Below are 57,021 nucleotides of genomic sequence, written 5' to 3'. Positions count from 1 at the left end.
AAAAGTAAAACAAGAATTGGTGGACCCCAGAGATAGCCGTTCAGCCAGATGATAAAGTCATGTAAGGCTTCCATAGTGTTCTCCTCCTTTAATCTCTCTCTGCGCAGCTCACTGCACATCTTTCTGTATGTTGCAGCCTTCGCAAAAGGAGTGCAGTTTATATATAAAAAGAGTCAATCTTTAGCGATTGACTCTGAATATTCGGACGATGGGTATCAAAGCAAGAGATTGCCCCCCCTAGAGCAGTCCCTGTTCCTTCTCTGTCCTTTTGCCTGAGAGATTTACAACATTATTGTATTGCCCCTTCGGCGCCCTAAGCGAGTCTCTCCAGAGTGCTGTCAATTTACGGTCCCTGACTTATTCCAGTCACCTGAAAGTTTCAACTTCTTCGGCGGGCCATACCCTTCTCCCGTAAATCTCATTCAGCATTCCTATGCAGTTTTGGATAGATTCCCAATTCCTTCAACGGCTTTGCGAATTTATTTATTATTATAAGTATCGCTCCCATTTTATTCAAGAATTATTTTTGGGAATATGCCAACATTTACTTATTATAGAAAATGGTATATAATTAGAATGGTTTAATGATTTCTCCCTTTTTTGAAGTACATAAATTTTTGACAGCGGCTATCTGGCGATAGTCGCTCTATATTTAGCTATTCAGAAAGTGTAAATTTTCTGGGTGCATTCAATGTGTTGATCATTAGAAAAGGAAGGTTCAGGAGAAATGAGTAGAAAGATCAGTATTACAGCTGTGGACCGTGAGCGTCTGCTCAAACTTATCAATAAGGAAAGAGAGTTTGGCAGCGCTAAAAACAAGGATTACTTAAAAGATCTTGAGCATGAGTTAAATGGGGCAGATGTGGTACCTTCAGAAAAAATCCCTGCCAACGCCATCACCATGAATTCCAGGATCTTGCTGCAGGATCTGGAGACAGGGGAAGAAACCGTCTATACGTTAGTGTATCCTGAGGATGCCGATCTTCTGGAAGATAAGATTTCAATTCTTGCCCCCGTGGGGACGGCCATTCTGGGCTATCTGGAAGGAGATATCATCGATTGGAAAGTTCCCGGTGGTGTCGTCCGGTTTAAGGTGGAAAAAATTCTTTATCAGCCGGAGGCTGCGGGAGACTATCATTTATAAGCAGCAATGGGTGAAGGACGAAAATTCGGGTAACACTACTGGAGAGGTCTTTCTTTGCAGTAGGAGATAAGATTCCGTAGGAAAGGTTGGTATTTGTGGATAACGAGAATAAATCCTCTAATTTTTTGCGCAGTATTATCCTTGAGGATTTACGGGAGGGGAAAGTAGAAGAAATCATGACGCGGTTTCCCCCCGAGCCCAATGGTTATCTGCATATTGGGCATGCTAAATCCATCTGTTTGAACTTTGGCCTGGCCGACGAATTCAAAGGAAAAACCAATTTGCGGTTTGATGATACGAACCCGGTCAAGGAAGATACTGAATATGTAGAATCCATTAAAGAAGATGTCAAGTGGCTGGGGTTTACCTGGGACAACCTCTTTTTCGCTTCCGATTATTTTGCGGAGATGCATAAGCGGGCCGTTCTGCTGATCGAAAAGGGCAAAGCTTATGTGTGTGATTTATCCGCTGAGGAGATTAGAAAAAGCCGCGGCACCCTGACTGAGGCCGGTAAGGAAAGCCCCTACCGCAACCGCAGTGTTGAAGAAAACCTGGATCTCTTCGAGAGAATGCGCCAAGGTGAATTTAAGGACGGGGAAAAGGTTCTCCGGGCTAAGATCGATATGGGCTCACCCAACATCAATATGCGGGATCCCGTTCTTTATCGGATTGCCCATGCCACCCACCATAATACAGGGGACACATGGTGCATCTACCCCATGTATGATTATGCCCATCCTTTAGAGGATGCTATCGAAGGCATAACTCACTCTATCTGTACTTTAGAATTTGAAGATCACCGCCCTCTCTATGATTGGGTCGTTCGGGAATGTGAGATGGAACATGTTCCTCATCAATATGAATTTGCCCGCTTGAATATGACCAATACGGTGATGAGCAAACGCAAGCTGAAGCAGCTGGTGGATGAAAAAGTGGTGGACGGTTGGGATGATCCCAGAATGCCCACCATCTCCGGGCTGCGCCGCCGGGGGTATACCCCTGAAGCCATCCGCAATTTTGCCCAAGCTATTGGTGTGGCCAGAGCGGACAGTGTGGTGGATTCCAAAATGCTGGAGCACTTTATTCGGGAAGATCTGAAGCTCAAAGTGTCCCGGCCCATGGCGGTCATCCGCCCCTTGAAGGTGGTCATTACCAATTACCCGGAAGGCCAAGTGGAAATGCTGGATGCCGATCACAATAAAGAGAACCCTGAGATGGGGAAACGCAAGATTCCTTTTTCCAGGGAGATTTACATCGAGCAGGAAGATTTCATGGAGGTCCCGCCGCCGAAGTACCACCGGCTTTACCCGGGCAATGAAGTTCGGTTGATGGATGCCTACTTTATTAGGTGTGAAGAGGTCATCAAGGATGATGAGGGCAAGATCATCGAGATTCGTTGCACCTATGATCCGGAAACAAAAAGCGGCACAGGATTTACCGGCCGCAAGGTCAAGGGTACTATTCATTGGGTGGAAGCCACTCAGGCAGTGCCGGCAGAGTTTCGCCTCTATGAGCCTTTGATTCAGGATGATGGAGCAGAAGAGGAAGGCAAGACCTTCCTGGATCACATCAATCCCAACTCTTTAGCAATACGGCAAGGGTTTGTGGAACCTTATATGAAAGAGGCCAAACCTCAAGATAAATTCCAGTTTCCCCGTCACGGCTACTTTAATGTGGATCCGAACTATACTACCCCGGAAAGCTTAGTGTTGAATTTAATTGTTTCCTTAAAAAGCTCTTTCGTTATATAATCAGTGTATAAAAATAGTCACGATGGTTTATTCGTGACTATTTTTTCTCGTTATAGAGGATCATTACATAATGCTCTAAAAAAGCTTTCCATTGGATTTCGATGATTTCAATGTTCCCTTCCTGCTCTTGAAAGAACGCATTCATTTTCTGCTCCAGCCCTTCCTGCCGAAGCGATTGGATAATCTTCACTTTCATGCTTTTTCCTCCTATAGGCCAAGGGCCTTTTTCTGTTTTAATTTATGCAATTGGCTTCATTCGTAGAGGGTTGTTATTCATTAAGATTATTATTGACATTGACGAGAAAGTCCTGGACATTGGCCACGATGGTGGTGACTTCGAGAGAACCCCGATCTCTCAGCTTATTCAAGGTGAACTCCGCCACATCCACAGCATAGATGTAGACTGGACGCAGCTGCCCATCCCGCTGAGTATAGGCAGGTGTCATATTGCCGGCAGCGATGGTATGGAGCTGGGTGGCCAGGCAGATGAGGGTAGTGGCCTGTTTGGTCTGCCGGCGCATTTCATCCTGAGCTGCGTAGACATTGGCCCATACCGAGGGCAGGGGACCGTCATCACGGATAGAGCCCGCCAGGATCAAAGGGATATTCTTTTCTAAGGCGGCAGGCACAACCCCCTCGGTCAGGTGCTGAGCTTTGATGAGTTTTTCCAGTGAGCCGGCTTCTCTGGCCATATTGATGACATCCAAATGATTATAATGGCCGTTGGGCTGAGACTCCTGAGTATAGATATTTTGCCCTAAAGCGGTACCCAGGATGCCGGCTTCAAGATCATGGGTAGCCATGGCATTGCCGGCCAGAATGGCATGAACATAGCCTTTTTCGATCAAGGCAGCCAGGGCCTTCCGGGAGTCGTAATCAAAAACCACGGCAGGTCCCAGCACCCAGACCACATGACCGTTGTCTTTTTCGTGACGCAGCAGATCATAAAGATGATTATAATCCTTTGAATAGGCCGTCTCCCGGGAACGGCCGGAGCGAAAGGCAAAAACATCCCTGTTGCTGTCCTTGGAAGCAAACCCTTCAGCATAGACATAAATGCCTTCACTGGCATCTTCCGTCCGCCCGATCACCACTTGCTGGCCTTTTTTCAGATTGCGGAATTCGAGGATTTGCATCGTACCGTCCTCCATGAGCACGGGAACGCCGTCCATGCGGCTTTGGGAAGCAAGGAGCCATTGGCCGTTGATTTTAAAGTATTCAGGATAAATAGACATGCCATGGAAATGGTCGGGGGCTACCCCATCCTGAAGGACTTCGACAAGGGTTGCATTGGGAGCGCTTGCAAAAGGCTCACCGTCAAAATCAGGCGGATTGAACTGAGGAATCCGGAAGCTCATAGAATCTCTCCTTTACCTTGGTAATTCAAAGTGACATAAGGTTAGTATTTACCTCTTGTCCGTCTTCATACAAGGAGAGGAGGGAGTTCAGGGCGTGAGGAGAAGATTTATGGTGATTCAGGCAGGATGAGCGATGGGCCCAACCTTTCCCTGGGTGACCTTGAGCAGGTCCTGAGACAGAGCAAGGATCTGCAAGCCCCGCGTCCCGGCACTGACGGCAATTTTTTCGTGCTGGAGCATATCTTCCTGAAAATAGACCGGGTATCTTTTTTTAGTCCCCAAAGGAGAGACCCCTCCCCGTATATAACCGGTCAGGGGCTGAACTTCCTTGAGAGGAACCACTTCCATTTTCTTATTGCCGCTCACTTGGGCGAGAGCCTTAAGATTCAGCTCATAATGGGCAGGGATGCAGGCGATGAGAATGCCTGTTTTATCTCCACGGGTAACCAGGGTTTTATAGATTAATTCAGGAGGCATGTTTACCTTTTGGGCGACGGTGGTGGCCGAAAGATCCGCTTCATCCACCTCATAGGGGATTAATTCATAGGCTATACCGGCTTGATCGAGGATGCGGGCAGCGTTGGTTTTTTGAGCCATAAGAATCACCTTTCCTTCTTAACTCACTATAGGAAATACAGACAATGCTGTCAAGATTCAGACAAGAAAAGGGAATACTCTTAAAACAGAGAATCATAAAGAGATTAAATTAGATTTAAGAGGGTGTTTGTGTGGAGATGTTATCATGGGAATTATGGCTTGCCATGAGCGGAATTACGTTCTTTGCCACCTTTATTCAGGTTTTGACAGGGTTTGGATTCGGGCTGGTGGCGGTACCCTTGCTCCTTTTTGTTTTGCCCAGCCAGCAAGCTCTTTTGGCGGGAATGATTTTATCCATGATGGGCTCCTCGGTGCAGGGGTTCCAAATGCGGCGCTTAGTCCGCCGGGATTTGGTCATCCGGCTTTTGCTCATAGGGATTCCCGGATTGGCTCTGGGTGTTGCCCTGAGCGGCTATATGAATGAACTGTACATTAAAGGGATGGTGGGGATTATCCTTATCGGCTATGTTGCCTATCAATGGGTGCAGCTCAAAAGCAGTGCCCTTGAGAAGAAAGTTCCTGAGGAAGGGGAGATCAACCCAGCCTCCAAGGGATTTGTCATGGTTGCTTTTTCTTCAGGTTTGCTCAACGGCCTGGCGGCCATTCCCGGTCCCCCCGTTGTCGCTTTGCTCATCAAGCACCTGACCAAGGACGTCTTCCAGGCAACCACCGTTACCTTTTTCTTTTTCCAATATGCTATGACCAGCGCTTTAAAAATCCTTGTGTTTCGGGAAAGCTTCACCCTGCCCTTTGGCATCACCCTCGTCAGCATGATTTTGGCGGTTGTCCTTGGCTATGTGGCCGGCCAGCCTCTGAGAAAGAAAATCAACGAAGCTCAATTCAAGAAACTGGTCTATGGCTTGCTTTTCATCATCGGCGTGACTTCCCTTGCTGAGCCGCTGAAGGGACTGTTTTTTTGACATGATTTTGGTCGATTCCGGGTACTCTAAAGACAGAATAGCAGGACCATGATTTGGTCAGGACAAAAGGAGGAATCCCAGATGAACGACCAGAAGAACACCGGCAAAGAGCTGAAACGCCAATTATGGGAGCCGGCAGGTGTGATCAGCCAGACCCAAGAGTCCGGCTCACAGGCTATGGATTACGGTGAGCAGCCCAAAGACAGCATAAAAAGCGGCCAGCTTGCTTTAGAGGTGGAGGATGTTTTTCATAATCGGGGGGTTATGGAAAATCTGCAGAATGGGAAAAAATAAAGCCAGAGGTAATGTATACAGAAGCAATGTATTGACAAGGATAACATCTTGTTCCATAATATAGAGATGATTCATAGAGTGAATGATAGAGGCGCAGTGCATTAAGAGTAATTATCCTGAGCGGGTCAGGCTAGGACGGATAAGGAAAGGAATCACTGCCGAAGCAAAGGCCCAGGACAAAGGGTCTCAGCTGGTCTTCCATTGAAAAAATGTAAGACTGTCACCGGGGTTCCGGTGGAGTGCTATCTCGTGAAGTTTGAGGCTTGATTTTGCCTTAAGAAACGGTTGCGAGGGGACTCGCAGCCGTTTTTTTGCAACCAAACTTTAAAATCTCTAGCGGTGGGTAGTCTATAGTATATAGGGGAGGATCAGAATATGGCAGTAAAAAACTTACCTTTTAATCAGGAGCAGTTGCAGAAGATCAGGGAGGACTATGGAACCCCTTTTCATATTTATGATGAGGAAGCCATTCGCAAAAACGCCCAAAGACTGCAGGCAGCATTTGCCTGGGCACCGGGGTTTAAAGAGTATTTTGCCGTCAAAGCTCTTCCTAATCCCTATATTCTGAAGGTCCTGAGGGAAGAGGGTTTCGGAGCCGACTGCAGTTCTTTGGCTGAACTGATCCTGGCGGAAAAAGCAGGGATCACCGAGGAGAACATTATGCTTACCTCCAACAATACCCCTGCTGAGGAATTTCAAAAAGCTAAGGATTTATGGGCGATCATCAATTTAGATGATATTACCCATATTGATTATCTGGAAAAGCATACCGGCTTGCCGGAGGTGCTCTCCTTCCGCTATAATCCCGGTTCGCTGCGGGCGGGGAATGCCATTATCGGCAGCCCTGAAGAATCCAAATATGGTTTGACCAAGGAACAGTTATTCCAGGCTTATGAGATCGTTCGCGACAGAGGGGTGAAACGTTTCGGGCTCCATACCATGATCATCTCCAATGAGCTGAACCCGGATTTCTTTATTGAGACAGCAGAGATGATGTTTGATCTGGCCATAGAGCTGAAAGAAAAACTGGGAATCCGCCTGGAATTTGTGAATTTTGGCGGCGGAATCGGCATCCCCTACCGTCCGGAACAAGAGCCGGTCAATCTGGAAACTATCGGAGAAGGTGTCCGCAAAGTTTACGAAGAGAAGATCGTTGCCAGCGGCTTAGATCCCCTGCGTATTTGCCTGGAATGCGGCCGCATGGTGACGGGACCTTATGGCTATTTGGTGACCCAAGTCCTTCATCGCAAGGATACTTATAAAAATTATATCGGTGTCGATGCCAGCATGTCCGATCTGATGCGCCCGGGAATCTACGGAGCCTACCACCATATCACCGTCATGGGTAAGGAAGACCTGCCTAAGGACCATATCTATGATGTGACCGGAAGCTTATGTGAGAATAACGATAAATTTGCTGTGGACCGGGAACTGCCCAGAATTGATATCGGCGATATCCTGGTGATTCATGATACCGGTGCTCACGGGCATGCCATGGGCTTCAACTACAATGGCAAGCTGCGTCATGCTGAGTTATTGCTGCAGGCCGATGGCAGTGTGAAGCTGATTCGCCGGGCGGAAACTCTGGAGGATTATTTTGCCACCTTGGATTTCAGTGAGCTATAGTTCTTAACAGGGAAGGCGGGTCCTTCTCTTCTTTAAAAAACTAAAAGGGCCGTTGTAGAACGAACTGAATGTTCGTGAGCAGCGGCTCTTTTTCTTGCACTAAAAATAAATCTATCCGGCGACTTAAACATTACTTGGTTAAGGATTTGTCTTATTCTTGTTCGAATAAGTCCGCACAATCCGCGATACCTTGCTTTGACTAATTTTTAAAATGCTTGCAACTTTATAGGAGCTTCGCAAGTTTTCATATAACTCTAAAATGGTTTCTCTTTCTTTAACCTTGAAGGAATACTCATTCAATTCATCCCTTAACTCTTTGTTAAGTGCTGTCTTCATTAGAGCGGGAAGTTTTTTCTCAGTATCTTCAGGCATAGCAGCATGTTTGGGTAGCGGTAAATGCTTAGGGAGAATGCAACTTACTGAAACGGTAATCACCAAGCGTTCAACCAGATGTTCAATTTCGCGAACATTTCCAGGCCATGGATAATTTTGCAAAACGGCCAGGCATTCCTCGCTGAAATAATGGGATGTAGAATATTTAATGTCAAATTTATTTAGAAAATAGTGCAATAAAAGAACAATATCGTCACTTCGCTCTCGCACAGGAGGAATCTCAATTTCAATAACATTCAGCCGATAGTAAAGGTCTAATCTGAATCGGCCCTGTTCAATTAACTTCGGTAAATTACAGTTCGTCGCACTGATAATGCGAATGTCGACTTGCCTGGATTCCGTTCCTCCTATGGGTATAAAGGTATGATCCTGGACAAGTTGTAGAAGCTTTGCTTGAAGGGATAGAGGAATTTCTCCGATTTCATCCAAAAAGAGAGTTCCTTTATGAGCGAGCTCGATCAGTCCTGGCTTTCCTGAACGTTCAGCGCCTGTGAAAGCCCCTTTTGTATAGCCGAAAAGTTCAGACTCTAACAGTTGTTCCGGAATGGCTGCGCAATTTATGCAGATATAGGGTTCGTGCCTGCGGTTGCTCATAGTGTGAATTTGTTTAGCAAGCAGATTTTTTCCTGTTCCTGATTCCCCTAAGATTAAAATAGTGGTGTCAAAGGGAGCTACTCTTTGGGCAGTGTGCATAAATTCTCTCATTTTTTCGCTTTGGAAGACCAATCCATCCTGAGTCACAAGTTCTTTTTGACGTAATTGTTGAATCTGAGTTTTGTAGTACTCCTTTGTTTTTTCTAAATCCTGTCGCAATTGCTCTATTTCCGTAATATTGCGACTATTCATGACGATAAAATCGAGTTCATTTTTTTCATCAAATACCGGGATAGCGGTCACGAGCAGTTTCCTGCCGGATTTTGTTTCTTGTTCGAGGGTGACGGCTTTTTTTGTTTTAAAAACCAACGGGGCAATAGCCGGGGTATAGTACCCTTCACTGACTAAATAATGTACCGTTTTGCCAATGACGTCTGATGGCTTTAAGTCATAATTTTTCTGACAGGCTTCGTTAACATAGATCACAATACCATGCTTATTGACGACAAAAATTTCATCAAAAGAATTCTCAAGTATTTTTATCAGTTTGCTTTTGTCTAGATCAAAATCGCTGTGTACACTATGTTCGATGATAAGGCTTCTCCTCCTTTCCTTTGTGATTAAGTTCTCTTGACTTAATTTGAGTTTGAATGAATTGTTAAAATAAGTCAAGAAGTTATTATTACTGGCCAGTATACACAAAAGTTATGGCGAGAAATGGAAATGGGTGCTGTGGCCAGAGCAATCTGGACAAAAAGTGGCGAATATCCCCGACTTGGCCTGGCTAAGCAAAGAAGCGCAGCAAGTTCTTTTGGGGATTTTAAGGGCTGGCATGATTTTTGCTATATATGATCGATGGCGGAACATATTGAATTCCGGGAATATTTTGAAAGGGAGTTTTGAAAATGAGTGATTTTGCCCAATTGGCCCAACTTGTTTTCCAGGGAAATGCCGCTTCGGTGAAGGAGAAAACTCAGAGCATGCTCGATAATGGTGCCGACCCTTTTGCGATCATATCGGATGGCCTTTTAGCGGGTATGGATATTGTGTCTCCTAAATTCAAGGCGGGAGAAATGTATGTACCTGAAGTTATGATGTGTGCCCGCGCTTTAGGTGAAGGCATGAAGTTAGTAAAACCCTTGATCGCGGGGCAAGAGACGGCGGTTACGAAAACGATTGTGATCGGAACAGTAGCAGGTGACTTGCACGATATTGGGAAAAACCTGGTGGTCATGATTTTAGAAAGCGGCGGCTTCAATGTGGTCGATCTGGGGGTCGATGTATCACCCGCAAAATTTGTTGAAGCCATTCAAGAACACAACGCCCAGGTAGTAGGTTTATCTGCCCTACTGACAACGACTATGTTGAACATGAAGGGTACTATCGATCTGATTGCTGAAGCGGGACTTCGTGATCGGGTTAAGGTGATGATCGGCGGCGCGCCTGTTTCGCAAAATTTCGCCGATGAAATCGGAGCGGATGGGTACTGTGCAGATGCTATGGCCGCTAAAGATATGGCCAAAGGATTTTTGAATTAATAAAAGAGAGGAGGTATGGTGTGTTAATTGTTGGTGAATTAATCAATACCAGCCGCAAGGCGATTAACGAAGCAGTAGAAAAAAGAGATAAGGCCTATATCCAAAAAATTGCTAAAGAACAGGCAGAATCCGGTGCGAATTACATTGATGTTAACTGCGGCACGATGGTCTATAACGAAGTTGAGATAATGGAGTGGCTTGTTAATGCAATCCAGGAGGTTGTGGAAGCGCCCCTTTGTATTGACAGCCCTGACCCGAAAGTTCTGGAGGCGGGATTATCTCTTTGTAAGTTTGGACAGCCGATGATTAACTCGATTACAGATGAGAAGGAGCGGGTTGCAGCGGTACTCCCTCTTGCCCAGAAATACAAAGCCAAATTGGTCGCTTTGTGTATGGATGATACAGGTATGCCGGAAACAACCGAGGATCGGATGCGTGTGGTGGAAAGCCTCTATGGGAAGTTGAAGGAAAAAGGCATACCGGATCAGGATATGTATTTTGATCCTTTGGTAAAGCCGATCAGTACGGTGAATACCGCCGGGGAAGAAGTTCTGGGAACGATTAAAGCCATTAAAGCCCACTATCCCGATGTTCATTTTATGTGCGGTTTAAGCAATGTTTCTTTCGGTCTTCCTAATCGAAAAGTGCTTAATCGCCTGTTTGTAGTGCAAACCATGACCTTAGGTATGGATGGATATATCCTGAATCCAACGGACAAGGGAATGATGGGGACGATTGCAGCGGCTCAGGCTTTATTGGGACAGGATGATTATTGCATGAACTACCTGACGGCCCATCGCAATGGGCTGTATGAAGGCAGTTAAGCATAGCATCGAATGGAGGGAAGGAATGGCACTTAAATCAAAATTGGAAGTACTGTCTCAGGAAGATCTAGTGCGGGTCCATGAGGCCTCATTAAAGATCCTCAGAGAGACAGGAGTGGTTTTGCTTAATGAGGAAGCCTTAGATATTTTCCGAACCCACGGTGCCAAAATAGAAAACAAAACAGTATTCATTACCGAAGCAATGGTGGATAAGGCCTTAGAAACTGCACCTAAAAGCTTTAGAATGCAGGCCAGAAATGATCGTCATTCAGTTACAGTGGGCGAAGGGATGCTGGTGCAGCCTAATGTAGGGCCGGTTTATATCCAGGATTTGGATAATGGACGGCGTAAGGCGACTTTGGCGGATTACGCTAATATTCAAAAACTATGTCAGGCCAGCCCCGTGGTTGATCTTGTCGGCTCAATTCCGGTTGATCCCAGCGATGTGGCGCCCAAAGACAAGTATCATGCCATGATGTATGAAATTTTGAAAAACACGGATAAACCGAATATCGGGTTTTGTGCGAACGCTCAAGAGGTTCGTGAGCAATTGGATCTGATCGAAATAGCAGTAGGCGGTAATCTTGCTGATAAGCACTACACCTCTGTGCTGGTCAATCCTCTCAGCCCTTTGGGGTATGGGACGGAGACCCTGGAAACGATGATCGAGTATGTGAAGCGGAATCAGGTTTTGCTTTTAGCACCCTGTATTATCGCGGGCGTGAGCGGCCCCATAACCCTTCTGGGCACGGCTGTTCTGCAAAATGTAGAGATTCTCGCCGGTTTGGTATTGGCCCAGTTGATCAACCCCGGAGTGCCTGTCGTTTATTCCGTAGCCTCCACCACAGGCTATATGAAGGCGGCAACCTATGCAGCCGGTGCTCCTGAAGCCATGCTGATCAATACGGCCAGTTTACAGATGGGGCTGGACTATTACCATTTGCCCACCAGAACCATGGCGGGAATTACCCATGCCAAGGTATTGGATTACCAGGCGGGTTATGAAACCATGCAAAGCCTGATGCTGGGGATGTTCAGCGGGGCCCATATGACGGTGCAGAGCCTGGGTGTCTTAGACGCCATTATGGCCACATCTTACGAAAAATTTGTCCTTGATGAAGAGATTATCAGCCGGGTTAAGCGGGTCAAAGCTGGAATCGATACGTCGGATGAGGCTTTGGCAGTGGATATTATTCAAAGTGTCGGACATTCAGGAAATTACTTGGTGGAAATGAGTACATTTGAAAATTTCCGCTCCCTTTGGACCCCGACTTTGGCAGACTGGGAATCCTACCCGGATTGGGAAAATGCCGGGTCGGAAGATGTTGGCATCAGAGCGAATCGCAAATTTAAGGAAATTTTGCGGAATGCTCCTGAGACACTCCTCGATCCGGAAACGGATAAAATGCTTAAAGCTTATATTGAAAAAGTTAAACGCTAAATGTTTGGAAAAAGGCTCGGTTATTTAAGTTAATAATTTAAGGAGGTGGCCAGGTTGAGATCAGCGGTTCAGGCCGGTGTTTCCCGGATGGAAGGCTTTGGGCTTACCGGATTTTCCGATGAAGAGCTCTATGCAATCCATACGAGCACCCTTGAGGTTTTGGAGTATACGGGACTAAAAATCGAAAGCCAGGAAGCCTTGGAGATTTTCTCTAAAGGCGGCGCCAGAGTTGATTTTAAAACGAAGGTAGTCAAGATACCTCAATATTTAGTGGAGGAAGCACTAAGCTCAGCCCCCAGCGTACTTATGCTGGCAGGGAGAAATCCCAAAAATGATCTTGTTTTGGGAGGCAAACGGGTTGGTTTTATCAACTTTGGTGAAGGTGTTTCCATCATTGATCCCTACACGAAAGAGTATAGGAAGACCACCAAGCAGGATGTTGCCGATATCACCCGTTTCTGTGATGCCATGGATCAAATGGATGCGGTGCTGAGACCGGTGGCGCCACAGGATATTCATCCCAGTGTGGCGGTTGTGCATAATGCAGAAGTCATTTTTAACAACACTTCCAAACATGTGTTTATCGGTGTTGAAGGTGGACGCAATTTTAAGAAGGTTTTAAAAATGGCGGCGGCCATCGCCGGTGGCGAGGAGAAGCTGCGGGACCGTCCCCTTTTCTCCTGCAATATTTGTCCGACCAGTCCCCTGCAGATTGTTAGTCATGCTTCGGAAGTCATTATCGAGGGTGCACGGGCAGGTATTCCCGTCAATATGCTGTCCATGGGAATGTCAGGAGCGACATCTGCTATCACTTTAGCGGGAACCTTAGTGACTCATAATTGTGAGGTGCTGGGGGGTATCGTGCTCAGCCAGCTGACCAGCAAGGGGGCGCCTGTTCTCTATGGCAGCTCCACAACGATTATGGATATGAAAAATATGACTGCTCCGGTGGGTTCCCCTGAACTGGGCATGATCAATGCCGGAGTGGCGAAGCTGGCCCAATATTATAATTTGCCCAGCTGGGTTGCCGGTGGATAGGGGGACAGCAAAATTCCCGACGCACAGGCCAGTCATGAATTTACTCTGACCGGACTTTTAACCGCCTTAGCTGGCGCCAATCTGATTTATGGCGCCGGTATGCTGGAACTTGGCATCACCTTTGATTATGCTCAAATGTTAATGAATAATGAGATGGCCAGGATGATTAAAAAGGCGGTCAATGGGATCAGTGTTACGGATGAGACGCTCGCAGTGGATGTTATCAAGTCGGTAGGTACCGCTGGTAATTTCATTTGCGAAGATCATACATATACACATATGAAAACACAGTCTCAGAGCAAGTTAATAGACCGGTCCATGAGAGAGAATTGGCTTGCTGCCGGAGCCAAAGACTTCACGCAAAGAGCGTATGAGGGGGCTATCTCTATCCTGGAGAATTATAAGCCTGAGCCTCTGCCTGAGAAGGTAGCGGCTGCGCTGCGCTCTATCGTGGAGGAGACCGAGGATGAATATGGAGTTCCTAGATCATTAAAATAGTGATGGCTTAACAACGAGCCACTAAAGGAACAGGGCTTCTTTTAGTGGTTCGTTTATATGTCCGGGAACCGCCTATGTATTTATCGGCCGTATAAAGGCATTTATGGGCCGTATAAATACGAGTAATTTTACAATTGGTAGGGCATAGAATATACTTTGGCTATAGTGAAAACTATAACAAGAAGGTCGATTTTCTGAGGTATTAGCCTTTTTAAGATGGACTGTCATGAAGGAGGAAAACAAAATGAAAAGTTACGGAAAAGCAAAAAAGATTGCATTACTCGGTTTAGACGGCGCTGATCCTATGTTCATGAAGAAGTTGATTGCTGAGGGCAAATTGCCCAATTTTAAAAAGTTCATGGAATCGGGCGCCGTAGCCGAGGACCTCGGCATGCTGGGAGCTTTGCCCACGATTACCCCCCCTAACTGGGCTTCTTTGGCCACGGGAGCCTGGCCAAATACTCATGGCATTACCTGCTTCTGGAATCATACGGTGGGAAATCCCCTGGACATTCTGGACTTTGGCTGGAATTCAGAACTTTGCAAGGCGGAGTATATCTGGGATGCCTTCGACCGGGCGGGTAAAAAGAGTATTATTTTTAATTATCCGACCTCATGGCCTCCAACCAACAATAACGCCATTGTTGTGGATGGCACCAGTATGTTCTGCAACCTGAGAGGATATATCGACTACGAAAAATTCTTTGAATGCACTGAAGGTGATTTTCCCGTACAGGTAATACCTCATGAAGCTGACCTGAGCGGTACAGACTGCCGGGTCGAGGGTGAGGTTACGGAGCTGAAAGCCGAGATTAAGAATTTTGATGGCTTTGGCTATCAGCACCCCGGCTGCGTCACAGCAGAAGGGGGAAGTGAAGAGGAAGCTGATTCCGCAAAATGCGATCGGGTCATTGCACCGATCAAAGCGGCCCAGGGGTGGGCCAAGGAGACCGCTGGGGCGAAGGAAATCGTGCTCATCCTTAATGACGGCCAGATACGGCGTTATGGCTTAATCGTCGCCGATGATGGCAAGAACCACAACAGATTGCAGATATTTGTGAATAAGAAGGACGAAAAGCCCATCGGTGAAGTGGTGCTCAATGGGTGGAGTGATTGGATCTATGACAGCTACCATTACAAAGATGAAAATAAACCGGTTGCTTATAAAGTTAAGCTGGTCGAATTGGATGCCGAAGGCAAGACTATGAAGTTCTATTATTCTTTTGCTCTGGACCTGAAGCCGCAAAACTATTTCAGCCCCCTGGAAATCGGTGAGGAACTCTATAAAGCGGTGGGTCCGATGATGCAGCCTTCGAATTTTGATCGCCATAATGATATCGCGGATACCATCGTCCTGGAGACCATGGAAGAAATGTATCACTGGCAGGTCAAAGCTCAGGAATATCTCTTGAAAAACAAGGAATGGGATCTCTTCTGCAGCCATATTCACGGTATTGATATGCTGAATCACTTCTATCTTGATTACACCATACCGGCCACAACGCCGAATTATGAGCGTTATCAAGGGCTTATCCTCAAAATGTATCAGATAACAGATACTTATATTGGCGAGATGATGAAATTACTCGATGAGAATACAACAGTTGTGATCGCCTCCGACCATGCGGCCATTGGCAGAGATCGTCATATTATTCATCCCTTGATCGGGGATATGTGGGGATTCAATGTGGGTGTACTGGGAGAGTTAGGTTACACCAAGCTTAAAGAAGTCAAAGGCAAAGTGGAAATTGATTGGGAGAATACCCTGGCTGTCGCCCAGCGTGCCACCTATATTTACGTCAATCTCAAAGGAAGAGACCCGCAGGGCATCGTGGAGCCTGAAGCTTATGATGACCTTGTGCGCAAGATCATCGACGACTTATACGCCTATAGAGATCCCCAAACAGGCAAACGGGTGATTAGTTTAGCCTTGAATCGGTCGGACATGGAGTACTTAAATATGGGAGGTCCCCATTGCGGAGATATCTTCTATATGATGGAGCCTGAATTTAACAGAACTCATGGCAATGGCTTAAGCAATATGAGTCTGAATGGATATTCTTTAAAATGCCTCTTTATGATGGCGGGTGCGGGAGTGAAGAAGGGTGAAGTGATGCAGCGGCGGGTTCGCATCGTCGATGTTGTGCCAACCCTCTGCCATTTAGCCGGCGCTCCCATGGCCAAGGAAGTAGAAGGCGGAGTGATTTATCAATCACTTGAAGACTAAAGTAAAGCTAAAACTCCCCGGGAAATTGACGATTTCCCGGGGAGTTCCCCAAACTACTCCTGAATAGGACCTTTTAAGAACAGTCTTCAACCATTGTTTCTTCACAAAAGGATTTAAGAATAGCGATAAATTCCTTCTCAGCGGCAGAGAAAATATGACGCTTAGCCCATATTAAAGCAATAGTTATATCTAAAGTAACATCTTGAATAGCAATGGGAACAATTTCATGAGACAGCTGATAGACATCGTTTTTCGACATGAATTTAGGGAAGAAAGAGATAAAGGTTCCTTGGGAGACCGTTCGTTTAATCATTTCGAAGTTATCAAAACGAAATGAAATTTTAGGTGAAGAATATTTTTTTAAGAGGCTGGTAATGCCGCCGTTATTTCTGGAAAACTCATCATTATAGGCTACAACCGGGTATTCAAGGGCCTCTTGGAGAGTAACGGCTTGCTTGTTGGCAAGAGGGGAGTTTTTTCCCACATAAATGAGAAATTCATCATGGAAGAGCTTTTCAAAATGAGTGTTTTTCTCTTGAATTTCTTCAGTCATAATGACGATGCCAATATCTGCCGTCCCGGACTGAATATGGTTTAATATCTGAATTGACTCGCCAATGTGCAGGGAAACACTGATGCCCGGATGAGCTTCTTTCAAACAAGATAAAACATTGGGCATGATCTTATCACACATACTGGGGATGGTCGCCACGGTGATGTTTCCAGTTAATGTGGAGGTGTTGGCCAATTCTTTAATGAAATCGACTTTTTGCAGTATTTCTTCGGCGGCTTCAATAATGGTTTGACCAATATCCGTTGGATAGGCGCCTTTTGTTGTTCGCTTAAATAAGAGGACTCCCAGCTCGTCTTCCAGCTTGCTGATCGATGCACTAACCGCAGGCTGAGTGATATAGATACGCTCTGCGGCGATGGATATGGAATTATATTTGGCAACTTCAACGAGATGATAGAGTTGTTCCAATCTCATATACTATCACACTACCTTAATGTATTGATCTGAAATCAATAGCATGCACGGTGCATCAAAATTAATTATATCAGGACTAAAAGTGACTTGCAAGAATAGTTGCACATTTCAGTAATTTCCTGGAAGCGGTGTTGACGCAGGATGAATGGTACGGCAGGTAAAAAGCCCAAAAAGATATTGCTGATCGGCGGAGTCGGAGCAGGGAAAACAACCCTTAAACAAGCCTTAAGCGATCTGCCCCTGATCTACCAAAAAACCCAGGTTCTGAACTTTGGTGACGTTTTTATTGATTGCCCGGGGGAGTACTTGGAAATTCCCCGTTACTATCATGTGCTTATCGATCTCAGCCACCGGGTTGCGGAAATTTGGGCACTACAGGATGCCACGAGGCCTTGCGGGATTTATCCGCCGAAGTTTGCCTGTGTTTTTAAAAAACCGGTTATCGGCGTGATCACCAAGATCGATTTGCCCCAGGCTAATGTGGAGACTGCCCGCCTTTTCCTGAACAATGGGGGGATTCCTCAGCCTTACTATGAGATCTCGGCTCTCCATAAACAGAATACCCAGATCCTAAGAACAAGGATTGAGTCTTTAGCGAACTAGTTAAATGAACAATTAAGCGCTGCAGCGGAAGGAGGATGTTTATGATCGAGGCTGTTAAGCCTAAGGTATTAGCGACCCGGTTGATTCCCAATGTAGCACCGGACCTGGCCGGCCAGCTCGGGTTAGCTCCCTATCAAAGGTCACTGGGTATGCTGACTTGCAACATCGATGATTCGACCTATGTTGCTTTGGATGAGGCAACGAAAAAAGCCGATGTCACTGTGGTTTATGCCAAGAGTTTCTATGCGGGGGCGGCTCATGCCTCGGGGCCCCGCTCCGGAGAGGTTATCGGCATTTTGGCGGCGTCCAATCCTGCCGATGTGCGGGCAGGGATTGACGCCTGTATTGCTTGTTTGGAGAATGAAGCCTTTTTCTATACCCATGATGGGGGGAAAACCGCCTGGTTTCCCCATACCATCTCCAGTACGGGGAGTTATCTCTCCAAACTGGCCGGCATCCCTGCGGGAGAGCCTCTGGCCTACTTGATCGCCCCCCCTCTGGAAGCCATCTATGGTATAGATGCCGCTCTCAAAGTGGCTGATGTTTCAATGAAAGTGCTGTATGGCCCGCCCACTGAAACCAACTTCGGCGGTGCTTTGCTGACGGGTACCCAAAGCGCCTGCCGGGCTGCCTGTGAGGATTTCCAACGGGCGGTCATCGAGGTTGCCGAAAATGGGCTGAAGTATTAAAGGGGTGACGACATGATCATCACAGAAATGGAGCTGCGGGAAATCTGGCAAAAGACCGAAGGGAGGATCATCGCCCTTCCCCAAGGGAGTGTGCTCACCCCTTTGGCCCGGGATTTTATCCGCTCCAAAGAACTGCAGATTCAACTTGAAGACAGGGCAGGAACCGAGGTAAAAAAACCTTTACCCTCAAAAAATAGCCAAGGCCATAAGCCGGAACAGATGACCCATCTATATCAAAGTGAACTGGTCAGCAAAAACCATTCGATCATTGCCCTGCGCGGGCAGCTTGATCTTTTTCAAACCCTGCTGGTGGATACTCAAATAGACTTTCAGGCCATGGGGAAGCTGGAATTAGTGGAAAGGCTGGAAGAAGTGGCGGCCTTGGCCCGGGAGATCATGGCGGCGGAAGTCAAAAGGCAGCCCTTCGCATTTAAAACCCTTTGGGGGCTGACCCCGGATGAGATCAGGGAACGGTCCCATTATCCCCATAAATATTATGGCGTAGCCCATTCCCCCCTGAGCTATAAACAGGGGGCGGCCGTCAGCAAGCTTCACCAGCTCAGGGCTAAAATCCGTGAAGTGGAACTGTATGCTAACCGGGCCTTTACGGACGGGCGGGGAGAGTGCGGCCGGGTTGATCTTGTGCAGGCCCTTAATCGCCTGTCCAGTGCATTCTATATCTTGGCGTGTGAGCAACAAATTAAGGCGTAAGACGGAGGAGCAGCCATGATCTTAGCCTATGTTTTGGGGAATGTCTGGTCAACACGAAAGGAAGAATCTTTAACAGGTCTCAAATTCCTTGTGGTACAACCGGTGACGTTGATGTATGAAGAGAGCGGGAGACCTCGCTTTGAGAAATATGGGAATACCTTGATTGCAGCAGATCGCATCGGAGCAGGAGAAACGGAAATCGTCATGATCGCCAGTGGTTCATCAGCCCGGCAAAGTCTGGAGGATCAGCGTTCTCCCATTGATGCCATGGTGATCGGGATTATTGACAAAGAAACGTTCCAAACATAATCTGAACTATGAAAGGAAAGATTGGGGGAAAGCTTCATGATTTTGAAAGCAAAGGTATATAATAAGGTCTTTGCTTTTAAAGACCTTAAAGAAGTTCTGGCTAAAGCCAATGAGGAGAAATCCGGTGATGTTTTAGCTGGAATAGGAGCGGCATCCGCTTCGGAACGGGTTGCCGCTAAATTGGTCTTAAGCAATCTTACCCTTGAGGAACTTTATAATCATCCGGTTTTGCCTTATGAAGAGGATGAAGTAACCCGGGTGATTTATGATGAGCTTAATTTAAGGATCTACCAGGAAATGAAGAGCTGGACAGTGGGTGAGCTTCGGGAGTATATTCTCGAACATGGCACCACAGGCAGCCAGCTTAATCATATCAGCCGGGGCTTAACCAGCGAAATGATTGCCGCCGTTGCCAAACTCATGTCCAACATGGATCTGGTCTATGGTTCGAAAAAAATGCGGCATCAGGCTCATTGCAATACCACCATCGGTATTCCGGGAACTTTAGCCTTCCGATGTCAGCCCAATCATCCCACCGATTCAGTAGAAGGGGTGATGGCATCCTTAAAAGAAGGGTTATCCTATGGTTCGGGGGATGCCGTGATTGGCATTAATCCTGTGGAAGATAATGTGGACACGATGGCCCGGATTTTGGAAACGGTCAAAGAATTTATGCAGCAATGGAAGATTCCGACGCAAAATTGTGTCCTTGCTCATATTACCACCCAAATGAAAGCGATTGCTAAGGGGGTTCCCATCGATCTTGTGTTTCAGAGTATCGCGGGAACCCAAAAGGCCAATGAGGCCTTTGGCATCTCCAAGGAACTGATTGATGAAGCCTTTGCGCTGATTCAGCGCCATGGAACGGCCACTGGGCCGAATTTAATGTATTTCGAGACCGGCCAGGGGTCGGAGATTTCCCTGGATGCTCACCATGGTGTGGATATGATGACCTTGGAGTCCAGGACCTATGGATTCGGCCGCCGCTACCGGCCTTTCCTGCTCAACAATGTATCGGGATTTATCGGACCGGAGACCATTTACTCGGGCCGGGAAGTCATCCGGGCGGATCTGGAAGATTTGTTTATGGGCAAGCTCCATGGTTTGCCCATGGGAATCGCTCCCTGTTATACCAATCATATGAAAGCCGATCAAAATGATCAGGAAATTGCCACACTGCTCTGCGCTATGGCTGGTGCTAATTACTTTATGGGTCTTCCCGGAGGAGACGACGTCATGCTCAGTTATCAGGATACAAGTTATCATGATGATGCCGCAACCCGTGAAATTCTGGGACTGCGCCCCTTGCCTGAGTTCGAGAAATGGCTGGAGAAGATGGGAATCATGGAGAATGGACAGCTTACAGAACGGGCGGGGGATCCGTCTATTTTCGAAAAATAGAAGGGAGGGATAATGATGCATGCAGCTGAAAAGGATTTAGAAAAAATACTCCAAAGCATCCTGGATGAGTTATTAAAAGAGGGGTCCTCTTTTTCTGCCAAGAATCTTCCTGGAGAAAAGGAAACCATGATATCCGATGCCTTTAGAGATATCCCTGCCCATGAGCTTGGGCAGGAAGACATGGTCACGCTCATGCCGGCCGATGAAGTGTTGGTTTCTAAACCGGTTAATTTAGAGGCTATTAAGGCCATGAAAGCAACGACTCCGGCCCGCATTGGCATTGGGAGAGCCGGCGCGAGAATGAAAACCGCCTCTCTATTAAAATTTCTGGCCGACCATGCCGTTGCCCAGGATGCCGTGTTCACGGATGTTTCTCCTGAATTTTTAAACCGGATGAATCTCTTTGCCGTGCAAAGTTCAGCCCAGGATAAAGAAGGATTTCTTACCCACCCTGAATTGGGCAGACGGCTTTCTAAGGAAGCGATCCAAATCATCACCCAGAAGTGTGAAAAAGATATTCAGGTGCAGATTATTGTCGTTGACGGATTAAGTTCCAGCGCTATTGAAGCCAATATTCCCGACCTCTTGCCTGCCTTAACCCAAGGGCTTGCTGTTGCTGGCATAAAAATGGGTACACCGTTTTTTATCCGATATGGACGGGTTTGGGTTGAAGACCAGGTGGCCAACCTTCTCAATGCGGATATGATCATTTCTCTAATCGGCGAACGCCCTGGCCTGGGGACAGCGGAGAGTCTCAGCGCTTATATGATCTATCGCCCTGATGAAACAACTGTGGAAGCAGACAGAACGGTTATATCCAACATTCATAAAGGTGGAATTCCGCCGGCCGAGGCTGGGGCTCATCTGACGGATGTGATTAAACAGGTGCTTAAAGCCAAGGCAAGCGGGGTCCGTCTTACTCAAATGGGGTAAGGATTGATTGCAATAGGATTAACAATGCGATTAACGATAGGATTAAGGATAAGAAAGTATAAGGGAGGAATTTCTTATGATCGATGCCTTAGGCATGATTGAGACCAAAGGTTTGGTGGGAGCGATTGAGGCAGCCGACGCTATGGTTAAAGCGGCAAACGTGTCCTTAATCGGCAAGACTCATGTTGGAGGCGGCTTGGTCACCGTTATGGTGCGGGGAGATGTGGGCGCGGTCAAAGCCGCTACAGATGCCGGTGCGGCTGCAGCCGGGCGGGTCGGGGAGCTGATCTCCGTACACGTCATCCCCAGACCTCATCCTGAGATGGAAATGATTCTGCCCCAAATAAACAAGTGATAGCAAGGGTTTGTTATAGCATAATGGTTATATCATAAGCAGAACGTAGGTGTGTGCTGATGAATCAGTCGGATAGTCAAATCATAATGAGTGTGGGAATCGACATTGGGACCACCACCACTCAATTGGTCATAAGCCGCCTAACCATTGAAAATACTGCCAGTGCCACCCTGGTTCCCCGTGTCTTGATCACCGCTAAAGAGGTGATTCACCGGAGCCGGATTCATTTGACTCCCCTTTTGGATCATCACCTCATCAATGGGGAGGAGATTTCCCGTCTGGTCGAAGACGAATATCGGTTAGCGGCCGTGACGCCCCGGGATATTGACAGCGGAGCGGTAATTATTACAGGAGAAACCGCCAAAAAAGAAAATGCCAAAGCACTGTTAGGAGTACTGGCCGGTTTTGCCGGGGATTTTGTGGTCGCTACCGCCGGTCCCAACCTGGAGTCGATCTATGCGGGGAAGGGCTCGGGGGCCGCGGCTTATTCGGCTGAAAAGCATCAGGAGATTGTCAATATCGATGTAGGCGGCGGAACTTCGAATTTTGCCGTATTCCGGGAGGGTCAGGCGATTGATACCTCATGTCTGAATATAGGAGGGCGTCTGCTGGAAATTGAGCCTGGAGGAGATAGGGTTACCTATATTGCCCAGCCGATGCAGGCTGTATTCAAAGCTATGGGTCGCTGGATCAGGGTGGGGGAAGTTATTCAACTGGAGCACTTAAGGGAAATCACCGCCCTGATGGCCCAGTCGATTGTGGAAGTTATTTTGATCAAAAGACTTTCTCCATTAACGGAGGAACTTCTGATGGTCCCCCCCTTGGCTTTGAATTATCCCCTGAACAGCATCATGGTATCCGGGGGAGTGGCGGATTACGTTTACAAGGACTCACCGCCCTGTTCTATGGAAGAGGTCAGTGCTTTCGGCGATATGGGTCCGTTGCTGGGCTGGATGCTGAGGGAAAAAATAAGGGGCACCGGCCTGGCCCTGGTAAAGCCCCTGGAAACGGTGCGGGCCACGGTGATCGGAACCGGTACACAGTCTATCAGTCTGAGCGGAAGTACGATCCATGTGCAAGGGCAAGCAGGTTTACCCCTTCGCAATATCTTAGTGGCTAAACCCTTTCCTGAGGGGTCCGGCGAAATCCCCGCTGATGCGGAAGAAATAGGAGATCGTGTGAGGAAGAGCCTATCCCTTCTCTATACGGAGGGACAAAGCCAGCATCTCGCTCTGGCTTTTCAGGGTCCGAAAACCCTCTCCTTTTTGGACATTCAAACCTTAGCCAAAGGCATTGTGCGGGGGGTAGATGAACTTCTTGCCGGGGATAAGCCCTTAATTCTGATCATGGAAAAGGACTGCGGCAAGATTCTTGGTCAATGCCTCGCGGCTCTGTGCGGAAAACACAAAGAATTGATTTGTATTGATCAGCTCTCTCTGGAAAATTGCGATTATATTGATATTGGCAACCCTCTGATGGGGGGGCGCGTTATCCCTGTGGTTATGAAGACCCTGGTGTTTGATGCCAAGAAACGGTAAAGAGTGGATTAAGTCGATTATACTTAGAAAGAGTAGTAGTGACTCAGACAATATAAAAAATGACTCGTTGCGGCCCGGCTCTCCTGATGAGCCAGGCTTGCTGTGTTCCTCGGTGTATTTGGCACAAGAATTGCAATATTTAAAAAAATCCTGGGGGGTGGATCGAATAGATCACACGGACTCTAAATTCGTGCAGGCGGGTGAAACTCCCGTACTCCCCGCCATAGTTATGTTTGCAGCGAGGAGGGACCACACGTGAGCAGCTCTTGGACAGCGGTTCAATATCAGCGCTTGAAAGAACTTAATGCTTCCGGGGAGCAGCTGGCAATGGGTTTTGCTGATGCACTAAGCCGTGACCGCGCTTTTCAGGGAATCGAGCATCAGTTGATGGGTCAGGGCAAACGCCATTTGGAACAATTGCGCACGGTTAAACGCCGCCCCGCTTTGATCGAGCTCGAAGAGCGGTTAGCGAAAGCATTGCACCAGCAGGGATTTGTTCAGGTGGTAACCCCGACGATTATTACAAAGTCAGCCCTGGCAAAGATGACCATAGGGGAGGATCATCCCTTGTTTTCTCAGGTTTTTTGGTTGGGTGGGAAGAAATGTTTACGGCCGATGCTGGCTCCCAACCTATACACTTTGTGGCGGGAGCTGGAGCGCTTGTGGGATAAGCCGATCAGGATTTTTGAGATTGGAACCTGCTACCGGAAAGAGTCCCAGGGGGCGCAGCATCTCAATGAATTTACCATGCTGAATCTCACGGAACTGGGAACACCCCTGGAAGAGCGGCACCAACGCCTTGAGGACATGGCTCATTGGGTTCTGGAGGCTGCGGGAATAAGGGAGTTTGAGCTGGTTACCGAATCCTCTGTGGTTTATGGAGATACGGTAGATGTGATGAAGGGGGAGCTGGAGCTTGCTTCAGGGGCCATGGGACCCCACTTCCTTGATGAACAATGGGAGATATTTGATCCTTGGGTAGGTCTGGGCTTTGGTCTGGAGAGGCTCCTGATGATTCGTGAAGGAACACAAAATGTTCAGAGTATGGCCAGAAGCCTAAGCTATCTTGATGGAGTGCGCCTGAATATCAATTGATGAAAAGGCTGGGGAGGAGACCGCAGAAGCAGGAGGCAAAAATGGACATGCGGAATTTAAGGTTGGCAGGGATTTTAGAAAAGGCAAAAGCAGAATCACCACTTAGTCATGAAGATATTTTGAGGTTATTGGAAACAACTGAGGACCAATTCGGGTGTGTCGCTCAGGCTGCGCGGGAACTGCGTGAGAAATATTTCCAGAACAAAATATTTCTTTATGGCTTTTTATATTTCTCCACATTTTGCAGAAATGACTGCACCTTTTGTCTCTACCGCAAATCAAACAGCAGTTATCAGCGCTATCGCAAGGATCGTGGCGAAATCATCTCCGCAGCCCGCGAACTGGCGGATTCCGGGGTGCACCTCCTGGACCTGACCATGGGGGAAGATCCGCTGTACCATAATACTCCCCAGGGATTTGCCGAACTGTTGCAGATCGTCCAGGAAATTAAACGGGAAACCCAAACGCCGATGATGCTATCGCCGGGGATTGTATCACAAGATGTTCTGCTGAAATTCAAAGCTGCCGGTGTCGATTGGTACGCGTGCTACCAGGAAACTCATAATCGGGCTCTCTATAGTCGTCTGCGGATTAGACAGAGTTATGACGAGCGGATGGAGCGAAAAAGCCTGGCTAAGGCCATGGGCTATCTTATCGAAGAAGGAATTCTGACAGGTGTCGGGGACACCCATGAAGACATCGCGGCTTCGATTCTGACCATGGAAAATATGGAGGCGGCTCAGGTCCGGGTGATGAGCTTTGTTCCTCAGGAAAACACCCCTTTAGCCAAGTGGAAAACGGGGTCTCACTTCCGGGAACTCTTGATTATTGCCATCATGCGCCTGGTCATGCCTGACCGGCTGATTCCGGCTTCCCTTGATGTGGATGGCCTGAGGGGGCTGGAGCAGCGTCTGAATTCCGGAGCCAATGTGGTCACTTCGATTATTCCCCCCACAGCGGGGTTAGCGGGGGTATCCCAGAGCAGCCGTGATATTGCCGACGGCAACCGTTCTCTGGAGAAGATTATCCCCATCCTCAGCAGGATGCATTTAGAACCGGCCACCCGCCGGGAATACCAGACCTGGCTGGAAGCACAAGCTGCCCCTGCTGTTTGTTTAGGGAAAGGAGCCGTTCAATGCAGGTAGCGATCATCGGCGGCAAACTGCAAGGTGTTGAAGCTGCTTATTTAGCGAAAAAGGCCGGTTGGGATGTTGTGCTTTTTGATCGCCGGGAAAAAGCTCAAGGGGCGCATCTGGCCGATGTATTCCATTGTATGGATGTACTCAGGTCAAGGGAAGAGTTTGTGGCTAAGCTTCAAGGGGCGGACTTAATTCTGCCGGCTGTTGAAGACGTGGAGGTTTTGACAGCCCTGGCCGAAGTTGGGCAGAGAACCCAGATCCCCTGCGTTTTGGATCTGGCTGCCTATAAGGTTTCGTCATCCAAACAGCGTTCCAATCAACTGTTTGCGGCAATGGGGATTCCGACCCCGCGCCCGTGGCCTGACTGCCATTTTCCCATGCTCCTGAAGCCTTCGGACCGCAGTGGCAGTGAAGGTGTCCAGGTTATTCCTGATCAGGAGGAATTGGAGCGCGTTCTCCATCAGGAGCCTCGGGATAATTGGATTTTGGAGGAGTATATCGAGGGACCGTCTTATTCCATTGAGGTGATAGGCTTCTCCGGAAAATATCAAGTGTTTCAGATCACAGAGTTGGAGATGGATGCTCAGTATGACTGCAAAAGAGTGCTTGCACCGGTCAGACTGGACCTGGGGCTTAAGGGAGAATTGAAAGAGATCGCTTTAAAACTGGCAAGAGAGCTTTCCCTGCAGGGGATCATGGATGTTGAGGTTATCCTTCACGCCGGAAAGCTTAAAGTATTGGAGATTGACGCCAGACTGCCCAGCCAGACCCCAACAGCTGTGTTTCATTCCACCGGTCTTAATATGGTTGAGTACCTGGGTGAAGCCTTTGTTCAGGGAAAGATGCCCGGACCCGGGCTGAAGCAGGCTATACAAAAGGGGGCGGGAAGGCCTGTAATCCTGGAGCATTTCCTGGTAACTCCCGAGAAAATAGAAGCTTGTGGTGAACATATTTTAGGGGAAGCCGGTCCCCTGCATCTTTTAACGGATTTTTTCGGAGCGGATGAGGTGTTAACCGATTATGCCGGGGGCAAAAAGGAATGGGTGCTCTCGTTAATGACTTGGGGATCAAGCTTTGTGGAGGTTTGGGACAAAAGGGCCCAGGTCCTTAAGCGGATTCAGAGGGAATTGCAGATTCCGAAGGTGCTCGATCCTTATCCGCTAAGCCAGTGCCCTGTCAATGCTAAAATTACTCGATACTAACGAGTGGATTTTAGCAAGACAAGGCGAAGGATGGCATAGCGAGTGTATGGCGATTGACGACAAAGCCGGATTGCTGGAAATAAATCGCTGAGATAGGTGAGAGTCAGGGTTGACACGGCACTGGTATGAGGGAGCTGAATAGGTATGACACGTCTTCAGGTAAGCGATATCGAATTAATCCTTGAGCAGATGAACGTATATGATCGGGAATTATTGGCTAAAACCGGCTATAGGCTTTCCCATATTGCCGCCCATGCCGTTGGCAGGTCTTGGACAGATGTGCCCGATCCGGGGTTGATTGCCGTAGTGCCTATGACTTGCGGCCTGGGTGTGATCAGTGGTTTTGCGGAGACGGTTGCCGGAATTCTGCGTTTCCTTGGCATGAACACCTTTGTGCCGGTCTCTCCTGATGTGAAGGGATTCGCTGAAGCGCTGGAGCGCCAGGCGGAAATTATTTTTATGGCGGATGAAGAGCGTTTTATTGGGGTGCATTTGAAAACGGGGCAGATCTCGGATAATAGCGTGGCCACAGGCCGGGGTTTTGCGGCTGCCCTTGACTGCCTGACCGGCGGACTTAGGGAGCGGGACGTTCTGATCTTAGGCGCTGGGCCGGTGGGGCGGGCTGCCGCTTTCGCCGTTCTCGACTTTGGAGGCAACGTCCATGTCCTTGACAAGGACTTAACTGTGAGCGAAAAATTAGCCCATGAGATGCTCTGTCAACGCGGCTGCTCTATTGGCATTGAGAAGGGGTTGGATTCGGCGCTGGGCAAGCATCGGGCCATTGTGGTGGCCTGTCCTGAAGGGGGATTGCTCAGACCGGATCATCTCCATACGGATACGTGCATCGCTGCGCCGGGAGTACCTTTGGGTATTCAGCCTCATGCCATCAAGAAGGTTGAGCAGCGTCTGATACATGACCCCCTGCAACTAGGCGTGGCGACAATGCTCTATGAGATTCTTGCCAAAATATCACCGCCAGCATAGAGCTCCCTTGATAGACAGCAGGCAAAGGAGATGACAGGTGTGTTCCAGGCTTCTGAGGAGAAGAAAAGATATTACCGGAAGAACGTGGATTTCTTTAATTTGGTGGAAAAAATCAAGCTGTGGCCATCCCGCAGCGGCACCCTGCATGGGATCAAATCCATGACCAGAAGGGGAAACACGGCGGAGATTGTCACCCATTGCAACCAGCGTTTTATTATCTATAATTCCAAGCATAGCCGGGCGGCACGCTGGCTTCGCAACAAGCTGCATTTTGGGGTGTGTCCGCACTGCCGGATACCTGAATGGAAGCTTCAGAAATATTCTTCCACAGTCATGAGCCAGCATTATGGCTCACATCTTTAAGGGGATTGTGCATCCGCAAAAAACAACAGTAGGGGCTTATGGCCTGCGTAGAGCAGGTCATAAGCCCCTTGAGCTAGTTCGATGGTTTCTGAGCACTCAGCAAGGTGGTCGTATGGGTCCTGATTTTTAGATTGGTTTGGATCTCAGGGGGGTATACTTTCAGCCGCTTCGCCATGTTTTCCACAATGCCATGGGCCGTTTCCCGGTATTCTTCCTTAAGTTTCGGATCTGTTGGGGCTAAGGCGGCAAGAGTTTTCAGCAGCTCGTTATAGGCGCTGAGCATGTTGTCACGGTGAATAGTAAATTGGACGTCGGTGATTTTCCGGGCTGAGGCGGTTTCTTCTGGGGTTTTCTCCGGTTCTTTTTGTTGTGGTGTGACAACTCGTACGCAGAAGTATCGGTTCTGTATCCAAACAATTCAGGCTCAAGCCGCCAAACAGGTTAAACAATCGACGCAACTGGGAGAGTATATTATAATGTTCATCCTGTTGCCGTAAACGTGGGGAAGCTAACTATTTATATCTTACAAGAGTCCTCAAATTCGATTGAGGAAAAAACAAGAGAAAGGCGCTATCCCTTGCGGGACAACGCCTTCTCTTGTTTTTTTCGTACCGGTTAAAGATATACTCTATGCTTCGGCAACTTCCGTATTAAACTGTTCCCTGAGCCTTCATGGCTTCGGCCACCTTGAGGAAGCCGGCGATATTGGCCCCTGCCACCAAATTCCCCTCAAAGCCGAACTCTTGAGCGGCTTTGCTGGCATTGTGGTAGATATTGACCATAATATTTTTGAGCTTGGCATCCACTTCTTCAAAGGTCCATGAATAGCGCATGCTGTTTTGGGACATTTCTAGAGCGGATACAGCCACACCTCCGGCATTGGCTGCTTTGCCCGGCCCATAGATAATTTTGTGCTGGAGGAACACATCCACAGCTTCCGGAGTGGAAGGCATATTGGCCCCTTCCCCGACAGCGTAGCAGCCGTTTTTAACAAGCACTTCGGCTGCTTCCCCGTCCAATTCGTTTTGAGTGGCACAGGGAAGGGCGATAGAGCAGGGAATCGTCCAGATGCCTGCACAACCCTCATGATATTCGGCAGCGGGGTGAATGCTGACATAGTCTTTAAGACGCTTCCGCTCAACCTCTTTTAATTGGCGGACTGTATCGAGATTAATGCCGTCTTTATCATAGATATAGCCATTGGAATCGCTCATAGCCACGACTTTGGCCCCCAGCTGGGTGGCCTTTTGGGTAGCGTAAATGGCCACGTTTCCGGAACCGGAAACAACGACAGTAGCGCCGCTGAAGGATTTACCCACGGCTTTAAGAGCTTCTTCCATAAAATAGACCAGTCCATAACCGGTTGCTTCCGTACGGCCCAGGCTTCCGCCAAAGGTTAAGCCTTTGCCGGTCAGAACACCTTCGTATCTATTGGTAATCCGCTTATATTGACCGAACATATAGCCCACTTCCCGTCCGCCGACACCGATATCCCCCGCCGGGACGTCCGTATCGGCGCCAAGGTAGCGATAAAGTTCTGTAATGAAGCTTTGGCAGAACCGCATGATTTCCCCTTCGGATTTGCCCTTCGGATCAAAATCACTACCCCCTTTACCACCGCCAATGGGCAAACCGGTCAGGGAGTTTTTAAAGATCTGCTCGAAACCCAGGAATTTTATGATGCCCAAGTACACGGAAGGATGGAAACGCAGTCCCCCTTTATAGGGGCCGATGGCACTGTTGTATTCCACACGGAAACCACGGTTCACCTGGACTTTGCCCTGATCGTCAACCCAAGGGACCCGGAAGAGGATCTGCCGCTCAGGCTCGACGATGCGCTCGAGAATTCCTGCTTCCTTAAGATCGGGACGTTTTTCCAACACGGGTTCGAGAGATTCCAAGACCTCTCTCAGTGCCTGGTGAAATTCAGCTTCACCAGGATTGCGCTTGATCGCTTGATCCAGAACTTCTTGAACATAGCTCATATTCAATTTTCCCCCTAAACGCCTTTGTTTAGTTTTTCGTCTTCTGTCCCAATTAATGTAACAGAAGTAACGTAGAACTATTCTCTGTTATAGGTCAAAACCCTTTTTGTTTTGTGAGTGTGTATTGTATTCATGAAGATAGAGGATTATTTAACAAAAATGTAGAATTAAATCCACAAATAACAAGCCAGAATATGAAGGGAGATTGTCCAGTAATGGAAAACACCTTGATCAAGTCGATTTATCGCGATACTCAAGCTTATCTTAACCAAGAGATTCAGATTTCCGGATGGGTTCGCACACTGAGAGTGTCTAAAGCCTTCGGTTTTATTGAAATCAACGATGGGTCCTTTTTTAAGGGTATCCAGGTGGTTTTTGAAGAAGATTTAAATAACTTCGAAGAGATTGCCAAGGCCGCCACAGGAAGCTCACTCATTATAAAAGGCCTGCTGGTGGAGTCCCCCGGAGCAAAACAGCCTTTTGAGCTGAAGGCGCAGTCCATCGTGATCGAGGGAGCCTGCAGCGTGGACTATCCTCTGCAGAAAAAACGTCACTCTTTTGAATATCTGCGGACCATCGCTCACCTCAGACCACGGACCAACACCTTTGCGGCGGTGTTCCGTGTTCGCTCCTTAGTGGCCTATGCTCTGCATAAGTTCTTTCAGGATAAAGGATTTGTCTATGTTCATACCCCCATCATTACGGGAAGTGATGCTGAGGGAGCCGGAGAAATGTTCCGGGTCACCACTTTGGATTTGGAGGCGCTGCCCAGGTCCGAAGAAGGGCAGATTGACTTTAGCAAAGATTTTTTTGGCAAAGAAACCAACCTGACGGTAAGCGGCCAGCTCAATGCTGAAACCTATTGCATGGCTTTCCGCAATGTCTATACCTTTGGTCCCACCTTCCGGGCTGAGAATTCCAATACAGCCCGCCATGCCGCAGAATTCTGGATGATCGAACCGGAGATTGCTTTTGCCGATTTGCAGGATGATATGGAACTTGCCGAAGCAATGATGAAATACTTGATCACCTATGTCCTGGAACATGCTCCGGAAGAAATGGCTTTCTTCAATGAATTCGTGGATAAAACCTTGTTTGATCGTCTGGATAACATTGTCAATTCAGAGTTTGGCCGCATCACCTATACGGAAGCCATTGAGATTCTGCAAAAAGAAAAGGAGCGCTTTGAATTTCCTGTGGAATGGGGAGCGGATCTCCAGACTGAGCATGAGCGTTTCCTGACGGAACAAATCTTCAAAAAGCCTGTATTTGTTGTCGATTATCCTAAGGATATCAAAGCCTTTTACATGCGCTTGAATGACGATCAGAAAACTGTGGCAGCCATGGATCTGCTCGTTCCCGGAGTAGGGGAAATCATCGGCGGCAGTCAGCGTGAAGAGAGGTTAGACTATTTGGAGAAGAGGATGGACGAGCTGGGCCTGCATAAGGAGGACTACAGCTGGTATCTGGATCTCCGTAAATACGGAGGAACCCGTCATGCAGGCTATGGACTGGGTTTTGAACGGGTGATTATGTACTTAACCGGAATATCCAATATCCGCGATGTGGTGGCATTCCCAAGAACGGTTAAAAATGCGGACTTTTAATATTTGCTGCAATATATTGAATGTTTAGGCGAAATCGGTTAAATTATAATATAAGGCAGAATCTGCTTTAACGATTAAAAAGCGCAACTGAAATAGGAGGGAATGGGCTTGCAACTCTTAGTAACAACCGCTGCCAAAAAGTTTATCCTGGACAACGGAAGAACGGCGATAGCAAAAAGTGAGGGATGGCCTACCGTAAAGCTGGGGGAACCTAAGGAAGAGGAACTAAGCGAATATCAGGCGATTGACTTGGGGGAAGATATCAAGCTCTATACCCATATCAGCATATTAAGCTTGGACGATTTTCACCATTTTCGAATTGACTACAGTTGGAAACTGACCGGTAAAGGATTGACAATTAAAAGTCGTTGGTTCAAAGATAAAAAGTAGCTGGCTTGAAAATTAAAGATGTCAATACTTCACAGCGCTTATTGGTTTAACTGATAAGCGCTTTATCTATCTCAATCTCTTAATAAGGAATAAGATAGTCAGTAATAAAACCTAAATTCCCCTAAATTGCATCTCAATTTGGGAAGTAACATCACAATTTGAGAAATAGCCGCATTTTTCACCATGTATACAATGTTTTTAATGGAAGAGGCAGGAAAAGTGAATCTGCTATAGAACACTTATTGATTCCCGCAAATATCATAAAATGATAATTTTTTATGGATTAGGAATAATACTGTCGTAAATAAAAGGAGGATGACCCTATGCCAAATAAAGAAATGCTTCTCATACCCGGGCCGACACCGGTTGTGGATGAAATATATGAAGCATTAGCTCAAGAGACCTATTCCCATACGGATCCCAGGCTGGTTAAGAGATTTAAGAACAGCCTGGACATGACCAAGCGCTTGTTCAATACCGACGGCGAAGTCTTCGTGGTCGCCGGTTCCGGGACCTTATCCATGGAGATGGCCATCGTCAACACTGTGGCCCCTGGAGAAAAGATTCTGGTCATTAGTCATGGTTATTTCGGTGATCGTTTCATCCCCTTGGCCCAAGCCCATGGTATTCAGGTTGAAGTGCTTCAATCCCAGTGGGGAAAACATGTTGAAATCTCTGCCGTTGAGGAAAAGCTGGCCGCAGGAGGCTTCAAAGCCGTCACGGTGACCCATGCGGATACCTCCACCGGGGTCATGTCCAATCTGGAAGAACTGGTCCCAGCGGTGAAGAAATACGGGCCCCTCTTCATCCTGGATGGAGTCTGTGCTTCAGCCGCCGTTGAAGAAAATATGCAAAAAGAATACGGACATCCCGACTATAGAATCGACCTGGTGCTTACCGGTTCCCAAAAAGCCATCGGTGTCCCCCCGGGTTTAGCCATTGTGGCCTTTGGACCTAAAGCTTTAAAAGCGAGAGAAGCTATGGATAAGGTGGCCGCCTACTATATGGATATCCTGCGCTGGCTGCCGACGATGCAGGATCCCGGCAAATATTACGCCACCCATCCCGTCAATATGATCTATGCCTATGAAAAAGGAATGGAGCTCGTCATGGCTGAAGGCCTGGAAGCCCGCTATAAGCGCCATGCTGCCTTAGGAAAAGCGGTCCGGGCGGGGTTGGCCCAATACGGTATGCGGGCCTTGGCTCCTGAGGAGATCGCTGCCCCTACTCTGAGCTGCATTCTCTATCCGGAGGGTGTAAATGACGCCGAATTCCGCTCCAAGCTGGCGGCAAAAGGTATGGTCGTTGCCGGTTCTCTGGCGAATCTCGCCGGGAAGGCTTTCCGAATCGGCCATATGGGCAACGCTACCGAAGAGATGTTTATTAAGGCCATGGAACTTGTGGGTGAAACCCTCAACGAAATGGGCTTGAAGGCCGATACAGCCAAGGCGGTGGAAACCTTTAAAGACGTTTATCATGAAGGATTAGGGAAGTAGTACACTGCTTATCCTCTGGGGCCTGGAAACCGAATAGGCCGAAAGAAGACTGTTGCTAAGACTGTTGCTCAAGGAACTTGCAGTTCATTGGGCAACAGTCTTTTTTTAGACCGGCCGATAAAAAAACCCACGAATCTCTGGATAATAATTCATTTCCTCAGCCACACTAAGAAGGATCTAAATCTAGGTGTGAGGTGAGTGTGATGATCACAAAAAAGAGAGTGTGGGTAGGGGTAATAACGTTAGGTATTGCCTTGATCCTGGCCAGCGGGGCTTATGGCGCTTTGGGTGATCGAGCCTTGAGTCAAGGCTCAAGAGGCTCTGAGGTCACTGAGCTCCAGAAAAAACTTGCCTCTTTGGGCTATGTGGTTGGAAAGGTTGACGGCGTCTACGGCTCAAAGACTAAGGCTGCCGTGACCCGCTTTCAGAAAGAGCGGGGCTTAAAGGTGGATGGAATAGCCGGGACTCAGACCATTAAAGAGCTCAAGCTTTTGACGGGGGACAGCACGAACGCTTCAGGAAAATCCGTTGGACCAAAGAATGTGGATATTAACCTGTTGGCACGCTGTGTCAGTGCGGAGGCCAGGGGAGAGCCCTATGTAGGGCAGGTAGCTGTGGCAGCGGTCCTTCTCAACCGCATGTCGGATCCGGCTTTTCCCAATACTATAGCAGATATAATCTACCAACCCCTGGCTTTTTCCAGTGTGGCTGATGGGCAGATCAATATGGCGCCTACGGCTTCGGCGCTTAAAGCGGCTCAGGAAGCGGTATCGGGAGTGGATCCCACAGGAGGAGCCCTTTTCTTCTTCAACCCGGCTAAGACCAAGAATAAATTCATCTGGTCCAGGCCCCAAATTATGCAAATCGGTAATCATATTTTCACTCGTTAGGAGGGGATGACATGCGCAGAAACGTTTGGATTGGAATTTTGGGAACCGCTTTGATCCTCTCCCTGGCTTGGGGATTTACTGAGTATCGGCAAGCGGAACAACTGGAAAAAGTCAGCACAAATCAATATCAGCGTTCTTTACGGGATTTCGCCAGTCATCTGGACCAATTGGAAACAGATTTGGCTAAAGGCCGTGTGGCTGCCGCTTCCAGCCAAAGAGTACTCTACTTAAGCCAGGCGGGAAGCATCAGTGAATCGGCGGTTAAAGATTTAGCTCAGCTTCCGGCTGAAGAAAGCGGCCTGAGTTATATCAGTGAGTTTTTGAATCGCACCGGGGATTTAACACGAAGCCTGGCCTATCAAATCTCAGTGGGGCATACACCCACTGCGGAAGATGATAAAAATCTGACCGATGTTCACGAACGCCTTTTGGCCGTCAATCAAAAGGTACAGGATCTGGTGCAGCGAGTGGATACGGAAGGGCTGGCCTGGCTGGATAATCAGTCTTTATGGAATCGTATGGTAGGCTTTTGGCAGACAGGAACGGCGGAAGCTGCGGCGGAATCAGCCGATGGTCCTGCCAGCTCAGTGCGCTCCGGTCTGGACCAATTGAATGCCAGCCTGCAAAAGCTTCCACCTTTTTCCTATGTGGGCGAATACGAATCCCGCTCTGTAAAAGAACCTCTGGGTCTGCCCCGGGATGAGGTGGATAAGGAGACAGCCTTAAAGGCCGCCAAGGATTTCCTGAGCAAGGTAGGGTACCCGGAAAGCAATCCGGAGTTTTCCGGTGTCAGCCAGGGTGCTTTAGGAGTTTACATCTTTAAACAAAACGATCTCTTCATGACCGTCAGCAAACGGGGCGGTAAAGTGCTGATCTATCGCGATCAACGGGAATTCAACGAGCGGACCATGAGTGCGGAACAAGCCAGGGAAAAGGTGGCCCAGACCCTTAAGGCCTTAGAATGGAATCTCGTGCTGACCTCGACTGAAGACTTTGGTGGCTATCTGCAGCTGGAGTATGTCTGGGAGGAAAGCGGTACACGTTATTACCCAGATAAACTCCGTATCACGGTGGCTCTGGATAACGGACAGATTATCGGCTACGATTCCACCCCTTACTATGCCTATCACCAGAAACGTAATTTCACCAAAAAGCTGACCATGGAACAGGCAAGAGCCAAGCTCAGACAGGGCTTCCAAATCAAAGAGACCCGGACGGCTGTGATTCCGGTCATGGGCAACAAGGAAGTTATGGCTTACGAATTCAGGGGCGTCTATAAGGATGAGGAATATCTTGTTTACATCAATGCGGAGACTGGAATCGAGGAAAGGATTCAGCGCATTATCAAAACCCCTCGAGGAGAGTATCTGCAGTAGGTATGTTGCCATAGTCAAGGAAAAAGCAGCCTGAAATGGGGTATACTAAGAGCAAGGTGGTAATGGATGAGACATTGCCATCTTGCTTTTGTTTTGGGTCTTTTTCGGATAGAGCCTCATGCTGCGGGACGGTATCAGAAATAGGTGAATAGGCTCTTGCTCAGGTCGCGTAGCTTTACGCACAACGCGTACTCCATAGCTCCGGGGCTGGTTCACCCGCTTTCTTAACAGCTAAGCCAAACCCCGCTGTTTCTGCATGTGGCCGCTCCTGCACGTCCATGTGCCCGCGGCATCAGGACATCCATGTCCAAGCAACCATGGCTCCGCTACGTTAAGAAAGCTTCGCTCACCCGACCGCTCCTCCGCTAAATCCGTCCGCTTTTGTACGCAAAGCTACGTCTTGCAGGTCTCTTACAGCTTTTCTTTGGAGCCTGGGAAGCCTGAGTCTGAGGCCCTTTGTGAGGCATTCCCAGGGGCAGTTCTGGTCTTCTCAGGGCCTTCCCCAGGGTCGCCGACCTTGCCGCTAAAGCGGCGTCGGTAAAGACGGAAAAAGCGGCTCGGGTCGGGGAACTTGACTTACATCGCCTATAAAGCCCCGCTCACTCAGACCCGCAAAGCAGCCCAAGGATTTTGATTTACGTTAGGGAGCGAATTTAAGCGAGCGGAAACAAAACTTCGCGAAAATCACGCAGCGGAGTCGGGTTGGAAACAGGACGTTTCCAACCGGCCATTGAGCAGGAGCGATTTGGCCGGGTACCCGACGGAGCGGAGGGCTTGAGCGTTAGTTCTGTCCGCGCAGCTTATGGAGCGACCGGTGTAAAGCAAAATCCTGGAGAATCAGCTTTCAGGACCTTCCCAGAACAGAAGCCCCCCTTTCTTTTCACTTTCCCTCCCACAAAAGGCCAACCATGCTATATAATAATACCTGCAGACCAAAGCGAAAGGAGACTCCCATGGCCAAAGAAGTGCTGATTCAGATCGCAAGTACCCAAAGCTGTGAAGAAGGGTCCGAGGAACGACTAGAGTTCTCCGCAGCGGGAACCTTACATAAGCGGGAAGGCAGCTATTATATCGTATATCGCGATTCGGCAACCGCCGGGACGGCTGAGGTAACCACCAGCCTTAAGGTGGAGCCGGCTAAAGTGACCCTTAACCGCATGGGAGCCATTGACCAAAAGCAGATTTTTGAACAGGGAGTCCGCCATAGCTCAACTTATGTCACACCTCAAGGCTCATTATTTCTTGAGGTCCTGACTGAGGAGATGAAGATTGACTTGACAGAGCAGGGCGGAAATATTACTCTAAAATATAATCTTTTTTTTGATGAGCAATGGGTCAGTCATAATTCACTGCGAATTAATATAAAGGAGGACGCTCCTCAATGAGTTTATACATCAATATTAAAGACACTATCTATGCCAATCTGGCCAAAGCTGCGCTGGAGGCCCAAAAAGCAGGTGAGCTTACCTTTGAGAGCTTACCCAATTATGTATTGGAAGAGCCCCGGGAAAAGCAGCATGGTGATTGGGCAACCAATTTAGCCATGGTCCTGACCAAGCAAGCCCGCAAAGCCCCCAGGGATATCGCCACTATTCTGATTAAGTATTTGGACACTGAAGGAACTTTCATTACCGCCAGCGAAATCGCCGGTCCCGGATTTATTAATTTCCGTTTGGATCCCAGCTGGCTCACAGGGGTCATTCCCGAAGTGTTAAACCTGGAGGCAGACTATGGAAAAGTAAACCTTGGCCAAGGGAAAAAAGTTCAAGTGGAATTCGTCAGTGCCAATCCCACCGGACTGCTCCATATGGGCAATGCCCGGGGTGCAGCTTTAGGGGATAGCCTGGCTTCTCTCCTGGCCATGGCTGGTTACGAAGTCAGCCGGGAATTCTACATTAATGATGCAGGCAACCAAATTTATAATTTTGCCCTTTCTTTGGAAGCCCGTTACCTTCAGCTCATGGGTCAGGATGTTCCCTTCCCTGAGGGAGGATACCACGGTGAAGATCTTATCGACACCGTTAAAGGCTTAATCGAAAAAGTGGGGGATAAATACCTCAATGTGGAGCAGGAGCTGCGTCGGGAATTTCTCGTCCGCTATGCTCTGGAGGAGAAGCTGACCAGTATCCGTGAAACCCTTACCGATATGGGTGTTCACTATGATTGTTGGTTCAGTGAGCAATCCTTGCATGACTCCGGATTTGTTAAGGATACCATGGAAAAGCTGGAGCAGCAGGGTTATATCTATGAAAAAGAAGGGGCACAATGGCTGAAATCCACCTTATTCGGAGATGAAAAGGACGAAGTCGTGGTCCGTGGCAATGGGACGCCCACCTATTTTGCCGCAGATATTGCTTACCATCGGAATAAATTTGAACGGGGTTTTGACCGGGTCATCAATATTTGGGGTGCCGACCACCATGGGCATGTCGCTCGTATGAAGGGAGCCATGTCCGCCTTGGGATACGAGCCTGAGAATCTTCAGATCATTTTGATGCAGCTGGTTCGCCTCATTCAGAATGGCGAAGTGGTCCGTATGTCCAAGCGTTCCGGACAATACATTACACTAAGGGAACTGATGGATGAAGTCGGCAAGGATGCTGCCCGCTTCTTCTTTATCATGCGGGATCCTGATTCTACCGTAGAATTCGATTTGGATTTGGCTAAAGCGGAGTCTTCAGATAATCCTGTCTATTATGTCCAATATGCCCATGCACGGCTGTGCAGCATTTTACGCCAGGCTGCCGAGCAGGGCTACAATACAGCAGGAATACCCCAAGAAGAGGATCTGAAGAGACTTCAGAGCAACGAAGAGCGGGAGCTTCTGAAGAAGATTGCCGAATTGCCTAATGAGATTGAAGTGGCTGCCCGTCTGACAGAACCTCATCGTCTGGCCCGCTATGTGCTGGATCTGGCAGGGCTTTTCCACTCCTTCTATAACAGCCAAAGAGTTTTGGTGGATGAGGAAGGATTACGGGAAGCGCGTTTGGGTCTGGTTCGTTCTACCAAGCAGGTCCTGGCTAATGTTTTAGGCATCCTTGGTGTGACGGCTCCGGAAAGAATGTAGTAAGAAATTAATGTAAGTTTTAAGTGTTGCAGAGTACCAAGCAGGAAATAATTAGGGATGGGTCGAATATACTGTCTAAATATTCGGAGATGAACATGAAGGGCGGTGTAAAATTGACCCATTCCTTAACACAGAAAGTAAAGCTCTCTGATGAAGATATGGCTTATGAGATTCTTGCCTCCCAAGGGCGAGCCATGCATTACCAGGATTTGATCATGGAAGTGCTCACACGGCAGGAGCGTCCGCAAGATCCGGCTGCCATCTCGGGCGTATTGACCCATATCAATTTAGATGCCCGCTTTGCCTATGCAGGCAATGGAGAGTGGGGACTTAAAGTCTGGGTTCCCAGCAAAAGTTCACGGAAACTGCCAACCATCACCTTATTGAATAAAGGATTGCCCTATGATGATGATAACCAGGAACTGGAGTTGGATTTGGAGGGCAAGGATGTCCTTTTCGATGACGGTGAAGATGGTGGGGAAGAAGATGCAGAGCTCGAAGAGGGCTCCTTTAACAACGAAGAATCCTGGTAAGCCTTGATGATTTTAAGCTTGCGGAAAGAATCTCAGGGAAAAAAATAAACTGTAAGGTATTCTGTTGGATCGCCTTGACAGCTCATCGAAATCTGGCTAGAATAAGGTTAAATGGTAAAAATAAAGCTAGTGCGTCTTGCGGACTAGCTTTTTTTATGTGCATGCGTTCGGCTTTTCAATGATCATGATCATTATACTGCTGTGCGGAATTCTAAATACAAAGTAATATTAGAAATTGGTCGAGAAAGGATAGGGAAAGATGACGAAGTTTATTTTTGTCACAGGTGGTGTAGTATCCTCCTTGGGAAAGGGGATCACGGCATCCGCTCTGGGGTGCCTGCTCAAAAATAGGGGATTAAGTGTTGCTATTCAAAAATTTGATCCCTATATTAACATTGACCCAGGGACGATGAGCCCTTACCAACATGGTGAAGTTTTTGTCACCGATGATGGAGCGGAGACGGATTTAGACCTTGGGCATTACGAGCGTTTCATTGATGTACCTGTGTCTAAAAATAGCAATGTGACCACAGGAAAAATCTACTGGTCCGTCCTCAACAAAGAAAGACGGGGGGACTACTTAGGGGGAACGGTACAGGTCATCCCTCATATTACCAACGAAATCAAAGAACGCATCTATCGGGTGGCCCGTGAAAATCACCCGGATATTGTGATCACAGAGATTGGCGGTACCGTTGGCGATATTGAATCCCTGCCTTACTTAGAAGCGATTCGCCAAATGCGCAGCGATATCGGCCGGGAGAATGTCCTTTATCTGCATGTGACCCTTATTCCCTATCTGAATGCTTCAGGTGAGCTCAAGACAAAGCCTACCCAGCACTCCGTTAAAGAGCTGCGGGGAATCGGTATTCAGCCTAATATTCTGGTTTGCCGCACCGAACATGCCATTTCCGAGGATATGAAGGAAAAGCTGGCCCTTTTCTGTGATATCGATCGTGAAGCCATTATTCAAATGGTGGATGCCAAGAGCATTTATGAAGTTCCCTTAAATATTTTAGAAGAAGGCATGGATGATATCGTCCTTAAGATGCTGGGCCTTGAAGCGCCTCCTGCGGATATGACTGAGTGGAGGGCTATGGTCGATCGGATCAATAATCCTCAGAGTGAAACGGAAATTGCCATCGTCGGCAAGTATGTGGAGCTTCCCGATGCCTATTTGAGTGTGGCCGAAGCCTTGCGTCATGCCGGAATTGAACATCTGGCGAAAGTTAAGATACGCTGGGTCAACTCGGAAGAGATTGAAGGATCTTCAGCCGCAGAGCTGCTTAAGGGTGTATCCGGGATTCTGGTTCCCGGCGGTTTTGGCAACCGGGGCATCGAAGGTAAGATTGAAGCCATTCGCTATGCCCGGGAAAATAAAGTACCCTTCTTAGGAATTTGCTTAGGCATGCAGACGGCGGTCATTGAATTTGCCCGGAATGTATGCGGCATGAACAACGCCAACAGCTCTGAATTCGATGTGGACACGCCTTATCCTGTCATTGACCTCCTCCCTGAACAGAAGGAGATTGAAGATAAGGGAGGAACCATGCGCTTAGGAATCTCTCCTGTCAAGCTTATCGAGGACACGAAGGTCAGCTCCATTTACCAGGACGAAGTGATCTATGAGCGCCATCGTCATCGCTATGAAGTAAATAATCAATTCCGCGCGGAATTGGAAAAGGGCGGTCTGAAATTCTCAGGAACCTCACCCGACGGGCGCCTTGTCGAAATCACAGAATATCCGGATCATCCCTGGTTTGTGGCGTCTCAGTTCCATCCGGAATTTAAATCCCGTCCTTATCGTTCCCATCCTCTTTTCAGAGAGTTTGTCAAAGCCACATTGACCAATAGATAAGGTGATACAAAGGCAATTCCATGGCTCCCCGAGCCATGGAATCGTTTTAGGCAAAACTAAAAGCCGTTTGGGCTTGCCTGTTTATGGCAAAAATTAACATAAGAAGTATACTATGTAACGGGAGGCTGTTGGGATGCCTTATACTGCAAGGTTAATAGATGACGCTGCAAAAGAGCGTTTTGATCAATTTATGGCTCGTCACGCCAAGGGTCATGTGCTGCAGACCTGGGGCTGGGGAGAGCTCAAAAGCAAAACCGGCTGGAAACCATGGCGCTTAGCCCTGGAAGACCGCGGCGAAATCGTCGCCGCTATCTCCATTCTCGAGCGCAAGATACCTGTTGTGGGAATTCCGATCTTTTATGCTTCCCGGGGACCTGTTCTCGATTGGGCTGATCATGAATTGTTTGATGCCCTGCTTCTGGAGATTAAAAAGCTGGCCAAAAAGCGAGGGGCTATTTTTCTGAAAATCGACCCGGATATTCCTTCTGCAGATCAAGATTTAGAAGATTATCTGAAAAGCCGGGGGTTCCGCAGTGCGGAAACCGGCAAAGGTTTTGAAGGAGTCCAGCCTAAATACGTCTTTCGTCTGGATATCTCTCCTGATGAGGAGACGCTTATGGCGCAAATGCACCAGAAGACCCGCTATAATGTTAAATTGGCCACGAAAAAAGGAGTCGTCATCCGCGTCGGCACGAAAGAAGATTTGCCCGCTTTTTATCGAGTGCTTAAAGAAACGACGGAGCGGGATAAATTCCTGGTCCGGGCCTACTCCTATTTTGAAGATATGTATGATGAACTTCATGCCGCCGGCATGGCGGAGCTGTTCATCGCCGAATATGAAGGACAGATCATTGCAGGCACCTTAGCCCTGATTATCGGAGAAAAAGCCTGGTATCTCTATGGCGCCTCCTCCAATTCTCATAGAAATGTTATGCCCAATTATCTGATTCAATGGGAAATGATCCGCTGGGCCAAAGCCAAAGGCTGCACCCTTTATGATTTTCGTGGGGTACCCGGCCATCTCACCGAAGACAATCCCCTCTACGGCCTTTACCGTTTCAAAAAAGGCTTCAACGGCGAGTATACCGAATTCATCGGCGAATGGGATTTGGTCTATCGTCCTGTGGTCTACTTCCTCTGGAACACCCTTGAGCCGGTGTACTCTGATCTGGTTAAAGGAGTGATTGGCAAATTGCGGCGGAGAAATAAGGGATAAAAATGAGCAAACTCACTAAAGGTGGCGATACTCTATGAGTGACGCATGGATCGATATCAACCTGGATGCCATAGCGAATAATTACCGGGAAGTAACTCAGCATCTCAGCCCGGCTGCCCGGGTCATGGCCGTCGTTAAAGCCGACGCCTATGGCTTAGGGGCTGTTCCTGTCGCCCAAACCCTTCAGAAGCTGGGCTGTCCGGCTTTTGCGGTGACCACCGTGGAAGAAGGTCTTATTCTGCGCCAACACGGGGTAGAGGGCATTATATTGGTCTTAGGGCCGGCATCTGCGGAGCAAATGGCGGAGGCTCTGGCAAGCGACCTGCAGCTGACTCTGTCGGATTTTCATATGCTGAGGGAATGGGAAGCTGTTGCCGCTGAGTTGGGCAAAGAAGTTAAGGTTCATCTTAAGCTGGAGACAGGCATGGGCAGGACCGGCTTCTTCGCAAAGGAGTGGGAAGAACTTGCCGCACAGCTGAAGCAATCTCCCCACATTACTCCGGTGGGTGTCTATACCCACCTGGCCCGGGCTGCGCAACGGGATCGGGCTTATACCCGGCAGCAAGTGGAAAGCTTTCAGAGAGGAGTAAACCTTCTCGAGCAACAAGGTTTTGCCGGCTTGTGGAAGCATGTGTGCAACAGTGCTGCTTTTTTGGACTATCCTGACTGGCATTATGATTTTATTCGGACAGGAACTCTTTTGATCGGCCACTTCCCCGCTACAGCCTTTGCCGGTAAGCTTAAACTGCAGGATCCATGGCTTGCCAAGGCTCGCATTGTCAGTCTGCGCCGGGTGCCTAAAGGAACTTTTGTCGGCTACCAGAGCATTTATCGAACCAAGGCAGAGACCCAGTTGGCGGTGATTCCTGTGGGCTATGCCGACGGGTTCGGTGTTCAGCCTCATTTTGTTCCCCAAGGAGTATGGGACTTTATTAAGATTGTCATTAAGAATTTTTTAGCCCTTTGCCGAATCTATATCGGCCAAGAGAGCGTAATTTTACAGGGATACAGGGTTCCTGTGGCCGGAAAAATCGGCATGCAGTTAACGGTTCTTGACGTAGGAAACCTGCCTTGTGAAACTGGAGATGAAGTGATTCTGCCTCTGCGCAGGACCCAAGCCAATCCGCGATTATTGCGACAATATTGGTCTGAAAAAAGATTAATCGCGAAACGTCATATAAAAGAAGGATTTTTACAATCTTATCCAGAATATCCATAAATAATAGCAGTGGGGACCACTGGCGAAAGGGGGCAATTTATGGCTAATATTTTGGTTGTAGATGACCAAATGAGGGTACGAAGACTCCTCTTTGAAACGTTCAAAGAGGAAGGTCATCTAGTTAAAATGGCAGAGAATGGCAACGAAGCCCTGCGTGTACTTGAGGGCTACAAGCCGGACTTAATTATTATGGATATGAAAATGCCGGAAATGAATGGGATCGATACCCTTAAGGAGATTCGTACCTTTAATCAGGATGTTCAGGTTATCATGATGACTGCTTATGGTGACGCACAGACTATGGAAAGAGCACAAGAGCAAGGGGTAAGGCATTACATCAGCAAGCCTTTCGATCTGTTTGAGCTGCGGGATGTGGTTCGTGATCTGCTTAAATAAATAATAATGTAGAATTTTTGAGGGAACAACGCATAAATTATTGCAAGGTTTCCTCTTATTTTTTTAGATAAAGGATGGAGGAAAAACCCCCCCACTTGCCGAAGTATAGTTTCGAGTAGAAAGAGGTGGGAAAATTGATCCTGACAACCCATACATCCGTTGCCATACAGTGTCCCAAATGTGGAGAATTAGAGTTTCACGCCCTTTCACTTTTTGCGTTTTCAGGTAAGGGACGGGAAAGTTTATATTGCCGCTGCGGCGAAGTGCTGATGTCTGTGACCAGCAGAGATCGCAAACATTTCAATGTCTCTTTTAATTGTGCTTTTTGCGGCAAATTGCACTACCTTCGTTTAAAAAGGGGTGCTTTTTGGGGCAAGAACGCCCTCCCTTTGCTCTGTCCGGAAGTGGAGGCGTCTACGGGCTTTGTCGGTCCTAAGCAGAAAGTAGCCCAAGCTTGTCAGGAGCGGGAGAAGTCCATCGCTGAGCTGGCTTCGGAACTTGGTTATGAGGATGAGTTTGAGAACCCGGAGGTTATGCTGAAGCTCTTGGATCATCTCCATAATTTAGCCAGAGACGGAGCCTTAGGCTGCAAATGCGGCAACCATAATCTAACCTTTGAGCTTTTGCCGGACCGTATCGAGCTTTACTGTGAGATTTGCGATGCGGTAGGCGTGATTTATGGAGAAAACACGGAGAACATTCGGATCTTTGAGGGAATGGCATCCGTAAATTTGGATGAAAATAAAACCGTACTGTTAAATTGTACACAGCGCGGACATTTTTGTAAGGCAATTGAGGAGGAATAAGAATGAGTTTAGTATCAATGGCTCAGCTTTTACTCGACGCCCAGCAGGGGCAATACGCCGTGGGGGCATTTAACTGCAATAATATGGAGATTGTTCAAGCCATTGTCAGTGCGGCTGAAGCGGAAAAATCCCCGGTTATTGTTCAAGCCAGCCAGGGAGCTATTAAATATGCGGGAATTGAATATATTACCGCCATGACCCGCTTAGCGGCTGAAAAAGCCAGCGTTTCTGTGGCCCTTCATCTCGATCATGGAACCAGCTTCGCTCAAATTATGAGCTGTGTAAGGAACTCCTTTACTTCTGTTATGATTGACGGTTCAAAGCTTCCCTTGGAAGAGAATATAGCCTTAACCAATAAAGTCATCGAAGCAGTCCGGCCCCTTGGCATCTCCGTTGAGGCCGAATTGGGCAAAATCGGCGGAACGGAAGACGATATCACCGTCAGTGAGAAAGAAGCTCTCTTTACGGATCCAGCTGAAGCCGAGCGCTTTGTCAGTGAGACGAAAGTGGATGCCCTGGCTATTGCCATCGGTACTGCCCATGGTCAATATAAAGGAGTACCTGAGCTTGATTTTCAACGCTTGACAGAGATTCGCAGGAGGGTTAATGTTCCCATCGTGCTCCATGGCTCGTCGGGAGTGCCGGACGAAGCCATCCAAAAAGCCATTTCCCTGGGGGTATGCAAAGTCAATATCGATACCAACATCCGGGAGGCCTTCGTAGCTGCTGCCCGTAAGGTAATGGTTGATCATCCCCAAGAGATTGATCCCAGAAAAATGCTCGGACCGGCTCGGGAAGCCACTGTCGCGATCATCAGAGAGAAGATCCGGCTCTTCGGGAGCAGCGGGAAAGCCTAAGGAGGGATATCATGGAGTTTTTATTGGATTCAGCCAACCCGGAGGAGATCAGGCAGGCGTGGGCCATGGGGGTTATCGGAGGGATAACCACTAATCCCAGCTTGGTGGCCAAAGAAGGCAGGGATTTTCACCAGCTTTTGCAGGAACTTGTGCAGATTGTTGACGGCCCCATCAGTGCCGAAGTTATCGCTTTGGACGCCGAAGGAATGCTGGGGGAGGCCCGGGAGCTTGCTGCTATGCACCCCAATATCGTCGTCAAAATTCCCATGACGGAAGATGGGCTCAAAGCGGTCAAGGTCCTGAAGGCCGAAGACATTAAAACCAATGTGACCTTAGTTTTTTCAGCGGTGCAGGCTTTGCTGGCCGCTCGGGCGGGAGCCACCTATGTCAGCCCCTTTCTGGGCAGACTGGACGATATCGGTGAAAATGGCCTGCTTTTATTGGCTGACATTTGTGAGGTATTTGGAGTCCATGGACTGGAGACGAAAGTCATCGCCGCCAGCATCCGCAACCCCGTTCATGTGACGGAAGCAGCCAAGATCGGTGCGGATTATGCCACCGTGCCCTTCAATGTTTTGTGCCAGCTCTTTAAGCATCCCTTGACTGAGGCGGGCATTGAGAAGTTTTTAGCCGATTGGCAAAAGCTTAAATAGCGGGATGATAAGTGGCGGTTGGCCATGAACCCACTTGGGATGAAAGCTCTGGCAGACGATTTTCGGCTGATAGGGCTTTTCTTATTCGACTTATACTCTGCCTTGCATCTGCAAAAGAAGTATGGGACAATTAAAGATGGTGCTTATGAATAGTGAAAGCGTTGTTTGCAGGACTAGCCAAGACTATGCGCAATGGCTAAAGATACAACTCATTGAATTAGGATTAGGTTGGAATTCAAAAATTTGGAGGGATCATCATGAATAATGAAATGGCCATGGAACGGGAACTCACCATGGAGTTTGCCCGGGTTACGGAGGCAGCAGCGCTGGCTTCGGCCCGTTGGGTTGGCCGCGGGAATAAAGAAGCCGCAGATGATGCGGCAGTACAAGCCATGCGCTCCGTGTTTGACACGATTCGCATGCAGGGAACGGTGGTCATTGGCGAAGGGGAAATGGATGAAGCCCCCATGCTCTATATCGGTGAAAAAGTGGGAAGCGGCGAAGCTCCGGAATTGGATGTGGCCGTCGATCCCCTGGAAGGAACGAATAGCGTCGCCAAGGGCTTAGCCGGCGCCATTGCGGTGGTTGCTATCGCTAGAAAAGGCGGTCTCTTGCATGCCCCGGATATGTATATGGACAAAATCGCCGTCGGACCCCTGGCCAAAGGCAAAATACACTTGGATGCCCCTGTCCAGGAGAATTTGGCCAATGTGGCCCGGGCTCTGGGCAAGAGTATGGATGACCTTACCGTAGTTATCCTGGACCGCCCCCGTCATGAGAAGATCATTCATGACGTCCGGGAGGCGGGAGCCCGGATTCGCCTGATCACGGATGGTGATGTATCTCCGGCGGTGGCTTGTGCTATTGAAGGAACCGGGGTAGATGTGATGATGGGAATCGGCGGAGCTCCGGAAGGGGTACTGGCGGCAGCTGCCTTGCGGTGTTTAGGCGGAGAGATGCAAGGAAGGCTTTGGCCGGAGAATGAGGAGGATATCCTGCGGGCTCAGAAGTTAGGAGTCAGTGATGTCGCTAAACTGTTAACGATGGATGATCTGGTTTGTTCTGATGATGTCTTTTTTGCGGCTACCGGTATCACCGAAGGCCCGTTGCTTAAGGGTGTGCATTTTACTTCCCAGGGAGCCCTGACCCATACTGTGGTGATGCGTGGGAAAACAGGGACAGTCCGCTTTATTGAGGCGCGGCATAGTTTTGACAAAAAGCCCGCCTATGCCATGAAGGGTGCTGTGTAGCGGCCTGCACACGCTCAGCTGAATGACGTAGGAATATTTGGCCAGGTATTTTTTACCTGAACTTGGGTAAAGCTACCCTTGAGGTGGTTATTTAAAAATGAATACTGAAGGACATGAGCAGAGGGTCTTTAATCGTAAAGGATTTGCCCTCCTGTTCGTGTGTTGTTTCTGGATTACGGCCTGGTCTTGTCCTGCTTTTGCTCAGGAACAAGAACGGGTTACCTATTCCGTGGTCACGCTTCAGGCGGGGCAAAGCCTTGACGATTTGGCTCAAAAGTATCAGACGACCAGGTCTCAGATTCTGCTGGATAATCCGGCAGTTGTCATAACTCCCGGGGCGACACTGACCATTCGGGAAAAGACTGTTCAGGGAACTCATGAGGTAGCTGAAGTATTATCCAGGGGAACAGCGCTCATCTGGAGTTGGCCGGCTTATGGCTCCATCAGTTCGGATTACGGCTGGAGAAAGGGAGAATTTCATCATGGTATTGATTTGGCAATCTCCCATGGAACGGAAATCCTCGCCGCTCGGGCGGGTAAGGTAGTCAAGGCTCAATGGCATGATATTTATGGATTGACCGTACTTTTGGAACATGGCAATGGGGTGCAAAGCCTCTATGCCCATAATCAAAAAATCCTGGTGAGTCTGGGAGAGTGGGTTGAGCAGGGAGATTGCATCGCCCTGGCGGGAGATACGGGAAGAAGTACGGGCCCTCATCTTCATTTTGAGATTCGCTTGCATGGGAAAGCCATCGACCCCAAGCCCTATTTGCCCCAAAACCCAATCTAAAACTATAGTCGGGTTCTTTACGAATCTTTACGAAAAAATATTTGAGGACATTAAAGCATTCCCTGTTTTTTTGTCTTGACCTGCATGAAGCCGACGTGCTACAATGTTTAGAGTTGACGACTCGGTTGGGAAAGAAGGTGACGACATGAAAGAAAAGACACACCCTAAATATGAACAAACCACCATCACTTGTGTCTGTGGAGAAGTTATTCCTACCGGCAGTACAAAGAAAGATATTAAGGTGGAAATTTGTTCTAAGTGCCATCCCTTCTATACCGGTGTTCAACGTTTTGTAGATGCTGGTGGACGAGTGGATCGCTTTAAGAAAAAATACGGCATGTAATATGAACAACGGCCTGCGGTCGTTGCTGGAGAAAAAGCAGAGCGCATGCTCTGCTTTTTCTTTAAGCTGCTGATCGCTTGGGGCAGTAATAAGTGAGCCGGTAGGCTTAGAATTCAATGCAGAGGGTAGATTGGTTGCAGACACCTAAGCTATGCAATACAAGAAGCCTTGGAAATACTAAATTTAAATGGCTACTTGAGGTGTGAATAAATGCAAAGAAAATTAATTGAAATTGAAAGGCGCTATGACGAGCTCACCCAGCTCTTAAGCGATCCTGAGGTCATCGGCAACCAGAGCGAATGGCAAAAATATGCCAAAGCTCAAGCGGGAATGACGGATATTGTGGAAGCCTTCCGTGAGTATTCAGAAGTTGTGAAACATCTTGAAGAGACACAGGGACTGCTTGAGGAAAAATTAGACCCTGAATTTAAGGAAATGGCTGAGCTGGAGCTTGAGGAACTCACCGAAAAGCGGGATGAGCTGGAAGAGAAAATGAGAATTCTGCTCTTGCCCAAAGACCCTAATGATGATAAAAACGTGATTATGGAAATCCGTGCCGGTGCGGGCGGCGAAGAGGCGGCGCTTTTTGCCGGGGATCTCTATCGCATGTACACCAAATACGCTGAACACCAAGGCTGGCGCACTGAGCTTTTAAGCGCCAGTTACACCGATATCGGAGGCTTTAAAGAAATTATTTTCCTTATCGAAGGACAAGGAGCCTATAGCAAGCTGAAGTTTGAAAGCGGCGTTCATCGGGTGCAGCGGGTACCCACGACAGAGTCCGGCGGTCGGATTCATACCTCTACCACCACGGTGGCGGTGCTTCCCGAGGCGGAAGAAGTGGATGTCGACATCAACCCTAACGACTTGCGCATTGACATTTTTTGTTCCAGCGGTCCCGGGGGACAGTCGGTCAATACCACTCAATCCGCGGTTCGCATCACACATGTTCCCACCGGTACCGTTGTCTCCTGCCAAGACGAGAAGTCTCAGCTGAAGAACAAAGAAAAGGCCCTGCGGGTTCTGCGGGCCCGTCTCCTGGAGCGCGCTCAGGAAGAGGCTATGGGCGAATTGGCCAGTGAGCGCCGCAGTCAGGTGGGAACCGGCGATCGCAGTGAGCGAATCCGCACCTATAACTTCCCTCAAGGTCGGGTGACAGACCACCGTATCGGCTTGACTCTTCATCGCCTGGATTCCATCTTGTTAGGAGAGCTGGATGAGGTGATCAATGCCTTGATTACTACGGATCAAGCCGAGCGTCTGAAATCGGAGGCATAATGCGGATCATTGATGCTCTTTTATGGGGAGAGCAGGAATTAAACCTTGCCCAAGTGGACAATCCGCGCTGGGATGCGGATCTCCTGCTTGGGCATATTCTCAGCTTAAGGCGGGAACAACTTTATTTGGAGAGAGATCAAACCCTTGGCCCTGAGCAGGAGGCTGATTATCAACAGATGATTAGCCGCAGGGCCAGGCGGGAACCTCTTCAATACATTGTAAAGCACCAGGAATTTATGGGGCTTGATTTTTATGTGGATGAAAGAGTTCTGATTCCCAGGGCAGATACAGAGATCCTCGTGGAAAAGGTCCTGGAATTAAAAAAGGAATGGCAGCACTCAGCGGATAGGGCAGGCGGCGGAGAATCCCCCCATATCGCAGATCTTTGCACAGGCAGCGGGGCTTTGGCGATCAGTATTGCTCACTTTTGGCCTCAGGCTGAAGTTATCGGAACGGATTTATCCAGGGATGCCCTGGATGTGGCACGGTTCAATGGCGAACGGCTTGGGGTGCGGATCCAATGGCGTCAAGGGGATTTTTTAGCACCCATTCGCGGGGATAGCTGGGATCTTATCGTAAGCAATCCGCCCTATGTAACCCGGGCAGAATATGGGGAACTGGCCCCGGAACTAGCTAAAGAACCGCGGATGGCTTTTCTGGGAGGAGCAGACGGCCTGGATTTTTATCGGGAACTGGCCAGGGAAGGCCGTTCCTTGCTTAAGGAAGAGGGTGTAATCCTGGTCGAGATCGGTTGGCAGCAAGGAGATTCGGTGGCAGAACTTTTTCAGCAACAGGGCTTCCAGACTCAGATCGTTCAGGATTTGGGGGGAAGAGATCGGGTAGTTTTCGCGAGGTGAGAATTTTGCAAACAAAACGGGTCACGATCAATGCACAACATCCTGAGATAGAGTGGATTAAAGAGGCAGCCCAGTTGATTCGCGAAGGGCAATTGGTGGCCTTGCCTACAGAGACGGTCTATGGTTTAGGGGCTAATGCCATGGATGCCCACGCCTGCCAGGAGATTTTTAAAGTTAAGGGCAGACCTCAGGATAATCCACTGATCGTTCATGTCTCAGACTTGGAGATGGTTAAAAGGCTGGTGGAGGAATGGACTCCTCAAGCAGCCCTTTGCGCAGATAAGTTTTGGCCGGGTCCCTTGACCCTGGTCCTGGAAAAGACCGCCTTTGTACCGGATGTGGTCAGCGGGGGCTTAGGAACTGTGGCCATTCGGATGCCCAAACACCCGGTGGCTCTGGAGCTTATTAAGGAGGCCGGGGTTCCCATCGCTGCCCCCAGTGCCAATCTTTCCGGGAAGCCCAGCCCTACCCAGGGAATTCACGTCTGGAAGGATTTAAAGGGCAAGATTCCTCTGATCTTAGATGGGGGGCCTTGCGCTGTAGGTGTAGAATCCACGGTCCTGGATTTGACAGGTGAAGTTCCGACCATCCTTCGCCCGGGTGGCATCACCAGGGAGCAGCTGGAAGAAGTCCTGGGAGAAGTGGCGGTGGACCGTCCTGCACCGAATCAGGCACCGAAAGCTCCCGGCATGAAATATCGCCATTATGCCCCCAAGGGGGAACTGACTTTGCTTATTGGCGAGAGGAAGAATGTTATCCGCAAAATAAAAGACGAGCTTCGCAAGGGACACTCCCGGTTGAAGAAGGTAGGCATTCTCTGTACCCTGGAAAGTGCGCCGGACCTGCACAGCCAGCTTCCGGATCTGCTCTTTGTCTTAGGATCGGAGGATCATCCTGAAGAGGTAGCCGGGAACCTCTACGAGGGTTTAAGGCTCTGTGATGAGCAGGGTATGGATATGATCCTGGCCGAAGGAGTTTCCGAGAAGGGTCTGGGCTTCGCCATCATGAACCGGTTGCAGAAGGCTTCCGGGCAGAGGGTTATGCGGGTGTAAGCATGCAACCTTCCCCCATGGCATAGAATTACAGAGATATTGTATTCTACCTTCGAACAGGAGGAATGGGGATTGAATCTTGCATGGATCTTGGCGTTGTCCGTTGCTTTAGGGGCGGATGCCTTTTCTCTGGCCTTGGCGATCGGCCTGGTAGGAGTCGGAAAAAGGATGACCTTAAGGCTTTCTCTGCTGGTCGCTGTCTTTCATGTTTTTATGCCCTTAGGAGGGCTGTTTTTAGGACAGACCCTGGGAATGTTTCTCGGTCATTTAGCCAAAGGGATAGGTTCCCTGGTGCTCCTCTGGTTAGGGGGACGGATGATTTTTCATGTCTGGAGACCGGAGGCGGAATATATTCCCCTTTCTAAAGCCAGAGCAAATCTTAATCGCCAGCAATTGCCCACCGGGATTTCCCTAAGCGGTATCGGTATGTATGCTTTGGCAGCCAGTGTAAGCTTGGACGCCCTTAGTGTAGGATTTTCTTTAGGGACTGTGGACAGCCGCATCGGGCTTACGGTTCTGGTTATGGGTACTGTGGCGGGAATCATGATGGGGGGCGGTTTGGTCCTCGGCCGCTATGTAGGTTCCTGGTTAGGAAAACGGGCTGAAATCGTCGGGGGCTTTGTTCTCGTGATCATTGGTCTAAGGATGTTATTGGGATAGGAGTAGTCGGGCGTGCGAATTGTATTTGTTTGTACCGGCAATACATGCCGGAGCCCCATGGCTGAAGGTTTAGCCAGGGGGATTTTGGGAGCGGATATCCAGGTGGAATCCGCGGGTTTAGCAGCTTGGGAGGGAGAGCCTGCCACTGCCCAGGCGGTTCAGGTCTTAAAGGAAAAAGGCATCGATCTCACATCACATCAAGCTCGCTTGGCTCGCAGGGAAATTCTGGCTTCTGCAGATTGGATTATTCCCATGACCGGTGCTCACGAGGTGCAGCTTAAGGGGGCTTTCCCTGAGTTTGCCGCGAAAATCAAAAGGTTGGGGCGCTGGGCCGGAGACGGAAAAGATCAGGATATCCCGGATCCCTGGGGCGGAAGTGTGGAGCGGTACCGCCGGTGTGCGGAAGATATGGAGGCTTTGCTCCATAAGGTCAAGGCAAGCCTGGAGGGGCGGCATTGAACGAGACTGCCTTCAGTGATCATAGCTTGGGAGAATCATGGACAAACTAAGACGCCATGGCTATTATGTGCGGAAGTTTTCCTGGCCGGACAAGGCAAGTTTTAAGTATTACAGAGTATTAGGCAGGGATTGGCTGATTAATGTAGAAAACTGCTATAGATATTGGAGGTGTCCCTTTTGAAAATTGCATTAGGAGCAGATCATGGCGGGTACGAACTTAAAAATGAGATTCGAGCCCATTTAGAAGAACAAGGGATTGAGATTCTGGATTTCGGCACCAACACTAAAGATTCTGTGGATTATCCCAGGTACGGTTTCTATGTAGGCGATGCAGTGACTAAAGGCAAAGCAGACTTAGGAATTGTGGTCTGTGGTACAGGCTTAGGGATCTCCATCGCTGCCAATAAGGTACCAGGGGTTCGTGCTGCAGTCTGCACTGAGACCTATTCCGCACGTATGGCGCGGGAACATAATAACGCCAATGTCCTGGCTCTTGGAGGCAGAGTCACCGGTTTGGGCTTGGCCTTGGATATCGTGGATATGTTCGTTAAAACTCCTTTTGCCGGTGGACGACATGCTTGTCGGGTCGATCTCATCGACGCCATTGAAAAAGGAGAAACTCTCTAATTCCCTGTACGGAGGCAATCATCAATGAATTTTGAGGATATGGATAAAGCCTGGAATCAAGCTTTAGAAGAATTCTTTGCCCAAGCTGGTTTAAAACCCAGGCAAATCGTCGTGCTTGGCTGCAGTACCAGTGAGGTTATGGGACAACATATTGGGAAGGCAAGCAGCGAAGAGGTGGCAGAGGCCCTTCTTCCCGCTTTATTAGCCAAAGTCAGGGCGCGGGAGCTCTATTTGGCTATTCAGGCCTGTGAACATTTGAACCGCGCTCTGGTGGTGGAAGAAGCTTGTGTGGAGCAGTATGGCCTTGATGCCGTAACCGTCGTCCCTTCGCTGTTAGCAGGGGGCTCGATGGCGGTTAAAGCTTGGCAGAACTATCAAGCACCGATGATGGTGGAAACAATCCGCGGGCATGCCGGGATTGATGTGGGAGATACCTTTATCGGGATGCATCTGCGGCCGGTGGTTGTACCCATACGTCCTTCCATTAAATCAATCGGCCATGCCCACCTTACCATGGCCAGAACCCGGCCGCGGTTGATCGGCGGCCCGAGGGCGATGTACCCCGTAGTATAGCCGATTCTCATGAGTTCGACCAACAACAGCGGGGGTGAAGCCCCCTCTGAGTTAAGTTATCACTGCACTAATCCGCGTTTGGCCCCCGCCTCTAGAGGCGGCGGGTGTCCAAGGGCGGCTAAGTCCAGTATGGACTCGATTAATTTTCAGTGGGGTCGAATCCCTCACTGAAAAAAGTCTCGTTCAATCTATAGAGACAGGAGTGTGGGTAATATGGATTATATTAAGGAATGGATTCTCCCTCAGGATCCCGAAGTGGCAGAGGCTATTGCCCAGGAGGAACAAAGGCAGCGCCATAAAATCGAGCTGATTGCCTCAGAGAATTTTGTGAGCCGAGCGGTCATGGCCGCCCAGGGTTCCGTTCTTACCAATAAGTATGCGGAAGGATATCCGGGAAAACGCTATTATGGCGGCTGTGAGTATGTGGATATCGTTGAGGATCTGGCCCGGGAGCGGGTGAAAAAGCTTTTTGGTGCGGAACATGCCAATGTACAGCCTCATTCCGGCGCCCAGGCTAATACCGCCGTATATTTTGCTATGCTTAAACCCGGGGATACGGTTCTCGGCATGAATCTTTCCCATGGAGGGCATTTAACCCACGGCAGCCCGGTGAATATCTCCGGGATGTATTATAACTTTGTCGCCTATGGGGTGGATCAAGCCACCGAACGCATTGATTATGACGTGGTGCGTCAATTAGCCCTTGAGCACCGCCCTAAAATGATTGTAGCGGGAGCCAGTGCCTATCCCAGACAAATCGACTTTGCTCGCTTAAGAGAAATTGCCGATGAGGCGGACTCTTACTTCATGGTGGATATGGCTCATATTGCGGGCCTGGTGGCAGCCGGGCTTCATCAAAGCCCTGTTCCTTACGCACATTTTGTAACCACCACCACTCATAAAACCCTGCGGGGCCCCCGGGGGGGACTGATTCTATGCAAAGAAGAATTTGCCAAAGCTATCGATAAAGCCATCTTCCCCGGCATTCAGGGCGGCCCGTTGATGCATGTGATCGCGGCTAAGGCTGTTGCCTTTGGTGAGGCTTTAAAGCCGGAATTTGTGGAATATCAAAAACGCATTGTGGAGAATGCTAAAGTACTGTCGGAAACTCTGGCGGAAAAAGGTTTCCGCGTCGTTTCCGGAGGCACGGACAACCATTTGATGCTTGTGGATGTACGGTCTAAAGGCTTGACAGGGAAAGAAGCAGAGTATATTTTAGATGAGGTCGGTATTACGGTAAATAAGAACACCATCCCCTATGATCCGGCCAGTCCCATGGTAACCAGCGGCATCCGCATCGGCACCCCTGCCGTGACCAGCCGCGGTATGGATACCCTGGCGATGAAAAAGATTGCCGCAGCCATCGACATTGCTTTATCGGAACCCAATGAAGCGGGGGCTGCCAAAGCTCGGGATATGGTTGCAGCACTCTGCGCAGAATACCCGCTCTACCCAAATCTAGATTAGGAGTTGACACCCATGGCAAAAGTTCATGTTCTGGATCATCCTTTGATACAGCATAAATTATCCTTAATCCGAGACGAAAATACAGGGTCCAAAGACTTTCGTGAACTGGTAGAAGAAGTTTCCATGCTCATGGCCTATGAAGTGACCCGGGACTTTCCCCTGCAGGATGTGGAAGTAAAGACCCCGGTGGCTACGATGACAGCCAAGGCAATAGCCGGACGCAAAGTCGGGTTGATTCCGATCTTAAGAGCCGGTCTGGGCATGGTGGATGGCATGCTGAGATTAATCCCCACCGCCAAAGTTGGCCATGTGGGGCTCTATCGGGATCCGGAAACACTGAAGCCGGTGGAATACTACTGCAAACTCCCTACCGATGTGGAAGAGCGTGATTTAATTGTCATTGATCCTATGCTGGCTACGGGGGGATCCGCCACGGCGGCCATCACTTTTCTGAAGGACAGAGGAGCGAAAAGCATCAAGCTGATGTGCCTGATCGCTGCTCCGGAAGGGATCAAAGAAGTTCAGAACTACCATGATGATGTGGATATTTTTGTGGCGGCAGTGGACGATTATTTAAACGACCACGGCTATATCATTCCGGGTCTCGGTGACGCCGGAGATCGGTTGTTTGGTACCAAATGAAAGAGTTAGAACGGCCCAGTTGGGATGAATATTTTATGCAGATGGCACAAGTTGTAGCCGGACGCTCCACCTGCCTGCGCCGTCAAGTGGGCGCTGTGATCGTCAAGGATAAGCAGATCCT

The 57,021-nt window shown here is 48.7% G+C and carries 58 protein-coding genes, 1 pseudogene and 2 riboswitches (2 of these 61 only partly in view); of the genes and pseudogenes, 51 read left to right on the top strand and 8 right to left on the bottom strand.

All coding sequences use genetic code 11. The features are described 5' to 3' along the window. Positions 1–74, bottom strand: the beginning of a protein-coding gene (locus BUA14_RS09345) for an alanine/glycine:cation symporter family protein (protein ID WP_072772369.1). The gene continues 1,309 nt to the left of window position 1, outside the view; the window shows 74 of its 1,383 coding nt (coding positions 1–74); it begins with the start codon at positions 72–74; its stop codon lies beyond the left edge, outside the window. 176 nt (positions 75–250) lie between these two features. Beyond that, positions 251–341: riboswitch (glycine riboswitch) on the bottom strand. Positions 342–727: 386 nt separating this feature from the next. On the opposite strand from BUA14_RS09345, the gene rnk reads away from it, so the two are divergent. Next, a complete protein-coding gene (gene rnk / locus BUA14_RS09340; protein WP_072772368.1) occupies positions 728–1,144 on the top strand; it encodes a nucleoside diphosphate kinase regulator in 417 nt (138 codons plus the stop codon). 95 nt (positions 1,145–1,239) lie between these two features. Then, a complete protein-coding gene (locus BUA14_RS09335; protein ID WP_072772592.1) occupies positions 1,240–2,895 on the top strand; it encodes a glutamine--tRNA ligase/YqeY domain fusion protein in 1,656 nt (551 codons plus the stop codon). A 37-nt stretch (positions 2,896–2,932) separates the two neighbouring features. Here BUA14_RS09335 and BUA14_RS27850 read toward each other — a convergent pair whose 3' ends face one another. The 3 genes from BUA14_RS27850 to ybaK all read right to left on the bottom strand — a co-directional run bounded on the left by BUA14_RS27850 (position 2,933) and on the right by ybaK (position 4,850). Then, positions 2,933–3,091: a hypothetical protein gene (locus BUA14_RS27850; protein ID WP_178371663.1), complete on the bottom strand. Its 159-nt coding sequence runs from the start codon at positions 3,089–3,091 to the stop codon at positions 2,933–2,935. Between the two features lie 73 nt (positions 3,092–3,164). After that, positions 3,165–4,253: a putative NPN-dependent ornithine cyclodeaminase gene (locus tag BUA14_RS09330; protein ID WP_072772367.1), complete on the bottom strand. Its 1,089-nt coding sequence runs from the start codon at positions 4,251–4,253 to the stop codon at positions 3,165–3,167. Positions 4,254–4,370: 117 nt separating this feature from the next. Beyond that, on the bottom strand, positions 4,371–4,850 hold the full coding sequence (gene ybaK / locus BUA14_RS09325; protein ID WP_072772366.1) for a Cys-tRNA(Pro) deacylase: 480 nt from the start codon (positions 4,848–4,850) through the stop codon (positions 4,371–4,373). Between the two features lie 131 nt (positions 4,851–4,981). Between ybaK and BUA14_RS09320 the strand changes: the two genes are divergently transcribed. The 3 genes from BUA14_RS09320 (at position 4,982) to lysA (ending at position 7,690) form a co-directional block, all read left to right on the top strand. Next, positions 4,982–5,770, top strand: coding sequence for a sulfite exporter TauE/SafE family protein (locus BUA14_RS09320; protein WP_072772365.1), 789 nt, complete (start codon positions 4,982–4,984; stop codon positions 5,768–5,770). A gap of 81 nt (positions 5,771–5,851) precedes the next feature. Then, the gene (locus tag BUA14_RS09315; RefSeq protein WP_072772364.1) at positions 5,852–6,064 is read left to right on the top strand and encodes a hypothetical protein; all 213 of its coding nucleotides are present in this window, start codon (positions 5,852–5,854) and stop codon (positions 6,062–6,064) included. A gap of 78 nt (positions 6,065–6,142) precedes the next feature. Further along, positions 6,143–6,317: riboswitch (Lysine riboswitch) on the top strand. Between the two features lie 122 nt (positions 6,318–6,439). Next, positions 6,440–7,690 (top strand): diaminopimelate decarboxylase, encoded by a 1,251-nt coding sequence (gene lysA / locus BUA14_RS09310; RefSeq protein WP_072772363.1) that lies wholly within the window; start codon positions 6,440–6,442, stop codon positions 7,688–7,690. A gap of 138 nt (positions 7,691–7,828) precedes the next feature. Here the strand turns inward: lysA and BUA14_RS09305 are convergent, their stop codons facing one another. After that, positions 7,829–9,298 carry a sigma-54 interaction domain-containing protein gene (locus BUA14_RS09305; protein ID WP_072772591.1) on the bottom strand — a complete coding sequence of 490 codons (1,470 nt, stop codon included), beginning with the start codon at positions 9,296–9,298 and terminating at the stop codon, positions 7,829–7,831. Positions 9,299–9,582: 284 nt separating this feature from the next. Between BUA14_RS09305 and BUA14_RS09295 the strand changes: the two genes are divergently transcribed. From BUA14_RS09295 to BUA14_RS09275, 5 genes and pseudogenes are all read left to right on the top strand, one after another. Next, positions 9,583–10,215: a corrinoid protein gene (locus BUA14_RS09295; RefSeq protein WP_072772361.1), complete on the top strand. Its 633-nt coding sequence runs from the start codon at positions 9,583–9,585 to the stop codon at positions 10,213–10,215. Positions 10,216–10,235: 20 nt separating this feature from the next. Then, positions 10,236–11,039, top strand: coding sequence for a methyltetrahydrofolate cobalamin methyltransferase (locus BUA14_RS09290; protein WP_072772360.1), 804 nt, complete (start codon positions 10,236–10,238; stop codon positions 11,037–11,039). Positions 11,040–11,064: 25 nt separating this feature from the next. Beyond that, entirely contained in the window at positions 11,065–12,480 is a 1,416-nt protein-coding gene (locus BUA14_RS09285; protein ID WP_072772359.1) for a trimethylamine methyltransferase family protein, read from the top strand. Positions 12,481–12,567: 87 nt separating this feature from the next. Further along, positions 12,568–14,016 (top strand): annotated as a pseudogene (mttB, locus tag BUA14_RS28485) ([trimethylamine--corrinoid protein] Co-methyltransferase). Between the two features lie 244 nt (positions 14,017–14,260). Further along, complete coding sequence (locus tag BUA14_RS09275; protein WP_072772358.1) at positions 14,261–16,243, top strand: alkaline phosphatase family protein; 1,983 nt, start codon at positions 14,261–14,263, stop codon at positions 16,241–16,243. Positions 16,244–16,316: 73 nt separating this feature from the next. Here BUA14_RS09275 and BUA14_RS09270 read toward each other — a convergent pair whose 3' ends face one another. Further along, the gene (locus BUA14_RS09270; RefSeq protein WP_072772357.1) at positions 16,317–17,231 is read right to left on the bottom strand and encodes a LysR family transcriptional regulator; all 915 of its coding nucleotides are present in this window, start codon (positions 17,229–17,231) and stop codon (positions 16,317–16,319) included. 141 nt (positions 17,232–17,372) lie between these two features. On the opposite strand from BUA14_RS09270, the gene BUA14_RS09265 reads away from it, so the two are divergent. The 13 genes from BUA14_RS09265 to pylSn all read left to right on the top strand — a co-directional run bounded on the left by BUA14_RS09265 (position 17,373) and on the right by pylSn (position 28,553). After that, positions 17,373–17,834 (top strand): EutP/PduV family microcompartment system protein, encoded by a 462-nt coding sequence (locus BUA14_RS09265; RefSeq protein WP_072772356.1) that lies wholly within the window; start codon positions 17,373–17,375, stop codon positions 17,832–17,834. A 41-nt stretch (positions 17,835–17,875) separates the two neighbouring features. After that, the gene (eutL, locus tag BUA14_RS09260; protein ID WP_072772355.1) at positions 17,876–18,523 is read left to right on the top strand and encodes an ethanolamine utilization microcompartment protein EutL; all 648 of its coding nucleotides are present in this window, start codon (positions 17,876–17,878) and stop codon (positions 18,521–18,523) included. Positions 18,524–18,535: 12 nt separating this feature from the next. Next, positions 18,536–19,234, top strand: a complete 699-nt coding sequence (locus BUA14_RS09255; protein ID WP_072772354.1) for an ATP-binding protein — start codon at positions 18,536–18,538, stop codon at positions 19,232–19,234. Between the two features lie 15 nt (positions 19,235–19,249). Continuing rightward, complete coding sequence (locus BUA14_RS09250; RefSeq protein ID WP_072772353.1) at positions 19,250–19,543, top strand: EutN/CcmL family microcompartment protein; 294 nt, start codon at positions 19,250–19,252, stop codon at positions 19,541–19,543. 36 nt (positions 19,544–19,579) lie between these two features. Continuing rightward, positions 19,580–20,944 (top strand): ethanolamine ammonia-lyase subunit EutB, encoded by a 1,365-nt coding sequence (locus tag BUA14_RS09245; protein ID WP_072772352.1) that lies wholly within the window; start codon positions 19,580–19,582, stop codon positions 20,942–20,944. Positions 20,945–20,959: 15 nt separating this feature from the next. Beyond that, positions 20,960–21,877: an ethanolamine ammonia-lyase subunit EutC gene (eutC, locus tag BUA14_RS09240; protein WP_072772351.1), complete on the top strand. Its 918-nt coding sequence runs from the start codon at positions 20,960–20,962 to the stop codon at positions 21,875–21,877. A 76-nt stretch (positions 21,878–21,953) separates the two neighbouring features. Continuing rightward, positions 21,954–22,232: a BMC domain-containing protein gene (locus BUA14_RS09235; RefSeq protein WP_072772350.1), complete on the top strand. Its 279-nt coding sequence runs from the start codon at positions 21,954–21,956 to the stop codon at positions 22,230–22,232. Between the two features lie 53 nt (positions 22,233–22,285). Next, positions 22,286–23,770 carry an ethanolamine ammonia-lyase reactivating factor EutA gene (locus BUA14_RS09230; protein ID WP_084078534.1) on the top strand — a complete coding sequence of 495 codons (1,485 nt, stop codon included), beginning with the start codon at positions 22,286–22,288 and terminating at the stop codon, positions 23,768–23,770. A gap of 255 nt (positions 23,771–24,025) precedes the next feature. Continuing rightward, the gene (gene pylSc / locus BUA14_RS09220; protein WP_072772347.1) at positions 24,026–24,865 is read left to right on the top strand and encodes a pyrrolysine--tRNA(Pyl) ligase large subunit; all 840 of its coding nucleotides are present in this window, start codon (positions 24,026–24,028) and stop codon (positions 24,863–24,865) included. A 47-nt stretch (positions 24,866–24,912) separates the two neighbouring features. Beyond that, positions 24,913–26,010: a methylornithine synthase PylB gene (gene pylB, locus BUA14_RS09215; protein WP_072772590.1), complete on the top strand. Its 1,098-nt coding sequence runs from the start codon at positions 24,913–24,915 to the stop codon at positions 26,008–26,010. Further along, a complete protein-coding gene (gene pylC / locus BUA14_RS09210) occupies positions 26,001–27,206 on the top strand; it encodes a 3-methylornithine--L-lysine ligase PylC (RefSeq protein WP_072772346.1) in 1,206 nt (401 codons plus the stop codon). Before pylB ends, pylC begins: the two co-directional genes overlap by 10 nt. Before the next feature lie 144 nt (positions 27,207–27,350). After that, positions 27,351–28,190, top strand: coding sequence for a 3-methylornithyl-N6-L-lysine dehydrogenase PylD (pylD, locus tag BUA14_RS09205; protein ID WP_072772345.1), 840 nt, complete (start codon positions 27,351–27,353; stop codon positions 28,188–28,190). A 30-nt stretch (positions 28,191–28,220) separates the two neighbouring features. Further along, positions 28,221–28,553, top strand: coding sequence for a pyrrolysine--tRNA(Pyl) ligase small subunit (pylSn, locus tag BUA14_RS09200; protein WP_072772344.1), 333 nt, complete (start codon positions 28,221–28,223; stop codon positions 28,551–28,553). Positions 28,554–28,626: 73 nt separating this feature from the next. Here the strand turns inward: pylSn and BUA14_RS09195 are convergent, their stop codons facing one another. Both BUA14_RS09195 and gdhA read right to left on the bottom strand, forming a co-directional pair. Then, on the bottom strand, positions 28,627–28,836 hold the full coding sequence (locus BUA14_RS09195) for a hypothetical protein (RefSeq protein ID WP_242954616.1): 210 nt from the start codon (positions 28,834–28,836) through the stop codon (positions 28,627–28,629). Between the two features lie 367 nt (positions 28,837–29,203). Then, positions 29,204–30,538, bottom strand: coding sequence for an NADP-specific glutamate dehydrogenase (gdhA, locus tag BUA14_RS09190; protein ID WP_072772343.1), 1,335 nt, complete (start codon positions 30,536–30,538; stop codon positions 29,204–29,206). Between the two features lie 215 nt (positions 30,539–30,753). On the opposite strand from gdhA, the gene asnS reads away from it, so the two are divergent. From asnS to BUA14_RS09045, 28 genes are all read left to right on the top strand, one after another. Further along, a complete protein-coding gene (gene asnS / locus BUA14_RS09185) occupies positions 30,754–32,145 on the top strand; it encodes an asparagine--tRNA ligase (RefSeq protein WP_072772342.1) in 1,392 nt (463 codons plus the stop codon). A gap of 102 nt (positions 32,146–32,247) precedes the next feature. Beyond that, positions 32,248–32,535 carry a hypothetical protein gene (locus BUA14_RS09180; RefSeq protein ID WP_072772341.1) on the top strand — a complete coding sequence of 96 codons (288 nt, stop codon included), beginning with the start codon at positions 32,248–32,250 and terminating at the stop codon, positions 32,533–32,535. Positions 32,536–32,858: 323 nt separating this feature from the next. After that, positions 32,859–34,031, top strand: coding sequence for a pyridoxal-phosphate-dependent aminotransferase family protein (locus BUA14_RS09175; RefSeq protein WP_072772340.1), 1,173 nt, complete (start codon positions 32,859–32,861; stop codon positions 34,029–34,031). Between the two features lie 203 nt (positions 34,032–34,234). Continuing rightward, positions 34,235–34,921 carry a spore cortex-lytic enzyme gene (gene sleB, locus BUA14_RS09170; protein ID WP_072772339.1) on the top strand — a complete coding sequence of 229 codons (687 nt, stop codon included), beginning with the start codon at positions 34,235–34,237 and terminating at the stop codon, positions 34,919–34,921. Between the two features lie 11 nt (positions 34,922–34,932). After that, positions 34,933–36,297 carry a PepSY1/2 domain-containing protein gene (locus tag BUA14_RS09165; RefSeq protein ID WP_072772338.1) on the top strand — a complete coding sequence of 455 codons (1,365 nt, stop codon included), beginning with the start codon at positions 34,933–34,935 and terminating at the stop codon, positions 36,295–36,297. 953 nt (positions 36,298–37,250) lie between these two features. Continuing rightward, on the top strand, positions 37,251–37,682 hold the full coding sequence (locus BUA14_RS09155) for a YwiB family protein (protein WP_072772336.1): 432 nt from the start codon (positions 37,251–37,253) through the stop codon (positions 37,680–37,682). After that, positions 37,679–39,364, top strand: coding sequence for an arginine--tRNA ligase (argS, locus tag BUA14_RS09150; RefSeq protein WP_072772335.1), 1,686 nt, complete (start codon positions 37,679–37,681; stop codon positions 39,362–39,364). Before BUA14_RS09155 ends, argS begins: the two co-directional genes overlap by 4 nt. 95 nt (positions 39,365–39,459) lie before the next feature. Continuing rightward, the gene (gene rpoE, locus BUA14_RS09145) at positions 39,460–39,897 is read left to right on the top strand and encodes a DNA-directed RNA polymerase subunit delta (RefSeq protein ID WP_072772334.1); all 438 of its coding nucleotides are present in this window, start codon (positions 39,460–39,462) and stop codon (positions 39,895–39,897) included. Between the two features lie 259 nt (positions 39,898–40,156). Then, positions 40,157–41,755 (top strand): CTP synthase, encoded by a 1,599-nt coding sequence (pyrG, locus tag BUA14_RS09140; RefSeq protein ID WP_072772333.1) that lies wholly within the window; start codon positions 40,157–40,159, stop codon positions 41,753–41,755. Between the two features lie 133 nt (positions 41,756–41,888). Beyond that, positions 41,889–42,971 carry a lipid II:glycine glycyltransferase FemX gene (locus BUA14_RS09135; RefSeq protein ID WP_072772332.1) on the top strand — a complete coding sequence of 361 codons (1,083 nt, stop codon included), beginning with the start codon at positions 41,889–41,891 and terminating at the stop codon, positions 42,969–42,971. A 34-nt stretch (positions 42,972–43,005) separates the two neighbouring features. Continuing rightward, on the top strand, positions 43,006–44,190 hold the full coding sequence (gene alr / locus BUA14_RS09130) for an alanine racemase (RefSeq protein ID WP_072772331.1): 1,185 nt from the start codon (positions 43,006–43,008) through the stop codon (positions 44,188–44,190). A 39-nt stretch (positions 44,191–44,229) separates the two neighbouring features. Beyond that, positions 44,230–44,586 carry a response regulator gene (locus BUA14_RS09125; RefSeq protein ID WP_072772330.1) on the top strand — a complete coding sequence of 119 codons (357 nt, stop codon included), beginning with the start codon at positions 44,230–44,232 and terminating at the stop codon, positions 44,584–44,586. A gap of 134 nt (positions 44,587–44,720) precedes the next feature. After that, entirely contained in the window at positions 44,721–45,392 is a 672-nt protein-coding gene (locus BUA14_RS09120; RefSeq protein ID WP_072772329.1) for a hypothetical protein, read from the top strand. A 2-nt stretch (positions 45,393–45,394) separates the two neighbouring features. Next, positions 45,395–46,249: a class II fructose-1,6-bisphosphate aldolase gene (locus tag BUA14_RS09115; RefSeq protein ID WP_072772328.1), complete on the top strand. Its 855-nt coding sequence runs from the start codon at positions 45,395–45,397 to the stop codon at positions 46,247–46,249. Positions 46,250–46,260: 11 nt separating this feature from the next. Beyond that, positions 46,261–46,902, top strand: a complete 642-nt coding sequence (fsa, locus tag BUA14_RS09110) for a fructose-6-phosphate aldolase (RefSeq protein WP_072772327.1) — start codon at positions 46,261–46,263, stop codon at positions 46,900–46,902. A 275-nt stretch (positions 46,903–47,177) separates the two neighbouring features. Next, positions 47,178–48,152 (top strand): class II fructose-bisphosphatase, encoded by a 975-nt coding sequence (gene glpX / locus BUA14_RS09105; RefSeq protein WP_072772589.1) that lies wholly within the window; start codon positions 47,178–47,180, stop codon positions 48,150–48,152. Positions 48,153–48,249: 97 nt separating this feature from the next. Beyond that, positions 48,250–48,942 carry a M23 family metallopeptidase gene (locus BUA14_RS09100; protein ID WP_072772326.1) on the top strand — a complete coding sequence of 231 codons (693 nt, stop codon included), beginning with the start codon at positions 48,250–48,252 and terminating at the stop codon, positions 48,940–48,942. Between the two features lie 145 nt (positions 48,943–49,087). Then, positions 49,088–49,285: a 50S ribosomal protein L31 gene (rpmE, locus tag BUA14_RS09095; RefSeq protein WP_011462249.1), complete on the top strand. Its 198-nt coding sequence runs from the start codon at positions 49,088–49,090 to the stop codon at positions 49,283–49,285. A gap of 210 nt (positions 49,286–49,495) precedes the next feature. Next, the gene (prfA, locus tag BUA14_RS09090) at positions 49,496–50,563 is read left to right on the top strand and encodes a peptide chain release factor 1 (protein WP_072772325.1); all 1,068 of its coding nucleotides are present in this window, start codon (positions 49,496–49,498) and stop codon (positions 50,561–50,563) included. After that, positions 50,563–51,420, top strand: coding sequence for a peptide chain release factor N(5)-glutamine methyltransferase (gene prmC / locus BUA14_RS09085; RefSeq protein WP_072772324.1), 858 nt, complete (start codon positions 50,563–50,565; stop codon positions 51,418–51,420). Before prfA ends, prmC begins: the two co-directional genes overlap by 1 nt. Before the next feature lie 5 nt (positions 51,421–51,425). Continuing rightward, the gene (locus tag BUA14_RS09080) at positions 51,426–52,472 is read left to right on the top strand and encodes an L-threonylcarbamoyladenylate synthase (protein WP_178371661.1); all 1,047 of its coding nucleotides are present in this window, start codon (positions 51,426–51,428) and stop codon (positions 52,470–52,472) included. A gap of 72 nt (positions 52,473–52,544) precedes the next feature. Then, positions 52,545–53,132: a manganese efflux pump MntP gene (locus BUA14_RS09075; protein WP_072772322.1), complete on the top strand. Its 588-nt coding sequence runs from the start codon at positions 52,545–52,547 to the stop codon at positions 53,130–53,132. Between the two features lie 12 nt (positions 53,133–53,144). Further along, the gene (locus BUA14_RS09070) at positions 53,145–53,591 is read left to right on the top strand and encodes a low molecular weight protein arginine phosphatase (RefSeq protein ID WP_072772321.1); all 447 of its coding nucleotides are present in this window, start codon (positions 53,145–53,147) and stop codon (positions 53,589–53,591) included. Positions 53,592–53,768: 177 nt separating this feature from the next. After that, positions 53,769–54,218, top strand: a complete 450-nt coding sequence (gene rpiB / locus BUA14_RS09065) for a ribose 5-phosphate isomerase B (RefSeq protein ID WP_072772320.1) — start codon at positions 53,769–53,771, stop codon at positions 54,216–54,218. A gap of 24 nt (positions 54,219–54,242) precedes the next feature. Then, positions 54,243–54,791 (top strand): TIGR01440 family protein, encoded by a 549-nt coding sequence (locus BUA14_RS09060; protein WP_018307545.1) that lies wholly within the window; start codon positions 54,243–54,245, stop codon positions 54,789–54,791. Between the two features lie 213 nt (positions 54,792–55,004). Continuing rightward, positions 55,005–56,258 carry a serine hydroxymethyltransferase gene (locus BUA14_RS09055; protein WP_072772319.1) on the top strand — a complete coding sequence of 418 codons (1,254 nt, stop codon included), beginning with the start codon at positions 55,005–55,007 and terminating at the stop codon, positions 56,256–56,258. 12 nt (positions 56,259–56,270) lie between these two features. Next, positions 56,271–56,900 (top strand): uracil phosphoribosyltransferase, encoded by a 630-nt coding sequence (gene upp, locus BUA14_RS09050; protein WP_072772318.1) that lies wholly within the window; start codon positions 56,271–56,273, stop codon positions 56,898–56,900. Further along, on the top strand, positions 56,897–57,021 hold the start of the coding sequence (locus BUA14_RS09045; protein ID WP_072772317.1) for a deoxycytidylate deaminase. Its footprint extends 343 nt past the window's final position; 125 of the gene's 468 nt are visible here — the first part of the coding sequence; it begins with the start codon at positions 56,897–56,899; its stop codon lies off the right edge, out of view. Before upp ends, BUA14_RS09045 begins: the two co-directional genes overlap by 4 nt.

The organism is Desulfitobacterium chlororespirans DSM 11544 (assembly GCF_900143285.1).
Classification (GTDB): Bacteria; Bacillota; Desulfitobacteriia; order Desulfitobacteriales; family Desulfitobacteriaceae; genus Desulfitobacterium; species Desulfitobacterium chlororespirans.
This window is presented reverse-complemented; position numbering and strand designations above follow the sequence as displayed.

What these genes read in the sequence shown, in the direction of transcription:
- rnk (WP_072772368.1), top strand. Translation starts at nt 728, where the DNA reads ATGAGTAGAAAGATCAGTATTACAGCTGTGGACCGTGAGCGTCTGCTC.
- BUA14_RS27850 (WP_178371663.1), bottom strand. Translation starts at nt 3,091, where the DNA reads ATGAAAGTGAAGATTATCCAATCGCTTCGGCAGGAAGGGCTGGAGCAG.
- BUA14_RS09330 (WP_072772367.1), bottom strand. Translation starts at nt 4,253, where the DNA reads ATGAGCTTCCGGATTCCTCAGTTCAATCCGCCTGATTTTGACGGTGAG.
- ybaK (WP_072772366.1), bottom strand. Translation starts at nt 4,850, where the DNA reads ATGGCTCAAAAAACCAACGCTGCCCGCATCCTCGATCAAGCCGGTATA.
- BUA14_RS09315 (WP_072772364.1), top strand. Translation starts at nt 5,852, where the DNA reads ATGAACGACCAGAAGAACACCGGCAAAGAGCTGAAACGCCAATTATGG.
- lysA (WP_072772363.1), top strand. Translation starts at nt 6,440, where the DNA reads ATGGCAGTAAAAAACTTACCTTTTAATCAGGAGCAGTTGCAGAAGATC.
- BUA14_RS09295 (WP_072772361.1), top strand. Translation starts at nt 9,583, where the DNA reads ATGAGTGATTTTGCCCAATTGGCCCAACTTGTTTTCCAGGGAAATGCC.
- BUA14_RS09285 (WP_072772359.1), top strand. Translation starts at nt 11,065, where the DNA reads ATGGCACTTAAATCAAAATTGGAAGTACTGTCTCAGGAAGATCTAGTG.
- BUA14_RS09275 (WP_072772358.1), top strand. Translation starts at nt 14,261, where the DNA reads ATGAAAAGTTACGGAAAAGCAAAAAAGATTGCATTACTCGGTTTAGAC.
- BUA14_RS09270 (WP_072772357.1), bottom strand. Translation starts at nt 17,231, where the DNA reads ATGAGATTGGAACAACTCTATCATCTCGTTGAAGTTGCCAAATATAAT.
- BUA14_RS09265 (WP_072772356.1), top strand. Translation starts at nt 17,373, where the DNA reads ATGAATGGTACGGCAGGTAAAAAGCCCAAAAAGATATTGCTGATCGGC.
- eutL (WP_072772355.1), top strand. Translation starts at nt 17,876, where the DNA reads ATGATCGAGGCTGTTAAGCCTAAGGTATTAGCGACCCGGTTGATTCCC.
- BUA14_RS09255 (WP_072772354.1), top strand. Translation starts at nt 18,536, where the DNA reads ATGATCATCACAGAAATGGAGCTGCGGGAAATCTGGCAAAAGACCGAA.
- BUA14_RS09250 (WP_072772353.1), top strand. Translation starts at nt 19,250, where the DNA reads ATGATCTTAGCCTATGTTTTGGGGAATGTCTGGTCAACACGAAAGGAA.
- BUA14_RS09245 (WP_072772352.1), top strand. Translation starts at nt 19,580, where the DNA reads ATGATTTTGAAAGCAAAGGTATATAATAAGGTCTTTGCTTTTAAAGAC.
- eutC (WP_072772351.1), top strand. Translation starts at nt 20,960, where the DNA reads ATGCATGCAGCTGAAAAGGATTTAGAAAAAATACTCCAAAGCATCCTG.
- BUA14_RS09235 (WP_072772350.1), top strand. Translation starts at nt 21,954, where the DNA reads ATGATCGATGCCTTAGGCATGATTGAGACCAAAGGTTTGGTGGGAGCG.
- pylB (WP_072772590.1), top strand. Translation starts at nt 24,913, where the DNA reads ATGCGGAATTTAAGGTTGGCAGGGATTTTAGAAAAGGCAAAAGCAGAA.
- pylC (WP_072772346.1), top strand. Translation starts at nt 26,001, where the DNA reads ATGCAGGTAGCGATCATCGGCGGCAAACTGCAAGGTGTTGAAGCTGCT.
- pylD (WP_072772345.1), top strand. Translation starts at nt 27,351, where the DNA reads ATGACACGTCTTCAGGTAAGCGATATCGAATTAATCCTTGAGCAGATG.
- pylSn (WP_072772344.1), top strand. Translation starts at nt 28,221, where the DNA reads ATGACAGGTGTGTTCCAGGCTTCTGAGGAGAAGAAAAGATATTACCGG.
- BUA14_RS09195 (WP_242954616.1), bottom strand. Translation starts at nt 28,836, where the DNA reads ATGCTCAGCGCCTATAACGAGCTGCTGAAAACTCTTGCCGCCTTAGCC.
- gdhA (WP_072772343.1), bottom strand. Translation starts at nt 30,538, where the DNA reads ATGAGCTATGTTCAAGAAGTTCTGGATCAAGCGATCAAGCGCAATCCT.
- asnS (WP_072772342.1), top strand. Translation starts at nt 30,754, where the DNA reads ATGGAAAACACCTTGATCAAGTCGATTTATCGCGATACTCAAGCTTAT.
- BUA14_RS09180 (WP_072772341.1), top strand. Translation starts at nt 32,248, where the DNA reads ATGGGCTTGCAACTCTTAGTAACAACCGCTGCCAAAAAGTTTATCCTG.
- BUA14_RS09175 (WP_072772340.1), top strand. Translation starts at nt 32,859, where the DNA reads ATGCCAAATAAAGAAATGCTTCTCATACCCGGGCCGACACCGGTTGTG.
- sleB (WP_072772339.1), top strand. Translation starts at nt 34,235, where the DNA reads ATGATCACAAAAAAGAGAGTGTGGGTAGGGGTAATAACGTTAGGTATT.
- BUA14_RS09165 (WP_072772338.1), top strand. Translation starts at nt 34,933, where the DNA reads ATGCGCAGAAACGTTTGGATTGGAATTTTGGGAACCGCTTTGATCCTC.
- BUA14_RS09155 (WP_072772336.1), top strand. Translation starts at nt 37,251, where the DNA reads ATGGCCAAAGAAGTGCTGATTCAGATCGCAAGTACCCAAAGCTGTGAA.
- argS (WP_072772335.1), top strand. Translation starts at nt 37,679, where the DNA reads ATGAGTTTATACATCAATATTAAAGACACTATCTATGCCAATCTGGCC.
- rpoE (WP_072772334.1), top strand. Translation starts at nt 39,460, where the DNA reads ATGAAGGGCGGTGTAAAATTGACCCATTCCTTAACACAGAAAGTAAAG.
- pyrG (WP_072772333.1), top strand. Translation starts at nt 40,157, where the DNA reads ATGACGAAGTTTATTTTTGTCACAGGTGGTGTAGTATCCTCCTTGGGA.
- BUA14_RS09135 (WP_072772332.1), top strand. Translation starts at nt 41,889, where the DNA reads ATGCCTTATACTGCAAGGTTAATAGATGACGCTGCAAAAGAGCGTTTT.
- alr (WP_072772331.1), top strand. Translation starts at nt 43,006, where the DNA reads ATGAGTGACGCATGGATCGATATCAACCTGGATGCCATAGCGAATAAT.
- BUA14_RS09125 (WP_072772330.1), top strand. Translation starts at nt 44,230, where the DNA reads ATGGCTAATATTTTGGTTGTAGATGACCAAATGAGGGTACGAAGACTC.
- BUA14_RS09115 (WP_072772328.1), top strand. Translation starts at nt 45,395, where the DNA reads ATGAGTTTAGTATCAATGGCTCAGCTTTTACTCGACGCCCAGCAGGGG.
- fsa (WP_072772327.1), top strand. Translation starts at nt 46,261, where the DNA reads ATGGAGTTTTTATTGGATTCAGCCAACCCGGAGGAGATCAGGCAGGCG.
- glpX (WP_072772589.1), top strand. Translation starts at nt 47,178, where the DNA reads ATGGAACGGGAACTCACCATGGAGTTTGCCCGGGTTACGGAGGCAGCA.
- BUA14_RS09100 (WP_072772326.1), top strand. Translation starts at nt 48,250, where the DNA reads ATGAATACTGAAGGACATGAGCAGAGGGTCTTTAATCGTAAAGGATTT.
- rpmE (WP_011462249.1), top strand. Translation starts at nt 49,088, where the DNA reads ATGAAAGAAAAGACACACCCTAAATATGAACAAACCACCATCACTTGT.
- prfA (WP_072772325.1), top strand. Translation starts at nt 49,496, where the DNA reads ATGCAAAGAAAATTAATTGAAATTGAAAGGCGCTATGACGAGCTCACC.
- prmC (WP_072772324.1), top strand. Translation starts at nt 50,563, where the DNA reads ATGCGGATCATTGATGCTCTTTTATGGGGAGAGCAGGAATTAAACCTT.
- BUA14_RS09060 (WP_018307545.1), top strand. Translation starts at nt 54,243, where the DNA reads ATGAATTTTGAGGATATGGATAAAGCCTGGAATCAAGCTTTAGAAGAA.
- BUA14_RS09055 (WP_072772319.1), top strand. Translation starts at nt 55,005, where the DNA reads ATGGATTATATTAAGGAATGGATTCTCCCTCAGGATCCCGAAGTGGCA.
- upp (WP_072772318.1), top strand. Translation starts at nt 56,271, where the DNA reads ATGGCAAAAGTTCATGTTCTGGATCATCCTTTGATACAGCATAAATTA.